The organism is Amaricoccus sp. W119 (assembly GCF_047275745.1).
Lineage (GTDB): Bacteria > Pseudomonadota > Alphaproteobacteria > Rhodobacterales > Rhodobacteraceae > Amaricoccus.
In genome coordinates, this window is sequence record NZ_JBKQWU010000026.1 from 1 (window position 1) to 46742 (window position 46742).

General features: G+C 68.4%; 41 protein-coding genes. 27 read left to right on the forward strand and 14 right to left on the reverse strand.

Annotated features, from left to right (window positions below; all coding sequences use genetic code 11):
* Nucleotides 1-90: 90 nt before the first annotated feature.
* On the reverse strand, nucleotides 91-348 hold the full coding sequence (locus tag ACLJK8_RS13575; protein WP_413150824.1) for a dioxygenase: 258 nt from the start codon (nucleotides 346-348) through the stop codon (nucleotides 91-93).
* A 247-nt stretch (nucleotides 349-595) separates the two neighbouring features.
* Between ACLJK8_RS13575 and ACLJK8_RS13580 the strand changes: the two genes are divergently transcribed.
* The 3 genes from ACLJK8_RS13580 to ACLJK8_RS13590 all read left to right on the forward strand — a co-directional run bounded on the left by ACLJK8_RS13580 (nucleotide 596) and on the right by ACLJK8_RS13590 (nucleotide 4061).
* The gene (locus ACLJK8_RS13580) at nucleotides 596-1324 is read left to right on the forward strand and encodes a GntR family transcriptional regulator (RefSeq protein WP_413150825.1); all 729 of its coding nucleotides are present in this window, start codon (nucleotides 596-598) and stop codon (nucleotides 1322-1324) included.
* A gap of 61 nt (nucleotides 1325-1385) precedes the next feature.
* The gene (locus ACLJK8_RS13585; protein WP_413150826.1) at nucleotides 1386-2204 is read left to right on the forward strand and encodes a sugar phosphate isomerase/epimerase family protein; all 819 of its coding nucleotides are present in this window, start codon (nucleotides 1386-1388) and stop codon (nucleotides 2202-2204) included.
* A gap of 507 nt (nucleotides 2205-2711) precedes the next feature.
* Entirely contained in the window at nucleotides 2712-4061 is a 1350-nt protein-coding gene (locus ACLJK8_RS13590; protein ID WP_413150827.1) for a sugar porter family MFS transporter, read from the forward strand.
* A gap of 244 nt (nucleotides 4062-4305) precedes the next feature.
* Here the strand turns inward: ACLJK8_RS13590 and ACLJK8_RS13595 are convergent, their stop codons facing one another.
* The 8 genes from ACLJK8_RS13595 to ACLJK8_RS13630 form a co-directional block, all read right to left on the reverse strand.
* The gene (locus ACLJK8_RS13595) at nucleotides 4306-5520 is read right to left on the reverse strand and encodes an ROK family protein (RefSeq protein ID WP_413150828.1); all 1215 of its coding nucleotides are present in this window, start codon (nucleotides 5518-5520) and stop codon (nucleotides 4306-4308) included.
* Between the two features lie 93 nt (nucleotides 5521-5613).
* Nucleotides 5614-7275 (reverse strand): GMC oxidoreductase, encoded by a 1662-nt coding sequence (locus tag ACLJK8_RS13600; RefSeq protein WP_413150829.1) that lies wholly within the window; start codon nucleotides 7273-7275, stop codon nucleotides 5614-5616.
* 210 nt (nucleotides 7276-7485) lie between these two features.
* Nucleotides 7486-8784, reverse strand: coding sequence for a lactonase family protein (locus ACLJK8_RS13605; protein WP_413150830.1), 1299 nt, complete (start codon nucleotides 8782-8784; stop codon nucleotides 7486-7488).
* Between the two features lie 25 nt (nucleotides 8785-8809).
* Entirely contained in the window at nucleotides 8810-9931 is a 1122-nt protein-coding gene (locus tag ACLJK8_RS13610) for a sugar phosphate isomerase/epimerase family protein (RefSeq protein ID WP_413150831.1), read from the reverse strand.
* Complete coding sequence (locus ACLJK8_RS13615; RefSeq protein ID WP_413150832.1) at nucleotides 9931-10398, reverse strand: DUF6379 domain-containing protein; 468 nt, start codon at nucleotides 10396-10398, stop codon at nucleotides 9931-9933. Before ACLJK8_RS13615 ends, ACLJK8_RS13610 begins: the two co-directional genes overlap by 1 nt.
* Before the next feature lie 58 nt (nucleotides 10399-10456).
* Nucleotides 10457-11722: an MFS transporter gene (locus tag ACLJK8_RS13620; protein WP_413150833.1), complete on the reverse strand. Its 1266-nt coding sequence runs from the start codon at nucleotides 11720-11722 to the stop codon at nucleotides 10457-10459.
* 315 nt (nucleotides 11723-12037) lie between these two features.
* Nucleotides 12038-13162: a Rieske 2Fe-2S domain-containing protein gene (locus tag ACLJK8_RS13625; protein ID WP_413150834.1), complete on the reverse strand. Its 1125-nt coding sequence runs from the start codon at nucleotides 13160-13162 to the stop codon at nucleotides 12038-12040.
* Between the two features lie 13 nt (nucleotides 13163-13175).
* Nucleotides 13176-14201: a PDR/VanB family oxidoreductase gene (locus ACLJK8_RS13630; RefSeq protein WP_413150835.1), complete on the reverse strand. Its 1026-nt coding sequence runs from the start codon at nucleotides 14199-14201 to the stop codon at nucleotides 13176-13178.
* Between the two features lie 229 nt (nucleotides 14202-14430).
* Between ACLJK8_RS13630 and ACLJK8_RS13635 the strand changes: the two genes are divergently transcribed.
* Nucleotides 14431-15345 carry a LysR family transcriptional regulator gene (locus tag ACLJK8_RS13635; RefSeq protein ID WP_413150836.1) on the forward strand — a complete coding sequence of 305 codons (915 nt, stop codon included), beginning with the start codon at nucleotides 14431-14433 and terminating at the stop codon, nucleotides 15343-15345.
* A gap of 72 nt (nucleotides 15346-15417) precedes the next feature.
* A complete protein-coding gene (locus tag ACLJK8_RS13640) occupies nucleotides 15418-15651 on the forward strand; it encodes a hypothetical protein (RefSeq protein WP_413150837.1) in 234 nt (77 codons plus the stop codon).
* Between the two features lie 130 nt (nucleotides 15652-15781).
* Here ACLJK8_RS13640 and ACLJK8_RS13645 read toward each other — a convergent pair whose 3' ends face one another.
* The gene (locus ACLJK8_RS13645; RefSeq protein ID WP_413150838.1) at nucleotides 15782-16447 is read right to left on the reverse strand and encodes a GntR family transcriptional regulator; all 666 of its coding nucleotides are present in this window, start codon (nucleotides 16445-16447) and stop codon (nucleotides 15782-15784) included.
* Nucleotides 16448-16545: 98 nt separating this feature from the next.
* Here ACLJK8_RS13645 and hutI point away from each other — a divergent pair, with 98 nt between their 5' ends.
* The 13 genes from hutI (at nucleotide 16546) to ACLJK8_RS13710 (ending at nucleotide 33691) form a co-directional block, all read left to right on the forward strand.
* On the forward strand, nucleotides 16546-17742 hold the full coding sequence (gene hutI, locus ACLJK8_RS13650; protein ID WP_413150839.1) for an imidazolonepropionase: 1197 nt from the start codon (nucleotides 16546-16548) through the stop codon (nucleotides 17740-17742).
* Nucleotides 17736-19253 (forward strand): histidine ammonia-lyase, encoded by a 1518-nt coding sequence (gene hutH, locus ACLJK8_RS13655; RefSeq protein WP_413150840.1) that lies wholly within the window; start codon nucleotides 17736-17738, stop codon nucleotides 19251-19253. Before hutI ends, hutH begins: the two co-directional genes overlap by 7 nt.
* 117 nt (nucleotides 19254-19370) lie before the next feature.
* Nucleotides 19371-20717, forward strand: coding sequence for a Na+/H+ antiporter family protein (locus tag ACLJK8_RS13660; protein WP_413150841.1), 1347 nt, complete (start codon nucleotides 19371-19373; stop codon nucleotides 20715-20717).
* A gap of 46 nt (nucleotides 20718-20763) precedes the next feature.
* Nucleotides 20764-22461 carry a urocanate hydratase gene (gene hutU / locus ACLJK8_RS13665; protein ID WP_413150842.1) on the forward strand — a complete coding sequence of 566 codons (1698 nt, stop codon included), beginning with the start codon at nucleotides 20764-20766 and terminating at the stop codon, nucleotides 22459-22461.
* 57 nt (nucleotides 22462-22518) lie between these two features.
* On the forward strand, nucleotides 22519-23430 hold the full coding sequence (hutG, locus tag ACLJK8_RS13670) for a formimidoylglutamase (RefSeq protein ID WP_413150843.1): 912 nt from the start codon (nucleotides 22519-22521) through the stop codon (nucleotides 23428-23430).
* Nucleotides 23431-23659: 229 nt separating this feature from the next.
* On the forward strand, nucleotides 23660-24556 hold the full coding sequence (locus ACLJK8_RS13675; RefSeq protein ID WP_413150844.1) for a GntR family transcriptional regulator: 897 nt from the start codon (nucleotides 23660-23662) through the stop codon (nucleotides 24554-24556).
* Between the two features lie 76 nt (nucleotides 24557-24632).
* On the forward strand, nucleotides 24633-27398 hold the full coding sequence (gene acnA, locus ACLJK8_RS13680) for an aconitate hydratase AcnA (RefSeq protein ID WP_413150845.1): 2766 nt from the start codon (nucleotides 24633-24635) through the stop codon (nucleotides 27396-27398).
* 33 nt (nucleotides 27399-27431) lie between these two features.
* Nucleotides 27432-28409, forward strand: a complete 978-nt coding sequence (locus ACLJK8_RS13685) for a tripartite tricarboxylate transporter substrate binding protein (protein ID WP_413150846.1) — start codon at nucleotides 27432-27434, stop codon at nucleotides 28407-28409.
* Nucleotides 28410-28558: 149 nt separating this feature from the next.
* Nucleotides 28559-29023, forward strand: a complete 465-nt coding sequence (locus ACLJK8_RS13690; RefSeq protein ID WP_413150847.1) for a tripartite tricarboxylate transporter TctB family protein — start codon at nucleotides 28559-28561, stop codon at nucleotides 29021-29023.
* Nucleotides 29023-30522 carry a tripartite tricarboxylate transporter permease gene (locus ACLJK8_RS13695; protein WP_413150848.1) on the forward strand — a complete coding sequence of 500 codons (1500 nt, stop codon included), beginning with the start codon at nucleotides 29023-29025 and terminating at the stop codon, nucleotides 30520-30522. The genes ACLJK8_RS13690 and ACLJK8_RS13695 overlap by 1 nt, the downstream gene beginning before the upstream one ends.
* 160 nt (nucleotides 30523-30682) lie before the next feature.
* Nucleotides 30683-31732 carry an AbrB family transcriptional regulator gene (locus tag ACLJK8_RS13700; RefSeq protein WP_413150849.1) on the forward strand — a complete coding sequence of 350 codons (1050 nt, stop codon included), beginning with the start codon at nucleotides 30683-30685 and terminating at the stop codon, nucleotides 31730-31732.
* A gap of 31 nt (nucleotides 31733-31763) precedes the next feature.
* On the forward strand, nucleotides 31764-32522 hold the full coding sequence (locus ACLJK8_RS13705; RefSeq protein ID WP_413150850.1) for a TerC family protein: 759 nt from the start codon (nucleotides 31764-31766) through the stop codon (nucleotides 32520-32522).
* A 398-nt stretch (nucleotides 32523-32920) separates the two neighbouring features.
* Nucleotides 32921-33691 carry an NAD(P)H-binding protein gene (locus ACLJK8_RS13710; protein ID WP_413150851.1) on the forward strand — a complete coding sequence of 257 codons (771 nt, stop codon included), beginning with the start codon at nucleotides 32921-32923 and terminating at the stop codon, nucleotides 33689-33691.
* A 91-nt stretch (nucleotides 33692-33782) separates the two neighbouring features.
* Here the strand turns inward: ACLJK8_RS13710 and ACLJK8_RS13715 are convergent, their stop codons facing one another.
* The 3 genes from ACLJK8_RS13715 to ACLJK8_RS13725 all read right to left on the reverse strand — a co-directional run bounded on the left by ACLJK8_RS13715 (nucleotide 33783) and on the right by ACLJK8_RS13725 (nucleotide 36247).
* The gene (locus ACLJK8_RS13715) at nucleotides 33783-34856 is read right to left on the reverse strand and encodes an aminotransferase class V-fold PLP-dependent enzyme (RefSeq protein ID WP_413150852.1); all 1074 of its coding nucleotides are present in this window, start codon (nucleotides 34854-34856) and stop codon (nucleotides 33783-33785) included.
* 75 nt (nucleotides 34857-34931) lie between these two features.
* A complete protein-coding gene (locus ACLJK8_RS13720; RefSeq protein ID WP_413150853.1) occupies nucleotides 34932-35369 on the reverse strand; it encodes an RbsD/FucU family protein in 438 nt (145 codons plus the stop codon).
* 173 nt (nucleotides 35370-35542) lie between these two features.
* Nucleotides 35543-36247 (reverse strand): GntR family transcriptional regulator, encoded by a 705-nt coding sequence (locus ACLJK8_RS13725; protein WP_413150854.1) that lies wholly within the window; start codon nucleotides 36245-36247, stop codon nucleotides 35543-35545.
* An 89-nt stretch (nucleotides 36248-36336) separates the two neighbouring features.
* Here ACLJK8_RS13725 and uxaC point away from each other — a divergent pair, with 89 nt between their 5' ends.
* The 9 genes from uxaC to ACLJK8_RS13770 all read left to right on the forward strand — a co-directional run bounded on the left by uxaC (nucleotide 36337) and on the right by ACLJK8_RS13770 (nucleotide 45428).
* The gene (gene uxaC, locus ACLJK8_RS13730; protein ID WP_413150855.1) at nucleotides 36337-37746 is read left to right on the forward strand and encodes a glucuronate isomerase; all 1410 of its coding nucleotides are present in this window, start codon (nucleotides 36337-36339) and stop codon (nucleotides 37744-37746) included.
* A 22-nt stretch (nucleotides 37747-37768) separates the two neighbouring features.
* Complete coding sequence (locus tag ACLJK8_RS13735; protein WP_413150856.1) at nucleotides 37769-38755, forward strand: TRAP transporter substrate-binding protein; 987 nt, start codon at nucleotides 37769-37771, stop codon at nucleotides 38753-38755.
* Nucleotides 38756-38820: 65 nt separating this feature from the next.
* The gene (locus ACLJK8_RS13740) at nucleotides 38821-39423 is read left to right on the forward strand and encodes a TRAP transporter small permease (protein WP_413150857.1); all 603 of its coding nucleotides are present in this window, start codon (nucleotides 38821-38823) and stop codon (nucleotides 39421-39423) included.
* A 4-nt stretch (nucleotides 39424-39427) separates the two neighbouring features.
* A complete protein-coding gene (locus tag ACLJK8_RS13745; RefSeq protein WP_413150859.1) occupies nucleotides 39428-40708 on the forward strand; it encodes a TRAP transporter large permease in 1281 nt (426 codons plus the stop codon).
* Nucleotides 40705-40986: a cupin domain-containing protein gene (locus tag ACLJK8_RS13750; protein ID WP_413150860.1), complete on the forward strand. Its 282-nt coding sequence runs from the start codon at nucleotides 40705-40707 to the stop codon at nucleotides 40984-40986. The genes ACLJK8_RS13745 and ACLJK8_RS13750 overlap by 4 nt, the downstream gene beginning before the upstream one ends.
* Before the next feature lie 10 nt (nucleotides 40987-40996).
* Nucleotides 40997-41821, forward strand: a complete 825-nt coding sequence (kduI, locus tag ACLJK8_RS13755; RefSeq protein ID WP_413150861.1) for a 5-dehydro-4-deoxy-D-glucuronate isomerase — start codon at nucleotides 40997-40999, stop codon at nucleotides 41819-41821.
* Nucleotides 41818-42543 (forward strand): 2-dehydro-3-deoxy-D-gluconate 5-dehydrogenase KduD, encoded by a 726-nt coding sequence (gene kduD / locus ACLJK8_RS13760; RefSeq protein ID WP_413150863.1) that lies wholly within the window; start codon nucleotides 41818-41820, stop codon nucleotides 42541-42543. Before kduI ends, kduD begins: the two co-directional genes overlap by 4 nt.
* Complete coding sequence (locus ACLJK8_RS13765; RefSeq protein WP_413150866.1) at nucleotides 42521-43957, forward strand: mannitol dehydrogenase family protein; 1437 nt, start codon at nucleotides 42521-42523, stop codon at nucleotides 43955-43957. Before kduD ends, ACLJK8_RS13765 begins: the two co-directional genes overlap by 23 nt.
* Nucleotides 43950-45428: a UxaA family hydrolase gene (locus ACLJK8_RS13770; protein WP_413150864.1), complete on the forward strand. Its 1479-nt coding sequence runs from the start codon at nucleotides 43950-43952 to the stop codon at nucleotides 45426-45428. Before ACLJK8_RS13765 ends, ACLJK8_RS13770 begins: the two co-directional genes overlap by 8 nt.
* Before the next feature lie 82 nt (nucleotides 45429-45510).
* On the opposite strand, the gene ACLJK8_RS13775 is transcribed toward ACLJK8_RS13770, so the two are convergent.
* Nucleotides 45511-46641, reverse strand: coding sequence for an NCS1 family transporter (locus ACLJK8_RS13775; protein ID WP_413150865.1), 1131 nt, complete (start codon nucleotides 46639-46641; stop codon nucleotides 45511-45513).
* Between the last annotated feature and the right edge of the window lie 101 nt (nucleotides 46642-46742).

Sequence of the window (46742 nt, forward strand, 5' to 3'; positions counted from 1 at the left end):
ATCCGAGGTCTCCGCGCTCGAAGCTCCTCCGTGCTCATTCTCACCCATCTCAACACCTCCGTCGGCCCAAATTAAGCCGTCTGGGATGTCTCAAGAAACCCTGGGGCGGAGGACGAGCGAGCCCGACATCAGTACGAATTCGTTGTGCGTGTCGCTCGCGAGCTTGCCGATCTCGTTCAGGAGCGCGGTGGCGTCGCGGAATTCCTCCTCGCTCAGGCGCACCTCGCGGATGAAGCCATGCAGATGCCGGACGAGCGCGACCATGATCTCGCGCAGGCGCGGGTCCTCGGTCCGTTCCATCACCTTCACGACGGCTTCGGTGACATCCGCTTCGGTCCTGATCGCCATGGCTCTCCCTTTTGTTCGATGGACGAGGGCTGTGTGTCAGATAATCGATTTTCTGTCAAGTATCGCTGGGCGGGTTTTGAGCGTACCGCACCGTGCGTGCCTGATCTTATGCGATAATGCACATATTATCATGCATTGCCTGCAAAATTTGCCCAAAGAGCGGCCCGGGACAGGATGTAAGCCGGTTTGGCGTTGACATAGATCATCGTTTATACGTATCTGCGTCGATGACGCGAGGAGAAACGCCATGTCGGCCAGGACCGCGTCCATGCTCCGGGAGCTCGGCGCGATGGCGAGCCTGCCGGGCGAGGACGGCAAGAACACGATCTCGAGCCAGCTCGTCGGCCGCCTCCGCGAGGCGATCGTCTCGGGTGCGATCCCCGCCGGCTCCAAGATCAATCTCGACGCCGAGAAGACCCGGTTCCAGGTCAGCCTCAGCCCGTTGCGCGAGGCACTGGCACGGCTGATCTCGGACGGACTGGTGCGCTTCGAGGACAATCGCGGCTATCGGGTGGCGCCGGTCTCGCTCGCCGATTTCGAGGAGATCGCGCGGCTGCGCGACCAGTTCGAGACCTACGCGTTGCGGGAGGCCATCGCGCGCGGCGACCTCGCCTGGGAGAGCGAGGTGATGCGGGCGCTGCATCTCGTGAACCGGACGGTACGCGACGCTTCCCGGCCCGGGTCGCTGGAAGCTTGGGAGGCGGTGCATCGGGCCTTTCATCTGACGCTGATCGCCGGAAGCGGCATGCCGATCCTGCTCCGGTTCTGTTCGATGCTGCTCAATCTCAACGATCGCTATCGGCGGACCTTTCTTCGGCGGACCTCAGGCGATCGGAACGTGATGATGGAGCACAGCGAGATCGCGCAGGCGGCGGTCGCGCGCGACGCCGATCATGCCTGCGACCGGCTGCGCGAGCATCTCGCGCGCACCGCGACCAACCTCAGGCGGCATCTCGTCGAGCAGGGTATCGAATAGAGGCGCCGCCGTGTCCGGGGGCCGCGCCCGGGGTGGCGCGGGAAGATCAATGGAGGGATGAATGACGGATTCGCGGCGGCGACCGATAGGTCTCGCGCATTTCTCGGCGATCGGTGTCGAACCGGCCGAATTCGTGACGCGCGCGGCGGCCGCGGGTTTCGGCGCGGTCGGATTTCGCCTTTTCCCGGCCTTTCCCGGCGCGCCGTATTATACGTTGCGGGCCGGCGGCCCGGCGGCGCGCGAGGTTCGCCTGCGGCTCGACGATACGGGACTTGCGCTCCATGACATCGAATTCGTCGTGATCGGCGCGGATTTCGATCCCGCGTCCGTCCGCCCGGTGCTCGGGGACGCGGCGGAGCTTGGCGCGCGCCGCCTCAGCGTCTGCGGCGACGATCCCGACCCGTCCCGGTTCGCCGACCGTTTCGCCGCGCTCTGCGCCGTCGCGGCGGAGGTCGGCATGGCGGTCGATCTCGAGAACATGGGCTGGCGGGCGGTTCGCGGCTTCGCCGACAGCATCGCCGCGGTCGAGGCCGCCGGGGCACCGAACGGCGGCGTGCTGGTCGACGCGCTCCACTTCTTCCGGAACGGCGGCGCGCTCGCGGACCTCGCCGCCGCGGAGCCGGCGCTGATCCGTCACGCGCAGCTCTGCGATGTCCGGGGTCCCGCGCCCGGCGACGACGAGGCGAGGATCGCCGAGGCGCGCGCCGGACGCTTCGCCCCGGGAGAGGGTGACCTGCCGCTCGCGGACCTGCTCGCCGCGGTGCCGGAGGAGGCGGCCGTCTCCGTCGAGGTGCCGATCGACGCGGCGACCTCGGTGGAGAGGCACCTCGCCCGCCTGTTCGAGGGAGCCAGCCGCGTCATGAGCGGAACGACGGCCTGAGCGATCGTCGGCGCGAACAGCGGGACCACGCGAGCCAGGTCGCGGCGCACATCCGCGGACAGTGGACCGCCGGGACCCGCCTCCCGCCTCCCGGAACCAGCGTATGGCAACGCCGAGGGCCGCCGAGGATGGCGGCGCCCTCTATCCATCGCGCTCCCCGGCTTCATTGCAGGTCGGTATGCCTGCTGGAAGACTCGACGCGGTTGGCGGCCAAGGTGGCCGGCCTGCCGCGGTCAGGCGGAATGTCATGACCCGAGCGTGGCGCATCCGGGCTTGACGCAAGATTGGCGCTGGCTCGGCGGACGGGGCAATTATCGCAATACGACGCGCGTGTCGCTTGCCTTGGCCTGGGCGGGGTAGCAGGCTCGCAAGAAGCGACTCGACGGCTGCTACGACATGACGAGCGGGGCCCGACTGCCAAGAGGGCCCGGTTGCGCTCGCGTCCCGGCGGTATCTCCGAACCGGGAGTCCAGCCGTCTGGTCGGGGAAAAGGGGGAGACCAAGCACATGCCCAAGCAACTATGGATCTGGTCCATCACCGCGGCGCTGGCCGGATTCCTGTTCGGTTTCGACACGGTGGTGATTTCCGGCGCCGACCAGCAGCTTCAGGATCTCTGGCAGAGCTCCGACCTGTTCCACGGCATGGTCGTGATGGCGATGGCGCTCTGGGGCACGGTCGTCGGCGCGCTGGTCGGCGGCTATCCGACCAACAAATACGGCAGAAAGACCACGCTGATCTGGATCGGCGTGCTCTATACGGTCTCCGCCATAGGCTGCGCCGTGGTGAGCGACCCCTACAGCTTCGCCTTCTTCCGCTTCGTCGGCGGCCTCGGCGTCGGCGCCTCCACGATCGCGGCGCCCGCCTATATCTCGGAGATCGCGCCCCGGGCGCACCGCGGCAAGCTCGTCGGGCTCTACCAGTTCAACATCGTCTTCGGCATCCTCGTCGCCTTCTTCTCGAACTACCTGCTGAGCGGCATCGGCGAGGGCGCGTGGCGCTGGATGCTCGGGATCGAGGCGGTTCCGGCGATCGCCTATACCTTCTTCGCGATGACGATCCCGCGCAGCCCGCGCTGGCTCATCATGCAGGGTCGGTTCGATGAGGCGCGGCAGGTGCTGATGCTCGCCGATCCGAACCGCGACATCGACGCGGCCTTCGCGCAGATGAAGGGCGAGATCGACGAGGAAGCCAAGGCGGGCGATGTCACCATCTTCGACAAGCGCTTCCGCTTCATCCTGATGCTGGCCTTCTTCATCGCCTTCTTCAACCAGATGTCGGGCATCAACGCGATCCTCTACTACGCGCCCCGCATCTTCCAGGAGGCGGGCCTCGGCGAAAGCACGGCGCTTCTGAGCAGCATCGGCGTCGGCGCGGTCAACATGATAGCGACCGGGATCGGCGTCTATCTCATCGACCGGGTGGGGCGGAAGACGCTGATGTATATCGGCTCGATCGGCTACATCTTCTCGCTCACGATGGTAGCGCTCGCATTCGGTCTCGGCTGGGGCGGGCTCTGGGTGCCGTTCTTCCTGTTCTTCTTCATCGCCAGCCATGCGATCGGACAGGGCACGGTGATCTGGGTCTTCATCTCGGAGATCTTCCCGAACCGGCTGCGCGGCTATGGCCAGTCCTTCGGAAGCTCGGTGCACTGGCTGCTCGCCGCGGCGGTTCCGGCCTTCATCCCGGTCGCCTTCGGCACGATCGGGCCGGCGGCGGTCTTCGCGATCTTCGCCGCGACAATGGTGCTGCAACTCCTGTTCGTCGCATTCATGATGCCGGAGACCAAGGGCGTCTCGCTCGAAGACCTCGCGAGACAGCTCATCGGCAAGGACGCCCGGAAGGCCGCGATCGCCTGACCCGGGTCAATACGTAGAGCGGCGCCCACTGGGGCGCCGCCCGACCTTCCCACGCGGCGCGGATGTCCGGGTTGAGCGCGGGGCAGAGAGGATTCGTGACCTTCCCGGAACTCTCCGATCCGGACCTGTTCGCGGCTGTGGAAGGTGACATTCTGACAACATAAGACTGACTCTCGGCCTCATGAGTGCCGGCGGGTCGATCCGCACCGCCTGGTGTCGGAATCGTCGCGCGGGACCGCGGCTGTCAGGCGCGCGCGGCGGGCTCCGGGGCGGCGAGCGGCGGCGGGCGGGTGGCCGTGCGGGCAATCATCCACGGCGCGAGTTCGCTGACGCCTTGTCCGATCGCGAGCAGCGCCGCCGCGACGCCGCCGGTGAGGCGCGCGTCCGGTCCGAGTTCGCTCGTGGTGAATTCGATCGATGGCGAGATGGCGCGGTGGGTGGTGACCTCGATGCTCGAATTGAGCCCGTCGAGCACGAAGGGTTTCGCATTCCCGAGCAGCCCGCCGACGCAGACGACCTTCGGCGCGATGATCTTCGCCGCGTTCGCCAGCGCGCGCCCGAGATAGCGGCCGGATTCGAAGAGGACGCGCTGGCAGGCGGCGTCGCCCGCCTCGGCCGCGGCCACGATCTCGCGCAGCGTTTCCCGCTCCGAATCCGAGCCGCGCAGGCTCTGGACGATCGCCCGTTCCGAGACGACCGTCGCGAGGCAGCCCCGGTTGCCGCAGAAACAGACGGCGCCACCCTGCTCGACCACCATATGGCCGATCTGTCCCGCCATGCCGTCGCCGCCGCGGTGAACCCTGCCGTCGATGATGAGGCCGCTGCCTATCCCTTCGGAACAGGTGACGTTCAGGAAACAGTCCGCGCCCCTGCCCGCCCCCCAGGTCCATTCCGCCAGCGCGTCGAAATTGGCGTCGTTGTCGGCGATGACCGGGACCTCGAACGCGCGCTCCAGGATCGCCCGGATATCGACCTCTCTCCAGCCGGGGAGCCGGGCCGCGGCCCAGGGCGCGATGGCCCCGGTGGCGCGGTCGATCGGCGCCTCCACGCCGAGGGCGATGGCGCTCACCGGCCTCCGCGCCGCCTCACCGCCGAGCGCGCGGATCAGCGCGATCACGGCCTCGGGGCCGCCGCTCCCCGGCAGCGCGGCGTCGAACCGGGTCTCCGCCGCGAAGTCGAGCCACGCCGCTTCGACCGACGAGGCGCCGACGCGGATCGAGACGATCGCGCTCCGCCCGGCGGTGAGTTCGACCAGCGCCTCGCGGCCGTTGACGCGCCTGAGTTCTACGACTCCATCGGCGCGGAGCGCCTGCACGATGTTGTTGATCGTCGCCGGCGCCAGTTCCGTCCTGCGCGAGAGCGCCGCCTGCGACGAGGGGCCGTCGGAGCGCAGCGTCTCGATCACCAGATCGACATTGCCGGTCTTGCGGCTCCGCCGGGTCGTGCCTGCCACGTTCATGCCCTCGATCCGTATTCCGAAGCTCCGGTAGACAGCGGGGACCGCGGTCGGTCAACCCGGCCCGGCGACGCATGGTCCCCGACGCCGGCGGTGCTAGAGATTTCCCCGCGCGTACTGATCGGCGATGTAGGCGCTGGCGCGGACGGTCAGCGCCATGATCGTGAGCGTCGTGCCCGCCGTGCCGCTGCTCGCGAAACTGCTCGCGTCGGTGACGAAGACGTTCGGCGCGTCCCAGCACTGGTTGTTCCCGTTCAAGACCGAGGTCGCCGGATCGCTTCCCATGCGCGCGCCGCCGCTCTCGTGGATCGCGGCGCCCATCGACATGCTGCCGGTGAAGTTCTGGCGGAACAGGAACCGGCTGAACGGATCGGCCTCGGGGAAAGCGCCCTTCGGGCCTTCCTCGAGGCCGAGCGCCGAACCGCTGAACTCGACCTCGAACCCGGCGTTGGCGACCATCTCCTTCATCGAAGCCACCTGCGCGCGGAGCATCTTCTTCTCGTTCTCGCCCATGGCGCAGCTGATATGCGGGATCGGGATGCCCCACCTGTCCTTCCGGCGCGGATGGAGCGAGACCGAGTTCTCGCGGTTCGCCAGCATCTCGCCGAACCCCATGAAGGCGTATTTCGCATCGCTCTCCGGCCGCGCGACCAGCCTCCCGGCAGTACCCTGATAGGCATAGCCGCGCAGGAAGTCGTCGTTGGTCACGGTGTCGAGATTTTCGAATCTCGGCACGTAGACGCCGCCGGTCACGCCATAGAACGGGTCGGAGGGCACGGTGTCGTCGAGCTCGAAGCCCTTCCGGCCGGGGATCGTGCCCATGATCATGCTCGGCACCTGATCCATGAAGTAGCGGCCGAGCACGCCGGAACTGTTGCCGATCCCGTTCGGGTGCTTGGGCGAGGCGGAGTTCAGGAGCAGCCGCACCGATTCGATCGGCGAGGCGCAGACGACGACGATCGGAGCGTCGACGGTCCGGACCTCGCGCGTCAGCCGGTCGACATATTCGACGCCGGTCGCCTTGCCCGTGCCCGGATCGGTCAGGATGCGGCGCACGACGGCGTTGGGGCGGGTCGTCAGCCGGCCGGTCTCGCGCGCGGCGAGGATCGGCTGCGGCACGCGCCTCGCATTGGGCGGCATGTAGCGCCAGGCGACGGGATGCCGGTCGGGCCAGCGCGCCTCGGTCGCCGCCTTGAATGCCGCCTCCGCCCCGGTGAGCTTCGAGGCGCCCTTGTACTTGCCGCTCGGCAGGTTGCGCACATTGTCCTGACCGCCGTAGATCCCGAGAAATTCCTCCACATGGTCGTAATAGGGCGCGAGTTCCTCGTAGGAGATCGGCCAGTCCTCGCCATATCCGTCACGCGAGGCGGCCTTGAAGTCGTAGTCCGTCCAGCGCAGCAACATGCGCCCATAGGTATGAAGCCGACCGCCAAGCTGCTTGCCGCGTATCCAGAGAAACGGCTTGCCGGGCGGGGTCGAATAGGGGTTCTCGCGGTCATTGACGAAGAGGTGCTTGAGCTGCTTGCCGTAGAAGGCCACCTTCGACTGCGTCGGCTGGCCGGTGACGGCCGCCTGCGCCCGCGCCCAGAGCTGGATGCCCTTCTCGCCCGGCCCCTTGAAATTGGGTTTGAAATCCGCCTCGGTGATGTCGCGGCCGAATTCGAGCAGCGTGACGTTGAGCCCGCGTTCGGTCAGTTCCTTGGCGGCGAAGCTGCCGGAAGCGCCCGAGCCGATCACCAGCGCATCGATCTTGGTCATGTCGAAACTCCATCCATCCCAGAAGAGGGAGACCTCGGACGGGACCCCTCAGGTTTTTCTCGGTCCGCGACGCGGACCGGCCCTCGGCCGCGGTCCTCGTCGTCGACGGTGATCGGCTTCTCGTCGATGACCCGCGCCTCCGTCCGCATCGCGCGCCCGTCGCCACCGCCGGGCGTTCGGGGTGAACGGCGGTCAGGTCATCCGGCGGTCTCAAACTTCGGCGAAGGCGACGAAGGCGGGGGACGAGACGGGCGTCTCGCCGATCCTGGTGAGCCCGCCGGTCCGGGGATCGACGCGATAGGCCAGGACCGCGTTCGCCGGCCGGTCCGCGACGAGCACGAACGAGCCCGCGGGGTCGAACGCGAAGCTCCGCGCGGCGAGGCCGGGATGCACGGACTTGGCCAGCGGGACGTGCCCTTCGCGCCGGAGTTGGCCGCCCTCCGCGATGCTGAACCAGGCGAGCGAGTCCTCGCCGCGGTTGTTGACGTAGACGAACCCGCCGTTGGGATGGAGCCGCAGGTCGGCCGGTTCGTTGAGGCCTTCGAATTCCGCCGCGACCGAGCTCTTCCGGTCGATCAGCGCGATCGCGCCGTTCGCCCTGTCGAAGCTGAACGACGCGATGCCGGAAGCGAATTCGAGCGTCGCGTAGAACCGGTCGCCCGACGGGTCGAACACGATATGCCGCGGGCCGGTCTGGTCCGGCATCCTGAACGAGTTGACCAGCGTCAGCCTGTCCGCCACGCTGAAGACACGGATCTCGTCCGTGCCCTTGTCTCCGACAAGCAGCCATTGTCCGGAAGGATCGACGACGGCCGAATGGGCGTGCGCGCTCGCCTGTCCGTGACCGCCCGCCTGTGGCGAGGTGTTGGGGTCGAGACCATGTCCCTCGACGACCACCAGATCGCGGATGCCTTCGAGCCGGCCGTCGGAGCCGATGCCGAGCATGACGACGGTCGAGTCGTCATAGAGGTACTCGACCCCCCAGCTTCCGTCGTCGAGCTTCCTGACATGCTCGACATGCTCGAAGCTTCCGTGGTTCGCGGAGAAGAGTAGCCCCGCCGCCTCGTTCATCGACAGGTAGGTGGGAAAGGGCCCGGGTGTCACGACCGCGTTCAGGGCCGCCAGCTTGCCGGTGCCCGGCTCGACGGAGAAGGCATGGACGCCCGCCGCCGGACCCTGGGGGCCCCTGCCGTCCGTCTTGCGCTCGTCAACCGAATAGAGCGCCTTGTACCGCGGGGAATAGGCGAGAAATCCCGCCTCGCCCGGCTCATCCACATGCTCGATGACCGTCAGTTCCTCGCCGCCGGGGGATACCGCGAACGAGGTGATCCCGCCGCCCTTGCCCCGTTCGTCCGCGTAGGCGCCGACGAAGGCGATCGTCTTCAGTCCCGTCGATGTCATGGTCCTTCCATCCTCCGCCCAGGCGACCGCCGCGCCGAAATGCCTCAGGGCCAGCAGGCTCGCGCCCGCGCCGGCGAGCAGGTCGCGTCGCTTGACGTTGATCTTCATGGTTTCACCTCCCTCCGGCAGCGCTTCACGCCGCCAGACGGCGCAGCATCGACTGGTGCCGGCGGACCTGCTCGACCTCGTTCTCGAGATGCGCGCGATCGCGGTCCTGGAAGTAGCGCTGGCCCTCGTATTCGGTGTTCACATAGCCCTCGTAGCCGCCGTCCCGGAGCGCGCCGATGGCGCCCGCGTAATCGATCGAAAGCTCGTGGAACTGATCCGTCGTCCCCTCGACGAGCGACATGTTGTTGAACTTGCCGTGGACGCTCACGACATGCGGGACGAGCTGGCGCAGCGTGTCGGGCGAGGTGCCCGACATCATCAGCGCCTCGGCGACGACGACATGGTCGATGCGGTTGGGGTTCGCGATCCGGCTTTCGGTGAAGGCGCGCACGCCCTCGAAGGCTGGACGCAGGCTCGGCTTCGCATCGCCCGAATTGAGGAACTGGTTGAGGTCGGAGCGGATATTGCCGGCGGTCTCGGTCGACATGTCGATCGCGGTGAAGGGCGCGTTGCCATCCCTCAGCATCAGCGCGAGATCGACCGCGGCCTCGCAGGCCTCGGGACGGGCGCCGCGTCGCACGAACCAGTCGAGCATCACCTCGGAGGGGCGGAACTGGAAGATGCCGAAATCGGGGACGATGCCGAGATGGCTCCGCCCGGTCTTCTCGACGAAATCGACGATCTCCGTGACCTGCGCGCCTTCGAGCGGCATCGGCTGATGCACCTCGCGGCCGATCCGGATGTCGAGTTCCTCCGCCACCGGCAGCGCGCGCAGGATCACATCCATCGGCGCGGTCGAGAGGACGCGCACGTTCCGGAAGCCGAGGCGCTTCGCGAGCCGGATGTCCGAGCGGAGCCGCTCCGCGCATTCCTCATGCGTCATCACATGGTCGCGGAACTGGAGCACGTCCATGCCCACATCCATCGTGACCGGCACCGTGCCATAGTCCCGCATCCAGCCATGCCAGGTCTCGATGAAGGCTTCGCCCGGGTCGGGGTAGCGGCGGAGCGACATCTCGTCGATGATCTCGACCCCGTCCGCGCCGGGCAAGTTCCGGCTCAGCTCGCGGATCTGGTCCTCGAGCATCAGCTCCTTGAAGAATTGCGACTGCTGGTAGCTGTAGAAGGAAACGCCGAGCTTGAACATCACAGAGTCTCCGCCGCGTTGAGTTCGATCGTGTAGGTGACAATCTCGGGCGCCTTGTCCGAGCCCGCGCCGGTTCCGGGCCGGGGCGGGTCGCGCACCCAGTCCTCGTCCGTCGGCCGGTAGCCATAGGCCGCGAGCACCGACTGCTGGAACCGGATCACATGGGCGCCCGCGCCGAGCCCGCCGGGGCAGGCGACATGCAGGATGCCTTCGTCGTCGTAGTCCCAATGCTCCCAGACCGCCGTCCTGATCTCCTCGAAGGAGCGCGGGGGCACGCCGTTGATCTCGAAGCTCTGGACGCTCCTCGGATAATCGACGCCGTCGATCTCGAGGAAATAGCCGTTGTGGAGCGAGAGGAACACGCCCCGGTAGTTGGCGTTGCGGACCGCGAGGCTGAAGCCGACGACCTCGCCGTCGCGGGTCTCGTTGCAGAGGCTGTCTTCGCGGATCAGGAATTTCTCGAACATCTGCTTTACCCTTCCCGCCCGAGGCGGTGTTTCGTGAATGATCTGCAAGGCGTACCGATCAGGCTTGGGCCGTCTCCGTCGCGGCGGCGGGCTCCCGCTCCGGCCTGAAGAACAGGGTCCAGATGATGGCTGTCAGGATCGCGCAGCCGATCGGGAAGGACCAGACCGGCCACCAGTCGGCCGCCACCGCCGCCGGATTCGCCGCGACCGTCCGGCCGAAGATCACGCCCGCGACCAGCGCGCCGATGCCAGAGCCGAGACCGGAGACGACGAGGATCAGGAGGCTCTGCGCCTGGTTCTTCAGTTCCGGCGGCGACTGCCGGTCGATGTACATCGCACTCAGGATCAGGAAGAAGTCATTGCAGATCCCGTGCAGCGCCACCCCGAGGATCGCGAGCGGTGCCTGGCCGTCGGCGGCCAGCATGAAGAGCACGAAGCGCACGCCCCACATCCCCATGCCGAGCAGGATCGACCATTTGATGCCGAGCCGCGCCAGCGCGAAGGGGATCGTCACGATGAAGACGACCTCGGACACCTGGCCGATGGCGAGGACGCCCGCCACATTCTCGATGCCGAGCGCCGCGAGATAGGGCGAGGCGAAGGTGTTGTAGACGCCGAGCGAGATCGAGGTCAGCAGCGCGCAGACGATCAGCACGGTGAAGTTCCGCTTCCGGAAGAGCACGAAGGCGCGCGCGCCGATGATGTCGCCGAGCGCGAGCTTGGCGCCCTTGGCCGGGGGCGGCGTGCGGGGCAGGACGAGCGAGAACACGCCGAAAGCGAAGCTCGCGACCGCCGCGACCACGAAGACGCCGGTCGAAGCGGAAAGCCCGAGCCCGCCGACGAAGAGCCCCGCGACCACCCAACCGACCGTGCCGAACACCCGGATGTAGGGAAAGATCCGGTCGTTTCCGGCCAGATGCGCCAGGGCGATCGCATTGGTGAGGCCGAGCGTCGGCATGAAGAGGATCATGTATCCGAGGATCAGGAGCAGCACGAGGCCGGCATTGCCCGCCCCCACCGCCGAGGGCACGCAGAGCAGCACGAGCCCGCCTGCGACATGCAGGAAGCCGAGCAGCCGCTGTGACTGGAAGAACCGATCGCCGAGCGCGCCGAGAAAGAGCGGCGAGATGATCGCCGCGACCGCCGCGAGCGAATAGGCGGTGCCGATGATCATCGGAAGCTCGTTGGTCGCCAGCACCAGCCCGAGCGTCGCGAACCAGGAGCCGAAGACGATGAACTCCAGCAGCATCATGATGCTGAGCCGGTAGATCGGCGCCCGTCCTGTCGGGGTCGCGCCGGAGGCATTCAACGAAGGCGCATGCATTTGGGTCCTCCCGCCAGATCGTTCATTTATGGAATGATTATTGGTTTCTTGAGTGATAAATAGCCCATAATCGTCGGTATGACAATTCATATCCGCCAAATATGGGCATCATGGCGCGCATCATGTGATTTATGGATCGAACCATGAACGATTCCGCTCCGGTTTCCCCGATCATTCGGCTGGAAGACTTCCGCCCGCGATCCTTCCCCGAACCGGACTAGTCCCGGGGACGCCCTCCCCCCCCCCCGGACACGACGAAGCCGCGCCGGGGACCCGGCGCGGCCTTCCCGCTGGTCTCGCTGGTCCTCAGCTTCGTTACCGGGCCGCGCTCCCCTGCCGGCCCTCCGTCATCGCCTTGCGGTACATGATCCTGCGGGCCATCAGGCCCGGGCGGTCGGGCGCGAAGCTCATGTCGAACTGCTGTTCCTCGTCGCGCTTGACCACTTCCATGATCCATTCCAGCGCCTCGACATCCTCGTAATAGGCCTTGGCGGAGGCTTCGCGCAGGAAGGTGTCGATCCCGGGATCGGCGGGTTTGAAATCGCGGGAGTTGAACCACCAGTAGTGGATCGACGTGTTGGTCTCCGGCGTGAAGATGTGGGTGATGTAGTAGCGGTAGCGCTCCGGCTCGTCGCCCTCCGGGGCGGGATCGATGATCTCGGCATAGGCGCGGTGCACGGCGGGGCTGACGAAACGCGCCTCCGAGGTCCGGGTGACGCGCTTGTGCATGATATTGGCGGGCTTGCCGTAGACCGCGGGCGGCGGCGCGTTGTCGAGCCGGCGCCGGATCACCACCTGATCGCCATCCACCTCGGCCGTCAGGCGCGAGCGCGCATATTCGGGCGTACCCACCGTGTCGGGATGCAGGAACGGGAAATGCGTCTGGTCGATCAGGTTCTCGTGCATCCCCACGTAGTCGGCCTTGATGTGGAAATCGCCGGTCACCGTGCCCCAGTCCGTATCCTCGAGCCAGGGCAGCTCCGGGATCAGCCCCTCGTCGGCCAGGTCCGGCGATCCCATCCAGATCCAGGTGATCGGGCCGCGGTCCGCGACCGGGAAGGTACGCACGGCGGCGGAGGCCGGGGCGCTGTTCAGCGCCGGCATGTGCACGCACATTCCGTCGGCGTTGAAGGCCATGCCGTGATAGCCGCAGACGAGCGTGTCGCCCTCAAGCTTGCCCTTGGCGAGCGGGAAGGAGCGGTGGGGGCAGCGGTTGCGCATCGCGACGGGGCGCCCGTCCCCGGTCCGGTAGAGCACGACATCGATGCCGAGCAGCCGGCGCGCGAGCGGGACGCGGCCGATCTCGGCGGAGCGGCCGGCGGCGTACCAGCAGTTCCGGACGAGCGGCGTGGCGTAATTGGCGAAATCATCGCCGCCACCCGGCGCCATCGCCTCGAAGATGGCGTTCTCTTCCTGGATCTTGCGGTCAATCGTTCCCATGGGGTCTGTCCTCTTATCTGATATCGAGCTTGAGCGTCGCCGCGTTCGAGATGCGCGAGCAGCAGATGCACATCCGCCGTCCCTCGGCCCGCTCCTCGGGGCTGAGGAAGCTGTCGCGGTGGTCGATCCGCGCCTCGCCTGGATCGACTTCGGTCAGGCAGAGACCGCATTCGCCCCGGCGGCAGTCGGAGAGCGTGTCGACGCCCGCCTGTTCGAGCGCGTCGAGAATGGTGACGCCCGCGCCGACATGGATCACCCGGCCATCGCGGAGCTCGACATCGAGCCCGGTGTCCTCGGGCCGGTGCGCGGCGTTGAAGACTTCGTAGCGGACCCGCTCTGGCGACCATCCGAGCCTTTCGGCGGCGGCCGCGATCGTCTCGATCATCGGGCCGGGGCCGCAGATGTAGACGACGGTGCCTTCGGGCTGGGCCGCGAGGACCGCCTCGAAATCCGGGAAACCGGAGCGGTCGGATTCGTGGATCGTGACGCGGTCACCTCCGATCGCCTCCACTGCTTCGGCGAAGGCCATGTCGCTCCGGTTCCGGCCGGCGTAGAACATGCCATACGGGCGCTTGCGGAACTTGAGCGACCGCGTCATCGGCACGATCGGCGTGATCCCGACGCCGCCCGCGATCAGGAGGACATGCGGCGCGTCCCGGCCGAGACGGAAGGTCCCGATCGGCCGCGACACCTGAAGCCGGGTCCCCTCGCGGAAGGTCGCGTGGATGAAGGCCGAGCCTCGGGAGCGGTTCTCGCGCTGGACGGCGATGCGCCAGAAGGGCTCGGGGGCGTACCCGGGCTCGTACTCGGGCGAGAGCGGCCCGACGAGCGAGTAGTGCCTCAGGAAGCGGCCGGCCGGGCCGCCGAAGCGCAGTTCGATGTGGCTTCCGGCCTCGCCCGGCGGCAGAGCGGAGCCATCCGCCGCGCCGATGAGAAATTCCGAAATCCGGTCGGTGAGGTCGCGGCGGCCGATGATTTCGGCATTGAGATACTTGCTGGCCGCCGGCTGTGTCATGGCTGTGGGTGTGGTGGCTGTCAACGTGGCTCCTCCCTTTGTCATGGAGCTATAGACGGGCCCGACCGGCGAGGCTTATGCGAATTCAGGATAGACCATCGCAATTCCGCCATAATGCGACCTGGCGGCCGGCGACGACCGGTTGGCCCATGCTCGACCGCCCGGCGGGCGGATGATATAGCGGAAATCGACTCTGCCATTCAGATCCGGCATGATGCCAGTGAACCGCCCGCCCCAAACCGCGTCCCAGGTCGTGTCCCAGGCCGCGCCCGAACCCGCCCTCGAAATCCGCGAAATCCTCGCGATCGACGCGGTTGCGCGGACCCGGAGCTTCCGGACCGCCGCCGAGCTCATCAACACCACGCAACCGACGCTCTCGCGCCTCATCGCCTCCGCGGAGCGGATGCTTGGCACGGCGCTGTTCTCGCGCGGCTGGTCCGGGGCGGAGACGACGCCGCCCGGGGATGTCGCGGCGCGCGTCTGCCGCGCGGTGATCGCGGCGATCGACAATTCCGAGCGCACGATCTTCCCCGATCGCGAACTCGGCCGCGAAGGGCTCCGGCTCCGGCTCAACCTGCGAAACGTCCATCTCCAGGCCATCGAGGCCGTGACGCGGGAGGGCAGCGTGACGCTCGCCGCGAAACGCCTCGGCCGGGGCCAGCCCGAACTCAGCCGCGCGCTGTCCGATTTCTCCAAGCGCCTCGGGGTCGAACTCTTCGAGCGGCGGGCCTCCGGCATGGCTCCGCTGGCCCCGGCCCATGAGCTCACGGCGCTGAGCGGCCGGATCGCCTATCTCCTCGGCCTCCTGCCCGAACAACTGGGTGAGCTGAACGGCGCGGTGGTGGGGCGGGTCTCGATCGGCATGCTGCCCTTCTCGGGCCAGGATCTAATCGCGCGCAGCTTCGCCCGGCTCACGAACCTGCATCCGAACGTGCGCCTCGCCTGCGTGCCGGGCAGCTACAACGGTCTCGTCGAGGCGCTCCGCCGGCGCGAGATCGACCGGATCGTCGGCGTGCTGCGCGGGGGCGACTGTCCGGAAGGGCTGATCGAGGATCATCTCTATGACGAACGGTTCACGGTCGTCGCCCGGCGCGATCATCCGCTGCGGGCGGCGGGCGAGGATCTCGCGGCGCTCGCCGCCACGAAATGGGTGGTGGCGCCGCATTGAACCCCGGTCCGCGCGCATTTCGAGGCGGTCTTCGCAGCTTTCCGGCTCACGCCGCCGACGCAGACCTGCGAGATGCTGTCCTTCGGCGCGGCCGAGCAGATGCTGGTCGAGAGCAATTCCGCCGCGATGCTGACCTATGGCGAACGCCGGCTCCGGAGCCTGCGCCCGGAACTGCGCGAGGTCCGGACACCCTTCCCGGCGGCCGCCGCGCCGATCGGGATCACCCGGCCCCGGAACGCGCCCGAGGAACCCGCGCCCCGCGCCTTCGAGGAGATCCTGCGCGCCCTCGTCCGCGAGGAGGCGTAGCGCCGGGGGGTCCCGCCCGCGGATCACCTCGGCCATCGGCGGTCGGGCGCTCGGCGGCGCCTCCGTTCTCTATACCGGTCTCTATACCGGCCGGCCTTGTGTCAGCGGCGGCACGCGCTGCCCGACACCGTCAGATCGAGACGGTTGTGACCTCGTAGCTCCGGGCCGGATGCGACAGGCGGGCCTCGGTCAGATGGGCGTCGCCGAGGAAGGTGTCGCGGGTCACGACGAGCAACGGATCGCGCTCGGCGACTGACAGGATCTCGGCGGTATCGGCATCCGCCGCCGCCGCCGAGATCCGGGTGATGACGCGGGTCGCGGGAACCTCGCGGACCAGCCATTCGTTCGGGCCGGCGGCGCGGAAAGGCTGATCGGCGGCGCCGGGAAGCACATCGAGATTGATCGTCCGGTGTTCGAGCTGGAACGGCCTGCCATCGGCGAGATGCAGGCAGGTCAGCCGGAGCAGCCCGGCCCGCGCGCCGGTCCCCGCCATCACCTCCCGTTCGAGGAGCCGGTAGGAATAGTCGTGACCGCGGTTCTCGATCTCCTCGCGGATCAGCGGGATGCTCAGTTTCGAGGTCTGGGAGGTGCGCCGCGCCACGCGGCTGCCGGCGCGCTTGCGCCGTTCGATCAGCCCCTGCTCGACCAGCGTCGACAGCGCCCGCCTGACCGTGCCGCGCGACGCGTTGAACTCCTCCGTCAGCTCGAACTCATGCGGAATATCGGCGCCGACCGGCCATTCGCCGTCGTTGATGCGGCGCAGCATTTCTTCGCGGATCTCATCGTGGCGCTTCATGGCGCGATCATATGGGCCGCCGGCATGTTTCACCATCCTCAATTATGTTTGGACATATTTTGATAATATGACTATACATATTGGCAAGGAGGAGCCCGATGATTCGTTACATTCTGACCAATGCGCGCCTGCTGACCTGCGCCGAGGGGCCGCGGGGCTATGCCCTCCGGGATGAGGAGATCGCCGTCCAGGATGGCAGGATCGCCGCGATCGGCGACATCCCCGCCGATTTCGTGGCGGCGGAGCGGCATGACCTGGGCGGACGCGTCGTCACCCCGGCGCTGATCGACTGCCATACTCACATCGTCCACGGCGGCGACCGCGCGCGCGAGTTCGAGATGCGGCTCGGGGGCGCGTCCTATGAGGAGATCGCGCGGGCGGGCGGCGGTATCCTGTCGAGCGTCGCCGCCACCCGCGCGGCGGACGAGGACGCGCTGGTCGCGAGCGCCCTGCCCCGGCTCGATGCGCTGCTGGCCGAGGGCGTCGGAACCGTCGAGGTCAAGTCCGGCTACGGGCTGACGATCGAGGACGAGATCCGGATGCTGCGCGCCGCCCGGCGGCTCGAAAGGGAACGGCCGGTCCGGATCGTCACGAGCTGGCTCGCCGCCCACGCCGTGCCGCCGGAATACAAGGGCCGCCCCGACGATTATGTGACCGAGGTCGCGATCCCCGGACTGCGCGCCGCGCATGAGGCGGGGCTCGTGGACGCGGTGGACGGCTTCTGCGAGAGCATCGCCTTCCTGATCCCGCAGATCACACGGCTCTTCGATGTCGCCGCGGAACTGGGACTGCCGGTCAAGCTCCACGCCGAGCAGCTCTCGCATCAGGCCGGGGCCTGGCTCGTCGCCTCGCGGGGCGGGCTCTCGGCGGATCACGTGGAATACGTCGATGCCGAGGATGCGCGGGCGATGGCCGAGGCGGGGACGGTGGCGACGATGCTGCCCGGCGCCTTCTATACGTTGCGCGAGACGCAAGTGCCGCCGATCGCCGAGTTCCGGAAGGCCGGGACGGTGATGGCGCTCGCGACCGACTGCAATCCCGGAACCGCGCCGCTGACCTCGATCCTGCTCACGATGAACATGGGCGCGACGCTCTTCCGCATGACGCCCGAGGAATGCCTGCGCGGCGTGACCGCGAACGCGGCCCGCGCACTCGGGCTGACCGACCGCGGCGTCCTCGCGCCCGGAATGCGCGCCGATCTCGCGGTCTGGAACATCGATCACCCGTCCGAGCTCACGTACCGCATCGGCTTCAATCCTCTGCACGCACGCTATTTCGGAGGTGTGAAATGCTGACCCTTGTCCCGGGCGATGCCACGCTCGACCAACTGGAAACCATCTGGCGCGAGGACCTTCCCGCGCGTCTCGCCGAGGCGGCCCGGCCCGGCATTCTCGCCTCCGCCGGCATGATCGCCGCGGCGGCCGCCGGCGATGTCGGCGTCTATGGCGTCAACACCGGCTTCGGCAAGCTCGCCTCGGTCCGGATCGCGCCCGAGGATACCGCGATGCTCCAGCGCAACCTGATCCTGTCGCATTGCTGCGGCGTGGGCGAGCCGCTGGCGCTCCCCGCCGTCCGGCTCATGATGGCGCTGAAGCTGCTCAGCCTCGGCCGCGGCGCCTCGGGCGTGCGGATCGAGGTCGTCGAACTCATCGAAAGCATGCTCGCGCACGGTGTCATGCCGATGGTGCCCGAGCAGGGCAGCGTCGGCGCCTCGGGCGATCTCGCGCCCCTCGCGCATATGGCGGCGGTGATGCTGGGGCATGGCGAGGCATTCGAGGGCGAACGCCTGCCGGGTGGCGAGGCGCTCTCCCGCGCGGGTCTGACCCCGGTCGTACTCGGCGCCAAGGAGGGGCTCGCGCTCATCAACGGCACGCAGTTCTCGACGGCCCTGGCGCTGATCGGACTCTTCCGGACCTGGGCGGCGGCGAGGGCCGCGCTGGTGACGAGTGCGATGTCCACCGACGCGATCATGGGTTCGACCGCGCCGATGCATCCCGACATCCACTCACTGCGAGGCCATGCGGGCCAGATCGAGGTCGCGGCGATCACCCGCGACCTGCTCGACGGCAGCGAGATCCGCGAGAGCCACCGCGAGGACGATCTCCGGGTGCAGGACCCCTACTGCATCCGCTGCCAGCCGCAGGTGACCGGCGCCGCGCTCGATCTGCTGCGCTTCGCCGGCCGGACGCTGCTGACCGAGGCGAACGCGGTGACCGACAACCCGCTGGTGCTGTCGGACGGGCAGATCATCTCGGGCGGAAATTTCCACGCCGAGCCGGTGGCCTTCGCCGCCGACCAGATCGCGCTCGCCGCCGCCGAGATCGGCGCCATCTCGCAGCGCCGCGTCGCACTCATGGTCGATCCGGCGCTGAGCTTCGGTCTGCCGCCGTTCCTGACGCCCCAGCCGGGCCTCAACAGCGGCCTGATGATCGCCGAGGTCACGACCGCCGCGCTGATGAGCGAGAACAAGCATCTGGCCGCGCCGTGTTCGGTCGACTCGACCCCGACCTCGGCCAATCAGGAAGACCACGTCAGCATGGCCGCCCACGGGGCGCGCCGTCTGGGACTCATGACCCGCAACCTCGCCGTCATCGTCGGCGTCGAGGCGATCTGCGCGGCGCAGGGGATCGAATTTCGCGCGCCGCTCCGGACTTCCGCGCCGATCGCGCGCGTGATCGAGACCATCCGCCAGCGCATCGGGACGATGGGCGAGGACCGCTATCTCGCCCCCGACCTGACCGCCGCGCAGGCGATGGTCGAGGACGGCGTACTGGCCGAGGCGGCCGGGATCACGGCCGCTTACTGACCCGACCCCATCGCTGTCCGATGAGACGCCCCCGCGCATGCCGCGGGGGGGCGGCCGCCCCCGCTCGGCCTCCGGGCGGGTGGCGGAATGGGAGGAAAGAAAAATGGAGGAAATCTCATGAACGCCATCGTACTGGCCGTCGCCGCGATGATGCTGCTGGTCCTGATAAGGGTACCAGTCATCATGGCACTGATCGTGGCGACCTTCATCGGCGGGACCGCCGCCGGAATGAATTTCGCCGACGTGGTCGACGCTTTCGAGGCCGGCCTCGGCAATGGCGCGAACATCGCGCTCTCCTATGCGATGCTCGGCGCCTTCGCGGTCGCGCTGTCGCGGTCCGGTCTCACGCATCTCGTGGCGAGCCGCATCGCGGGTCTGGTCGGGGCCAAGAGCAGCGCGAGCGGCAACCTCTACGCCGCCATGGTGATCTACGGCGCCTTCCTCGTCACGGCGACGCTCGCCGAGACGCTGGTGCCGGTGCATATCGCCTTCATCCCGATCCTGGTGCCGCCGCTCCTCGAGGTGATGGACCGACTCCAGCTCGACCGGCGGGCGGCGGCCTGCGCGCTGACCTGCGGGCTCATTTTCGCCTACATGCTGCTCCCGGTCGGCTTCGGCGCGGTCTACCAGACCGACATCCTGACGAAGAACATCAACATCGCGGGGGAAGCCCACGGCTTCGCCGTCGCCGCGTCCACCGTACCGCTCGCGATGCTGATCCCCGCGCTCGGGATGCTCGTCGGCCTGATGTTCGCGGTCCTCATCTCCTACCGGCGGCCGCGCGCCTACAAGATCCGCGAGATCGGCGAGATCGCGGGCGACGAGAAGCCGGCCCATCCGCCGATGAGCCAGAAGCAGATCACGCTCAGCCTGCTTGCGATCGTCATCGCGCTCATCACCCAGCTCATCCTCGGATCGATGCTGATCGGCGGGCTGGTCGGCTTCGCTCTGCTCAGCCTCGGCGGGTTCTTCCGCTGGAACGAGGTCGATGACGTCTTCGTGCTCGGCCTCCGGATGATGGCGCTGATCGGCTTCATCATGGTCACCGCGCAGGGGTTCGCCGCCGTGATGCAGGCCACGGGCGAGGTTCCGGCGCTCGTCGAAGGCTCCGCCGCGCTCATCGGCGACAGCAAGGCGATGGCGGCCTTCGTGCTGCTCGCGGTCGGGCTTCTGATCACGATGGGGATCGGCTCCTCCTTCTCGACCGTCCCGGTGATCGCGCTCATCTACGTGCCGCTCTGCCTCGAGTTCGGCTTCTCGCCGCTCGCGACGGTCGCACTGATCGGCACGGCGGGCGCGCTCGGCGACGCGGGATCGCCCGCCTCCGACTCGACACTCGGGCCGACCGCGGGCCTCGATGCCGACGGCCAGCACGATCACATCTGGGACACCGTAGTCCCGACCTTCCTGCACTTCAACCTGCCGCTGCTCGCGGCCGGCTGGATCGCGGCCATGGTCCTCTGACCCGGCCCGGCTTCTTCAACGACATCAATACAAAGGATGGACTCCAATGTCGAACAATCCACGCCACAACATCCGCGAGATCCGTCCCGACACCGGGACCGAACTCAAGGCCAAGAGCTGGCTGACCGAGGCGCCGCTCAGGATGCTGATGAACAACCTGCACCCGGACGTGGCCGAGAACCCGCATGAGCTGGTCGTCTACGGCGGCATCGGCCGCGCCGCCCGCACCTGGGCCGATTTCGACAAGATCGTCGAGACGCTGAAGGATCTGGAGGCCGACGAGACGCTGGTCGTCCAGTCCGGCAAGCCGATCGCGGTCGTCCGGACGCACGCCGACGCGCCGCGGGTGCTGATCGCCAATTCCAACCTCGTGCCGCATTGGGCGACCTGGGACCATTTCAACGAGCTCGACCGCAAGGGTCTGGCCATGTACGGCCAGATGACCGCCGGCTCCTGGATCTACATCGGCAGCCAAGGGATCGTTCAGGGCACCTACGAGACCTTTGCCGAGGCCGGCCGCCAGCACTATGGCGGCGACCTTAGGGGCAAGTGGATCCTGACCGCCGGTCTCGGCGGGATGGGCGGCGCGCAGCCGCTGGCAGCCGTCATGGCCGGCGCCTGCTGCCTCGCCGTCGAATGCGACGAGACCCGCGCGGATTTCCGCATCCGCACCCGCTACTGCGACGACAAGGCCCATACGCTCGACGAGGCGCTGGCGATGATCGAGCGCTGGACGAAGGCGGGCGAGGCGAAATCGGTGGCGCTGATCGGCAACGCGGCCGAGGTCTTCCCCGAGATCCTGCGCCGGATGAAGGCGGGCGAGCCGCTGCCGAACGGCCGGCCGGATATCGTGACCGACCAGACCTCGGCGCATGATCCGGTCCACGGCTACCTTCCCACGGGCTGGACCGTCGCCGAATGGCGCGCCAAGCAGGAAATCGCGCCCAAGGCCGTCGAACGGGCCGCGCGCGCCGCGATGCGCGATCATGTCGAGGCGATGGTCGGCTTCTGGAACGCGGGGGTGCCGACGCTCGACTACGGCAACAACATCCGTCAGGTCGCGCTGGAGGAAGGGTTGGAGAACGCCTTCGCCTTCCCCGGTTTCGTGCCCGCCTATATCCGGCCGCTCTTCTGCCGCGGCATCGGCCCGTTCCGCTGGGCGGCGCTCTCGGGCGATCCGGAGGACATCTACAAGACCGATCAGGCGATCAAGGAGCTGTTCCCCGAGAACGAGCACCTGCACCGCTGGCTCGCCATGGCCCGCGACCGCATCGCCTTCCAGGGCCTGCCGGCGCGGATCGCCTGGATCGGCCTCGGCGACCGCCACCGGGCCGGGCTGAAGTTCAACGAGATGGTGGCGAGCGGGGAACTCAAGGCGCCCGTCGTCATCGGCCGCGACCATCTCGACTCGGGCTCGGTCGCCTCGCCGAACCGCGAGACCGAGGCGATGAAGGACGGTTCCGACGCGGTGTCGGACTGGCCGCTGCTGAATGCGCTGGTCAACACCGCCTCGGGCGCGACCTGGGTCTCGCTGCATCACGGCGGCGGCGTCGGCATGGGTTTCTCGCAGCACGCGGGCGTCGTCATCTGCGCCGACGGCACGCCCGAGGCGGCGAAGCGGCTGGAGCGGGTGCTCTGGAACGACCCCGCCTCGGGTGTCTGGCGCCACGCCGACGCGGGCTATGACATCGCGCTCGATTGCGCGCGGGAACACGGGCTCCGTCTGCCCGGCATCCTCGGCTGACAAGAGGCGAGGCCGGCGCGCGCCGGCCTCGCTCAACGACATGCATCGGTTGAAACCATGATCGAACATCGCAACGCACAGCCCTGGACCGGACGCGGTGATCCGGAGGACGGCGACCTGGCCCTCAGGATGCATCATCTGGCCGGGCGCGACGACGCCGGCTCCGCGCTCATCGGCTTCGCCTGCGACGCGGGTGTCCTGCGCAACAAGAGCAACCCCGGCGCCGCCGAGGCACCTCCCGCGATCCGCGGGGCGCTGGCCAATCTCGCGGCTCCCCGGCAGCCGCGCGGCTTTCACGACGCGGGCGACCTGGTGGTCCCCGGCGACGATCCGGCCCCCGGCCAACAGGCGCTGGCCGAGCATCTCGCGCCGCTCGTCGCGCGCTACCCGCGCGTCGTGGTCCTCGGCGGCGGTCACGAGACCGCCTGGGGGAGCTGGCGGGGCCTGCGTCGCGCCATGCCCCACGCCCGGATCGGCATCGTCAATATCGACGCGCATCTCGACATCCGCGCCATCGGGCCATCGGGCCCGTCCTCGGGCACGCCGTTCCACCAGATCCGGCAGGCGGACCCGGACGGTTTCGACTACGCCGTGCTCGGGCTCGCCGAGGAATCGAATACGGAAGCGCTGCGGGCGCGCGCCCGCGACTGGGATGTGGCGATCGTCGAGGATCACGCCCTGCAGACCAGCGCCGAGGCGGGCTTCGACGTGATCGACGCGCTCAGCGCGCGTAGCGACGTGATCTACCTGACAATCGACCTCGACGTGCTGCCCGCCGCGCAGGCCCCCGGGGTCAGCGCCACCGCCGCCCGCGGCGTGCCGCTCCATGTCGTCGAGGGGCTGGTCGCGCGAACCCTCGCCTCGGGCAAGGTGAGGCTGGCCGATATCGTCGAACTCTGCCCGCCGCGCGATCATGGTGACCGCACGGCCCGCTGCGCGGCCCTGCTCGCCCGGCGCCTGCTTGGCTGAACCCGGACGACGGATCACGCGGCAGCCGTCGCCGCCATCGAGCTCGGCGACGCGGTCGCCGGGCTCGGGATCTGGGCGCGGTGGACCGTGAGTTGCGAGTTGCGTATCGAAACTCCGGATCGGAGGCCCCGGAGACGGCCGGGCCCTCGCCCGCGGCATTCAGACAACTGGACGCCATGAATCCAAAATGCAATGATGCGGGCGTACTGGTCGAATGGAGAGGGCTTTGATGAGCGGTCGCGGTGAACTCAGCGGGTCGCTGGCCGCGCGGATCGTCGAACATATCAACGCGGCGAAACTCCCCAGCGGGACCCATGTCGCGGCGCAGGAACTCGCGGACCGCTTCAGCGTCTCGCGGTCGCCGATCAACCAGGCCTTGCGGCTCTTGCATGAGAAGGGCGTGCTCGAACACGCGCCGAACCGCGGCTACATGGTCGGCGAGGCCGCGAATCTCTCGGCCAGCGACCTCGGCCTGCCGGTCCGGGAGGAGGTGACGGACGCCTATGAGCGGATCGCGGCGGACCGCTCGCACGGGCGGCTGCCGGCCCAGGTCTCCGAGGCGCTGATCCGCAAGCGGTACGGTCTCACCAGGGCGCAGGCCCTCGCCGTCCTCGGGCGGATCGCGCAGGAGGGCTGGGCCGAGCGGCGGCCCGGCTACGGCTGGGAATTCAGCGAAATGCTGACGACGCCCGAATCGCTGATCCAGACCTATCGCGCGCGCATGGCGCTCGAACCGGCGGCGCTGCTCGAACCGGGCTATCATCTCGACGCGGACACGATCGAGCGGCTGCGCGACACCGAACTCCAGCTTCTCGACGGCGCCCTGGAGAACATGCCGGCGGCCGCGCTGCACGAGCGCGGGGTCGTGTTCCACGAGAGCATCGTCGGCGCGGGCGGCAATCCCTTCCTCCTCGATGCGCTGCGCCGGATCAACCGCGTGCGCCGGCTGCTCTCCTACCGCGGCATGTCCACGCGCGAGCGGTACTACGAGCATGCCCGCGAGCATCTCGACATCCTGAAACTGCTGGAGCAGGGTCGCAACACCGAGGCCGCCGAGACACTGCGCGCGCATCTCGTGACGGTCGTGCGCAATCTGGAGCGCCTCGGGCCGGTGATCGCCGAGTGACGGAACCGTGAAGATTCTAGTTGCACTTTAACAAGTCATAGTGCAAAGTCCGCCCATCGAAACGGGAGGGGCGGCCATGAACGGTCAGGCGGGTAGCGCCGGGTTCACAGCGACGACGCGGCTTTCATCGGGTTCGCGCCGGTTCACCGACGTCAGAGCGGCGGCGGGGGAGCGGCTCGCGACCGTGCCCTGGGTTCTGAGGATGCTCCTCGAGAATGCGCTCCGCGAGGCCGGCGCGGACGAGGCGCGGGCGGCGCTCGACGCGATCCTGACCCATGGCGGGCGCGGGGCGGATATCGAGATCCCGTTCCGTCCGCGCCGCATCCTGATGCATGACACGACCTGCGGCCCCGCGCTGGTCGATATCGCCGCGATGCGTGACGTGATCGCGGAGAACGGCGGCGATCCGGCCTCGCTCAGCCCGATCTGCCCGGTCGCGACCTCCACGGATCATTCGGTCGGCGTCGACCGTTTCGGCACCAGCGCCGCGCTCGCCGAGAACATGGCGATCGAGGTCGGGCGCAACGCGGAACGCTACCGGTTCATGAAATGGGCGGCGGCCTCGCTCGGAAACTTCCGCGTGTTCCCGCCGGGAACCGGCATCATGCACACGATCAACATGGAGCACCTGACCCCGGTCGTCGCCTTCGACCGCCTGGGCGGCGAGGACTGGATCGTCCCCGACACGCTGCTCGGCACCGACAGCCACACGCCGATGATCAACTCGCTCGGCGTGCTCGGATGGGGCGTCGGCGGGCTCGAGGCCGAAGGGGCGATGTTCGGCCTGCCGCTGGCGCTCAGGCTGCCCGAAGTCGTGGGCGTGCGCCTCACCGGCGCGCTCGGGCCGGGGCGGCTCGGGACCGACGTGGCGCTGACCGTGACGGAACGGCTGCGCAAGCTCGGCGTCGTCGGCAAGTTCGTGGAATTCTACGGCCCCGGCGTCGCGGCGCTCAGCGTCGGCGAGCGCGGGGCGATCGCCAACATGGCGCCGGAATATGGCGCGACGACCGGCTTCTTCCCGATCGATGCGCGCACGCTCGACTATCTCCGCGCGACGGGGCGCGATCACGGGCAACTGCCCGATCTCGAAACCTACGCGCGGCATCAGGGATTCTGGCACGATCCCGGCGAGACGCCGCGCTACGCGGCCGTGCTCGACCTCGATCTCGCGGAGGTGGGCCTGTCGCTCGCGGGGCCGAAGCGGCCGCAGGACCGGCTCGAACCGGCGCGGGCGCCGCTTGCCATGCGCGATCCGGCCGAGGCGGAGGACGATCTCATCACCGACGTGGGCCGCGACGCCCGACCGGAGGCGGAGACCGAGCCGCTGGCAGGCGGGTTGGCCGGCGGGCTGCGCGACGGCGCGCTCGCGATCGCGGCGATCACGAGCTGCACCAACACGACCGATCCGAAGATGCTCCTGGTCGCGGGGCTGGTCGCGCGGGCGGCACGGGCGCGGGGGCTGGCGCCGCCGCCCTGGGTCAAGACCTCGCTCGGGCCGGGATCGCGCGCCGCCGCCCGCTATCTCGAACGGCTCGGCCTGATGGATGATCTGGAGGCGCTCGGCTTCGGCATCGTCGGTTTCGGCTGCACCACCTGCATCGGCAATTCGGGCCCGCTCGTCCCCGAGATGGCCGAGGCGATCGAGACCCGCGGGATCACGGCCGCGGCGGTGCTCTCCGGAAACCGCAATTTCCCCGGCCGGGTTCACGGCCAGATCGAACACGCCTTCCTCGCCTCGCCACCGCTCGTCGTCGCCTATGGAATCGCCGGCACGGTCGATTGCGACATCACCCGCGAGCCGCTGGGTCGCGACCCCGAAGGCGCGCCGGTCTTCCTGCGTGACATCTGGCCCAGCGACGAGCAGGTCGAGGCGGCGCATGCCGAGGCGGTGACGGCGGAGGACTTCTCCGGCGCCTATGCCGACAACAGCGGCGGCGATGTCTGGGCGGAGCTCGACGCGCCGACGGCGCCCCGGTTCCCGTGGGACCCGGCCTCCACCTACCTGCGCCGGCCGCCCTTCGTCGCCCTGCCCTCGCGTCCGGCGGGGCCGACCGACTTGGCCGCGCGGCCGCTCATCGCGCTCGGCGACGACATCAACACCGACCACATCTCGCCCGCCGGGGCCATCCCCGCGAAGGGCGAGGCGGGCGCCTGGCTGATCGAGCGGGGCGAGAATCCGCGCGATCTCAACGTCTTCTCGTCGCGGCGGGGGAATTTCGAGGCGATGGTGCGCGGGCTCTTCACCAATCGCTCGGTGCGCAACCTCCTGGTGCCGGAAGCCGCGCCCGGCTTCACGCGCCACGCGCCCTCGGGCGAGCTGCTGCCGCTCTACCGGGCCGCCGAGCGCTACCGGGAGGAAGGGACGCCGACCGTCATCCTCGCCGGCCAGCAATATGGCGCCGGCTCGTCCCGCGACTGGGGCGCCAAGGGCCCGGCGCTGCTCGGGGCGCGGGCGGTGCTGGCGCGGAGCTTCGAGCGCATCCATCGCTCGAACCTGATCGGCATGGGTATCCTGCCGCTCGAACTGCCCGAGGGCAGCCACCCGGCCTCGCTGGCGCTCCGGCCCGAGGACACGATCGCCTTCACGATCGACTATGGCGCGCTCATGCCCGGGATGGTCGTGCCGGTCACGATCCGCCGGGCCTCGGGCGAGGTGATCGAGCTCGTCACACGCCTGCTCATCGAGACCTCGCTCGATGCGCGCATGCTGGCGGCGGGCGGGCTCATCCCGCTCGTGCTCGAACGTCATCTCGCGGAGCATGGCCCGGGGCCCGTAACGGAGCTTGGCGGGGACGCAGAAATCGGCGAGGCTCCGGGCACGGGCGCGATCGTCCAGAACTGAAATCGCTCAATACCAAATCAGGGAGGGAAACCCATGCTCAAGCTCACGGTACCGATCCGGAGCCTTCTGGGCGCCGCCGCGCTCGGCGCGCTCGCCATCGCGACCCCCGCCTCGGCCGAACTCGGCCGGCTCACGCTGATCGCCCCGGCGAACCCCGGAGGCGGCTGGGACCAGACCGCGCGTCTGATGCAGACGGTGCTGCAGGACGAGGAACTCGCTTCCCGCGTCCAGGTCCAGAACGTTCCGGGCGCCGGCGGCACCATAGGCCTCGCGCAGTTCGTGACCACCTCGGCCGGCAAGGCCGACACCGTGCTCGGCGCGGGTCAGACGCTGCAGGGCGCCGTCATCACCAACAAGGCCGCGGTCACCCTCGAACAGGTCACACCGCTTGCCCGCACGGTCGGCGAATACGAGATCATCGTCGCACCGCTCGACTCGCCGGTCCAGACGCTCGACGACCTCGTCGCGGCGCTGAAGGCGGACCCGGCGGCGGTGTCCTGGGGCGGCGGCTCGGTCGGCAGCACGGACCATATCGTCGCGGGCCTCGTCATGAAGGCGATCGGCGCCGATGTCTCCAAGCTCAACTACATCGCCCATTCGGGCGGCGGCGAGGCGCTGTCCTCGATCATGGGCGGTCACGTCACGGTCGGCATCTCCGGCTATGGCGAATTCGGCCCGCAGGTCGACGCGGGCAAGCTGCGCGCCATCGCCGTCTCCTCCGAGGAGCGCATTCCGGGCGTCGATGTCCCGACCCTGAAGGAGCAGGGCGTCGATGTCGCCTTCGCGAACTGGCGCGGCGTCTTCGCGGCCCCGGACGTTTCGGAGGAGGACATGGCCGAACTCAGCGCGGCTTTCGAGGCGATGGCCACGAGCCAGGCCTGGAAGGACGCGATCGCCGAGCGCCAGTGGACCGACCTCTACCAGCCCGCCGAGGAATTCGCGGCCTTCCTCGCCGAGGATCGCGCGCTCATGGAGGGCATCCTGACCGAACTCGGCCTCGCGGGCCAGTAACCTCCGGACGCCTTCCCGGCAGGCGTGCTGGCCAGGGAGAACCTGGGTCGCCCCACCCCAGGGTGGGGCGGGCCTGCCCGCCGAGCGGGCCACGACAGAACCGGAACATCCTCGGAGGACCCCGCATGATACCTGGCAGAACATTACGATTGAGCGAGTCGATCCTCGGGGCCTTCGTCCTCGCGCTCGGCCTGTTCATCGGGCTTGAGACTTTCGAGATGGCATCGACGGGCACACAGACCGTCGTCGGACCGCATCTTTTTCCCTATATCGTCTGTTTCGGTTTGATCGCCGTCGGCGTCGCGCTGCTGAAGGAAGCGGTCAGCGGCCATGTCGCGCATGAGACCGGCTTCGAGCTCGACTGGCGCGCCTTCGGCCTCGCGGCGGGCAGCCTGATCCTCCAGATCCTGCTCCTCGAGCGACTGGGCTGGATCATCACCACGACGCTGATGTTCGTGGTCGCGACCCTCGCCTTCTACGAGCGGCGGGTTCTGATCAGCGTCCTGATCGGGATCGCCCTGACCTGCCTGACCTACGCGGTGTTCAACTGGGGTCTCGGCCTCGGCCTGCCGGTCGGCACCGTCTTCGAAGACATGCTGGAAGGAGACGCCTGATGGAAACCCTCGCCGCGCTCGGGGAAGGTTTCCTCGTCGCGCTCACTCCGATGAACCTGTTCTGGTCGGCGCTCGGCGTGACCGTCGGGACGGCGATCGGCGTGCTGCCGGGCATCGGGCCCGCGCTGACCGTGGCCCTGCTCCTGCCGGTCACCGCCTCGCTCGATCCGACCGCCGCCTTCATCATGTTCGGCGGCATCTACTACGGGGCGATGTACGGCGGTTCGACAACCTCGATCCTCCTGAACACACCCGGCGAATCCGGCGCGATCGTCACCGCGATCGACGGCAATATGATGGCCCGCAAGGGCCGCGGCGCCCAGGCGCTCGCCACCGCCGCCGTGGGCTCCTTCGTCGCCGGCACGATCGCGACACTCGGGCTCACCTTCATCGCGCCGGTCATGGTGCAGATCGCGCTCTATTTCGGCCCGGCGGAATATTTCGCGCTGATGGTCCTGGCGCTCACCACGGTAACGGCGGTCCTCGGCGACTCGCTCGCCCGCGGCCTCGCCAGCCTCTTCATCGGCCTCGCCCTCGGCCTCGTCGGCATCGACCTCCAGACCGGCCAGGCGCGGTTCACCCTCGGCGTTCCGGAACTTCTCGACGGAATCGACACGGTCGTCGTCGCGGTCGGGCTCTTCGCCATCGGCGAGACGCTCTACTCCGCTGCCCGCTACCGGTTCGAGAAGGAGGAGTTCTACGAGATGAAGGGCTCCGCACGGATGAGCCGCGAGGACTGGAAGCGTTCGTGGAAGCCGTGGCTGCGCGGCACCTTCATCGGCTTCCCGATCGGCGCGCTGCCGGCCGGCGGCTCGGAGATCCCGACCTTCCTCTCCTATCTCGTCGAGAAGAAGCTCTCGAAGAACCCGGAGGAATTCGGCCAGGGCGCGATCGAGGCCGTCGCCGGGCCCGAGGCGGCGAACAACGCCTCCGCCGCCGGCGTGCTGGCACCGCTGCTCTCGCTCGGCCTGCCGACCTCGGCGACCGCCGCGATCATGCTCGCCGCCTTCCAGCAGTACGGGCTGCAGCCGGGGCCGATGCTCTTCGACGGCAATCCGTCCCTGGTCTGGGGCCTGATCGCGAGCCTCTATCTCGGCAACGTGCTCCTGCTCGTCCTGAACCTGCCGATGGCCGGTGTCTGGGTGAAGCTCCTGAAGGTGCCGCGCCCCTGGCTCTATGCCGGCATCCTCGTCTTCGCGACCATGGGCGCCTATACGCTCAACAACAACGTCGTCGATCTCGTCGTGCTCTGGATCATCGGCATCATGGGCTTCGGCATGCGCGTGCTCGACGTGCCGGTCGCGCCCTGCGTCGTCGGCCTGATCCTCGGCCCGCTCGCCGAGCAGCAGTTCCGCCGCGCCCTCGAGATCAGCCAGGGCGACGCCTCGGTGTTCTTCACCTCGCCGCTCGCCCTCGCGCTTCTCCTGATCGCCGCCGCCCTCGTGATCGTGCCGGTGATCATGAAGCGCCGCGCCCTCGCGCGCGGCGATCAGGTCTGATCCCGCAGGCGCGGCCCTTCTCGCAGGGGCCGCGCCATCCGCCCTTCGCATCAAGGAACGAGGCCTGCCGAATGAACCGAGCGACCCGTCGATCCGTGGCGGCGGTCATGCGCCGCGCCGCGACGCGCGCTGCCTGCCCCGGGACCCCGCGGAGGCGAGGGTGACCGGCTGGCGCCTCGCCGGCTGGACCCTCGCCACCGCCGCGCTCGCCACGGGCGGTGGCGCGCTCTTCGCGGCGCTCGGCTGGCCCGCCGCCTGGCTCATGGGCGCGATGGTCGCGGTCGCATTCGCCGCGCTCGCCGGACTGCCCGTCGGCCTTCCGACCCGGGTCCGCGAAGTGGCCTTCCTTCTCCTCGGAATTTCGATCGGCTCGGCCGTCACCCCGGAGGGGCTCGCGACCATGGCCGCCTGGCCGGGCAGCATCGCGCTTCTCGCCGTCTCGGTCCTCTCGACGCTCTTCGTCGCCAGCTTCTATCTCGAGAAGGTGCATGGCTGGGACCCGGTCACCGCCCGCTTCGCCTCGATGCCCGGCGCCTTCTCCTCGGTCGTGGTGATCGCGGCGTCGAGCACGGCCGACATGCCGCGGGTCATCCTCGCCCAGAGCCTTCGCGTCTTCACGCTCGTCGCCCTCATGCCGCCGCTCCTCGCCTTCCTGAGCGACGGGAGCATGGGGCCGATGTCGCTGGCGCCGACGCCCGACACCAACGGCTTCGTGGAAGTGCTTGTCGTGCTCGCGGTGAGTGGCGCGGTCGCCTTCACGCTGAACCGGCTCGGCGTGCCGGCGGGAACGCTGCTCGGCGCGATGGTCGCGAGCGCGGCCCTGCACGCGACCGGCGTCGTACACGGCCGCTTCCCGGCCCCGCTGGTGATCATCGGCTTCATCGCCACCGGCGCCGTCATCGGCGCACGCTTCCGGGGCACGACGATGACAGCCGTCGTCAGGACCGTTCCGGGCGCGGTGGCGAGCATCCTGCTCGGTCTGTCGATCTCCGCCGGCATCGCCGCCTTCGGAGCCTGGTCACTCGGACTGCCCTACGGACAGCTCTGGCTCGCCTATGCGCCGGGCGGTGTCGAGGCGATGGCCGCGATGGCGCTCGCGCTGCGTCTCGACCCCGCCTTCGTCGGCGCGCATCATGTCTTGCGAATCCTCGGCCTCAACGCCATCGGTCCGTTCTGGCTCCGCCGCCCCCGAATCCCCCCCGCGGACTGACCCGCTACCGCGCGAAAGAAGGAGAACCCCCTTGGATCTGAGTCTCGCATTCCTGGCCACCCCGGAAGGGTGGGCGGCCATGATCACGCTGATCGCCATGGAGGTCGTGCTCGGCATCGACAACCTGATCTTCATCTCGATCCTGACCAACAAGCTTCCGGCCGAGCATCGCCAGAAGGCGCGCCGGCTCGGCATCGGCGCGGCGCTCATCATGCGGCTCCTGCTCCTCACGACGATTTCCTGGATCGTCAGTATGACGGAGCCGCTCTTCACCGCCTTCGGCCACGGCTTCTCGGTGCGCGACTTCATCCTGATCGCGGGCGGGCTGTTCCTGATCTGGAAGGCGACGAAGGAGATCCACCACACCGTCGATCCGCATGATCCCAAGGACGAGATGGTCGGCAACGCCGTCAACGCGACCCTCGGCGGCGCGATCTTCCAGATCCTGCTGCTCGATCTGGTCTTCTCGGTCGATTCGATCATCACCGCGGTCGGGATGACAGATCACCTCGCGATCATGTATATCGCGGTCATCGTCGCGATAACGGTCATGCTCGTGGCCTCGACGCCGGTGGCGAATTTCATCGAGCGCAACCCGACGATCGTCATGCTGGCGCTCGGCTTCCTCCTGATGATCGGCACGACGCTGATCGCCGACGGCTTCGGCTTCCACGTGCCGAAGGGCTACATCTATTCGGCGATGGCCTTCTCGGCGCTGGTCGAAGGGCTCAACATGCTGGCCCGCCGGCGCAACCCGGGCTACGAGACCCGGGCCGAAGACGAGGCCTGATCGGGAACGGAACCGGCGCGGGCGCGGGCCGGAGCATCCGGCACCACGCCCACGCCATCCCCGAAGCCCGCGATCAACTCCCGCGAGGCACCGGTCGGGACGGGCGGTGAACTCTGCCATCGGCCCCGGCCCGGATCGATGCGCCTGACGCGCGTCGTATGCCTCGGCCCCTGGGGCCGGCGCCGTCCGAAAGCCAATCCTCGACACTGCCGCTCCGCGCCGGTGGCACCTGCTGGCCGGACGGCGCGCGCGAACGTGGGGAATCACGGCGTGAGCCTCGACGCAGCACCTGCGGACCCGAGCCACGCCGCGCGAGACCTTGTGGTCGGCGCCGTGTCGCGGTCTGAAGGAGGTTGAAGACACTTGCGCCGGCCTCGGCGGATCAGATGGAGGATAACATGCCACCGATCGCGGAAGACGCCGCTTCGGCCCCGTATTGTGTCATCGGCTGCACCCGGGGGACCGGGCTCCGGATCGCGCGCCAGCTCGTCGCGCGCGGGGCGGCCGTCCGCGGCGTCGCGCGCGCTCCCGGCAAGGCGCGCGGCCTCCTTCCCGCCGGCGTCGATATCCGCGCCGGGGATGTCACGGATCGCGGCTCCCTCGGGCGGGCGGGCCTCGGCGACTGCCGCGCGATCTTCTTCGCCGTCGATGTCACCGGCGGCATCGCCGGCCGCGGCTTCTTCAAGCCATCGGACCAGATCCGCGCCGTAACCTATCAGGGGCTGGTCAACGCCGTCGAGGCGGCGAAGGCCGCGGGCTTCAGCGGCCGCTTCGTGCTCCTCTCCGGCATGGGCTCGGAACTTCCCTCCTTCGCGGGCAGGCTTCTGAACACCATCAAGGGCGATCTTCAGGGCAACCAGCGCGATCGAGACGCCTATCTGCGGGGGAGCGGGCTCGACTGGAGCATCGGGCGGGGCGGTATCCTCACCAACGAGCCGGCGGGACGCGCCGACATCCGCGTCACGCCGCCGGTCCACCGGTTGTCGCTGTGCCGCCGCGTGGCGCGACCGGATTTCGCCCGTGCGCTGATCGTCGCCGCCGACACGCCAGCCGCGTCCCGGCGCATGTTCGACGTCTTCAACGCTCGGGGGTCCGCCCCCGCGGAGGGGGCGTTGGTCGCGCAACTGGAGCGATTGGGACCGCCGGTCGCGAGCGCGACGGCCTCCTGAAACCCGGGCGGCGGGTCCCGCGACGGCCTCCGACCGCTTCGCCTTCCCTGCGTCCGCGGAGATCGTCCCCGATGCCGGTCCCGCCGGAAGGTCACGCCCCCCGCGCCGATCGCGCGATTTCCGCGATCGCCCGCACGGTCGCTGTCACCTCCTCGGCGGTGTTGTAGACATTCGGCGTGATCCGGATGCCGATGGAATCGCCGAGCGCATGCCCGGCCAAAGGTTCGTCGGTTTCGGGGGTCAGTACCTTGACCACGATATCTCGCCGGCCGAGTTCCGCCCTCAGCCGCTGGAGGCAGGCGGCTGGGACGATCAGCGAGCAGGTCGCGGTTCGGGGTTCCGCGCGGAGCATGACGCCGAGCCCGCGCTCCGTCGCCTCCTCCCAGGCGCGCGTGGCGAGCAGGCGGCCCCGCGTGCCAACACGGTCGATCCCGATTTCCAGCGCGGCGCGGATCGCCTCGCCCGCGCCGAGCCGCAGCGCGAGATTGGCGTCGGTCGGCGCCAGCGCCGAGGCGCGGAACCGCTCCGGCAGCCGCGGGCTGGTCCAGAACAGCGCCGTGGATCGCGGACCGCGCAGCCGCTTGCGACAGGTCGCGACCAGCGCGTCGCAGCCGATCCGCGTCACGTCGGTCGGCACCTGTCCGATCGACTGGGCCGCGTCGATGACATAGAGGCAGGAGGCCGGGCGCGCCAGCTGGCCGATGCGTTCGACCGGATAGCGCAGCCCCTCGACGCTGGTCACGGCGGGAACGAAGATCGCCGCGACATCCTCGTCGATCCGCGCGGCCCAGGGCGTCAGATCCGGCTCATCGGGGTCGAGATCGGGGAGGCGTTCGACCACCGCGCCGGACCGCTCCGCGAGCCGCCGCAGCGCCAGGACATTGTCGCCCCATTCATGCGGTGCGACCAGAAGGCGACCGCCACGCGGATCGAGTCGCGAAACGATCTCCGCCCAGGCGGTGGAGGTCGTCGCGCTCCAGCCGATATCCGCCGCCTCGGCGCCCAGCATCCGCGCGGCGTCGCCGGTGATCTCGGCGAGTTCGCCCGCGACCCGGTGCGCGGCCTCCGGCGCGCCGACCTCCTGTTCGAGCCGCAGATGCGCGATCATGCGCTCGAGGGTGGCATTCGATGGCAGGCCGTGGCCGCCCGAGTTCAGGTAGATCATGCCTCAGTCGTTCCCGCGCGCATGGCGCGCTTCTGGTTGATGCCTTGAGTCACTCCCCGTTCCTGTCGCCATTGGTCACTTGGGCGCGACAATGCCCTTCCGCAGGATGAAGTTGGCGTAGATCCGCGTCTCCACGGTCGCGAGGATCGCGAAGCTCCGTTTCGACCGCGCATAGAAGTCGAACCGCTCCAGCGCCGCGGGCCGGATTCCCTCTGGCTCGAAGAGCGGCAGGGCCTCGCGCACGGCCTCGGGCACCTGCTCCGGGTCGCCCACCACCTGCATGGTGAGGACCGGATCGGGCTCGAAATCGTCCAGCGGCAGGAGCGAGAGTACGGCGCGGACCGCGCGCACGGCGTCGCAGTCGATCCGGAGCGGGCGGCCGAGCACGGTCTCCCGCGCCACCGAGGCGGCGGGGAAATTCGCATCGACGATGCTGATCTCGTCGCCGTGTCCCATGTCGGCGAGCGTCTTCAGGAGATCCGGACCGAGCAGCGGATCAATTCCCTTCAGCATCGGCGCCTCCCCCGGTTGCCATCCAGACGATCCTAGGCACGGATCGGGGTGTGCGAAAGGGGGCAAGCCATGCGCGATCGACGCCGTGATCGGCGGCGGATCACCGAGCCCGGCGATCCGGAGCGACACTCCCGGGGCCGCGCGCACCGCGGAAAGCGCGGGGGATGGAATGGTCAGCCCGCGAAGACGCTCGGCTGCTCGATCCGCACCCGGGCGATGATCTCCCGGATGCGGCCCAGATGCTCGCGGATCGCATCCGCCGCCGCTTCGGGATCGCGCGCGCGGAGCGCCTTCATGATCACGCGGTGCTCGGCAAGCGCGGTGTCGGAGCCGTAGCTGAGGCTCAGATAGCGCGCCCGGTCCATGTGCCCCTTGTTCTCCTTGACCAGCGCCCAGACGAAGTCGAGTCCCGCGAAGGCGCAGATGTCGCGGTGGAAATCGTCGTCGAGCGCGTGGAAGGCCGACCGATCCCCCGCCGCCACCGCCTCCGCCTGACGCTCGACCAAGACATCGAGCGCGGCGAGGCTCGCCTCGTTCAGCCGCTCCGCCGCGACCCGGACGCAGGCCTCCTCGAGCGCGGTGCGGATGAAATGCGCCCGGAGCACCGCCTCTTCCGACAGCGGCGTGACGGTGGTCGCGCGCTGGGGGCGGATCTGGATGAAGCCGGTCTGCGACAAGCGGAAGAAGGCATCGCGCACCGGTTGCCGCGAAACACCCATCTGGGCCGCCACCTCGGCCTCGGAAAGCTTCGCACCCGGCGGCAGCGTCAGGTCCACCACCCGCTCGTAGAGAACGTCGAATATCTGGTCGGTGACGGTTCGGGTCCGGAGCTCTCCGAGCGGCGGCAACGTGGCGATCCCGGTTTCATGCGCGGCCATCGGAGCAACCCCGTGTTGACGTAACTTGAAAACTAGCATATTAGCAGTTTAGAAATGAATCAAGTGGCGAGAATGGGAGGAATTGACGCATGCCCCTGCTGGACGAAGACCGGCTGTTCCCGATCGAGGGTCGCGCCCGTGATCTGGCGCGCGCGCTCTACGGCGAAGTTCGCGACCTGCCGATCATCAGCCCGCATGGACATACCGATCCCCGCTGGTACGCGCTCGACGAGCCCTTCCCCGATCCGGCGCAGCTGATCGTCACGCCCGATCACTACGTCTTCCGCATGCTCTGTTCGCAGGGCGTGAAGCTCGAGGCGCTCGGCGTGCCGCGCGCCGATGGCGGCGAGACGGAGACCGACGGGCGCGCGATCTGGCGGATCTTCGCGGAACACTACTATCTGTTCCGCGCCACCCCCTCGCGGATGTGGCTCGACCACAGCTTCCAGCATGTCTTCGGCATCGACCGGCCGCTCGGCCCCGAGACGGCGGACTGGTACTACGACCATATCGCCGATTGCCTGGCGAAGCCGGAGTTCCGGCCGCGGGCGCTCTTCGAGCGGTTCAACATCGAGGCCATCTCGACGACGGAACCCGCGACCGACGAGCTGAAATGGCATCGGATGATCCGCGACTCCGGCTGGTCGGGGGGAAAGGTCGTCACCGCCTATCGGCCCGACGGCGTGGTTGACCCCGAGATGGCGGGCTTCGCCGGGAACGTCGCGCTCATGGGTGAGCAGACGGGCTTCGATACCACGACCTGGGACGGCTATCTCGACGCGCACCGGGCACGGCGGGCCTATTTCAAGGAATTCGGCGCGACCTCCTCCGACCACGGCCATATCTCCGCCCGGACCGAGGACCTGCCGCGTGCGGAAGCCGCCGCGCTCTTCGAGAAGGCGCTCCGGGGTGAATGCTCGGCGGAGGAGGCGGATGCCTTCCGCGGCCAGATGCTGACCGAGATGGCGCGGATGAGCCTCGACGACGGGCTGGTGCTGCAGATCCACCCCGGCGCGCGCCGCAACCATTCCGAACCGATGATGGCGATGTTCGGGCGCGACAAGGGTTTCGACATCCCCGGCCGCACCGATTACGTCGCGGCGCTGCGCCCGCTCCTGAACGCGGTCGGCACCGAGCCGGATCTGACGGTGATCCTCTTCACCCTCGACGAGACGTCCTATTCACGCGAACTGGCACCGCTCGCCGGCGTCTATCCCTGCCTCAGACTCGGGCCGCCCTGGTGGTTCCACGACAGCGCCGAGGGGATGCGCCGCTTCCGCGAGACGGCGACCGAGACCGCCGGTTTCTACAACACCGTCGGCTTCAACGACGACACCCGCGCCTTCTGCTCGATCCCCGCGCGCCACGATGTCGCCCGCCGGGTCGATTGCGCCTTCCTCGCGACGGCCGTCCTGACCGGGCGGCTCGACGAGGCGGAGGCGCCGGAACTGGCGCGCGATCTGGCCTATGGTCTCGCGAAGAAAGCCTACAAACTCTGAAGTTTCGTAACGGGAGGATAAGATGAAATTTTTCAAACCCACCCTCGCGGCCCTGCTCGCCTCGGCCGCCCTCGTATCCGCGGCCTCGGCCCAGGAGTGCGAGACGACGCTGCGCTCGTCCGACACCCATCCCGACGGCTATCCGACCGTCGAGGGCGTGAAGGCGATGGCCGAGGAGGTCAAGGAGAAGACCGGCGGCCGGATCTGCATCGAGGTCTTCCCCTCGTCGCAGCTCGGCGAGGAGAAGGACACGATCGAACAGACGCAGTTCGGCGTCATCGACATGGTCCGCGCCTCCTTCGGCACGTTCAACGACATCGTGCCGGAAACGCAGATCTTCTCGCTGCCCTATCTCTTCCGCTCCAGCGAGCACATGTACACCGTCATGGACGGCCCGATCGGCGAGGAACTCGCCGCGACCTTCGAACAGTATGACCTGATCGCGCTGGCCTATTACGACGGGGGCGCGCGCAGCTTCTACAATTCGCAGAAGCCGATCGAGTCGATCGACGACCTCGCCGGCATGAAGTTCCGCGTGATGCAGAACGATGTTTTCGTGGACATGATGTCGGCGCTCGGCGCCAACGCGACGCCGATGCCCTATGGCGAGGTCTATTCCTCGATCCAGACCGGCGTCATCGACGGTGCCGAGAACAACTATCCGAGCTTCGACAGCTCCGGCCACGCCGAGGTCGCGAAGTATTTCACGCTCGACGAGCACCTGATGGTTCCCGAACTGGTCGCCATCTCCAAGGTGACCTGGGACAACATGACCCCCGAGGATCAGGCGGTCCTGCGCGAAGCGGCGAAGAACTCCGCCGTCACCGAGCGCGAGCTCTGGGCCGCGCAGGAGAAGGCCTCCGAGGAGAAGGTCGTCGCGGCGGGCGTCGAGATCGTCAAGGAGATCGACAAAACGCCGTTCATCGAGGCCATGACCCCGGTCTACGAGAAATACGTGACCACGCCCGAGGCGAAGGATCTCGTCGACCGCATCCAGGCGACCGAGTGACGCCGCCGGCCGTCCGCGGGGGTGTCTCGCGGACGGCTCCCCTTCTTCCCGAATGGAGGCGCTAGATGCGCGACGGATTGAATAAGCTCGCCGACACGACCGGCCTGATCGCCCGTGCCGGCCTCTGGATCGCGGGGATCGGCCTCGTGCTGATGACCGCCTTCGTCTTCGCGCAGGTCGTCTACCGCTATGTGCTGGGGACCAGCCTGTTCTGGGCCGAGCCCGCCAGCGTCATGCTGATGGGATGGTTCATCTTCATCGGCGCCGCGGTCGGGGTGAAGGAAGGCTATCACCTCTCCTTCGATGTCGGCCTCATGGTCATGCCCGAAAGCTGGCGCCCGTGGTTCCACAGCCTGTCGGACCTCGTCGTCGTCGCCTTCGGCTTCGGCATGGCCTGGTACGGCGCGCAACTCGCGGCGAAGGCGGCGAGCGGGGTGATCCCCGGCCTCGGCATCTCCCGCGTCTGGGATTTCGCGCCCCTGATCGGCGGGGGCATCCTGCTCATTCTCTTCTCGATCGAACGCATCCTGCGCCGCTCGGCCGGGCTCAAGACCGCGCGCTTCGGCGATACCGACGACGAGGCCGGCGGCGAGGTCGACGGACAACACCATTCCCACAGCATCGGCGGCGAGGCGCTGCCCGACATGCCCGACGAGAACAGGAAGTAGATCGATGGAATACTGGATTCTGTTCGGAAGCTTCGCCTTCCTGCTCCTGATCGGCACGCCCGTCGCCTTCTGCCTCGGCGCGGCCAGTTTCTTCACCGTGCTCTATCTCGGCCTGCCGCCGGTCGTCGTGTTCCAGCGGCTCAATTCCGGCATCTCGGTCTTCGCCCTGATGGCGATCCCCTTCTTCATCTATTCGGGCGACCTGATGGTGCGCGGCGACATCGCGCGAAGACTCGTGGCATTGGCAGGCGCGCTCGTGGGTCACCTGCGCGGCGGCCTCGGCCAGGTGAACATCATGGCCTCGCTCATGTTCGGCGGCGTCTCCGGTTCGGCCGCGGCCGATGCCAGCGCGGTCGGCGGCCTCATGGTGCCGCAGATGAAGCGCAAGGGCTATGACGTCGATTACGCGGTCAACATCACCGTGGTGAGCTCGATCATCGCGCTGATGATCCCGCCCTCGCACAACATGATCATCTATTCGATCGCCGCCGGCGGAAGGCTCTCGATCGCCGATCTCTTCACCGCCGGCATCATCCCGGGCCTCCTGCTCGCGGTCCTGCTCATGGTGGCCGCCTGGTATGTCGCGAAGCAGCGCGGTTACCCGACCGAGCCCTTCCCCGGCCTTCGGATGATGGGACATCTCTTCGTCTCGGCGCTGCCCGGCCTCATCCTGATCGCGATCATCTTCGGCGGCGTGCGCTCCGGCGTGTTCACCGCGTCGGAATCCTCGAATATCGCGGTCGTCTACGCGCTGCTCGTCACCGCGCTCGTCTATCGCAGCCTGCCCTGGGGCGAATTCGTCGAGGCGACCAAGGCCGCGGTCCGCACCACCGCGATGGTGCTCCTCGTGATCGGCTGCGCCGCCTGTTTCGGCTGGCTGCTCGCCTATCTCAAGGTGCCAGCGCAGCTCGTCGAACTCCTGCAGAACGTCTCGGACAATCCGCTCGTCATCCTGCTGCTCATGAACGTGATCCTGCTGATCCTCGGCACCTTCATGGACATGTCGCCGCTCATCGTCATCACCACGCCGATCTTCCTGCCGGTGGCGATGGCCTTCGGCGTCGATCCGGTGCATTTCGGGGTGATCCTGGTCCTGAACCTCGGCATCGGGCTTTGCACGCCGCCCGTGGGCGCGGTGCTCTTCGTCGGCTGCGCGGTCGGGCGGATCTCGATCTGGACGGCGATGCGGACGATCTGGCCCTTCTACGGCGCGGCCTTCGCGGCGCTGATGCTGGTGACCTACATCCCCGCCCTCTCCCTCTGGCTGCCCGCGGTGTTCAAATGAGCGACCCGATCCGTACCGTCCTCGCGCATTCGCCCGAACTCATGGTCGTCCGCTTCGCCTTCGCGGCGGGCGACCAGGGCGCGCTCCACAGCCACCCGCATGTGCAGTCCACCTATGTCCGCTCAGGCCAGTTCCGCTTCACCATGGACGGCCGCGAGTTCGAGGTCGGACCGGGGGATGCCTTCGTGATCCCCTCGGGCACCGAACACGGCTGCGTCTGCCTCGAGGCGGGGGAGCTGATCGACAGCTTCACCCCCCGCCGCGACGACTTTCTATAGGAGTACCCTCATGACCCATGTCGAAACCCGCCACGCGACCCATCCCGACCACGTGAAGGCGATGGATACGGAGACGCTGCGCCGGCATTTCCTGACCGAGGGCATGTTCGCCGATGGCGAGATCCGGCTGGTCTACACGCATTACGACCGGTTCGTGCTGGGCGGCGCGGTCCCGAACGGCGGAGCGCTCACGCTCGACAGGATCGAGGAAACCAAGACGCCGAGCTTTCTCGACCGCCGCGAGATGGGCATCGTCAACATCGGCGACACCGGCCGGGTGGAGGCCGCGGGCCAGGGCTGGGACATGCAGAAGGGCGACGTGCTCTATCTCGGGATGGGCTCGGGCGCGGTGACCTTCTCCGGGGGGGGCCGCTTCTACATCACCTCGGCGCCCGCGCACCGCGAACTACCCTGCCGCCTCGTCACCGTCGGCGAGGCGAAGGAGGTGAAACTCGGCTCGGTTGACACCTCGAACAAGCGCACGATCCGGCAGTTCATCCATCCGCTGGTGATGGAAAGCTGCCAGCTCGTGCTCGGCTACACCTCGCTCGAGGACGGGTCGGTCTGGAACACCATGCCCGCCCATGTCCATGACCGGCGGATGGAAGCCTATCTCTACCACGGCATGGCGCCGGAATCGCGCGTGCTGCATCTGATGGGCGAGCCGACCGAGACGCGGCATATCTTCGTCGCCAACGAGCAGGCGGTGATCTCGCCCACATGGTCGGTCCACGCCGGCGCGGGGATCGGGGAATACACCTTCATCTGGGCGATGGCGGGCGACAACGTCGATTACACCGACATGGAATTCGTCCAGCCGGAGGAGCTGCGATGAGCCCCTTCTCGCTCGAAAGCCAGGTCGCGCTCGTCACCGGTGCCAATACCGGCATCGGACAGGCGATCGCGGTCGCGCTGGCACAGGCGGGCGCCGAGGTCATCGCCGCCGCCCGCCGCGATTGCGACGAGACGCTGGACCTCATGGGATCGGGCCGCGCGCTCCAGCTCGATTTCGCCGATCCGATGGCGGCGCGCGATGTCTTCGCCGAGGAACGCGTCGATATCCTCGTCAACAACGCCGGTATCATCCGCCGCGCCGACGCGGTCGAATTCTCCGAGACCGACTGGGACGAGGTGATCGACGTCAACCTCAAGGCGGTCTTCTTCACCTGCCAGGCCTTCGCCCGCTCCGCGCTGCCGCGCGGCCGCGGCAAGATCGTGAACATCGCCTCGCTGCTGTCGTTTCAGGGCGGAATTCGCGTTCCCTCCTATACCGCTAGCAAGCATGGCGTCGCGGGGCTCACCAAGCTGCTGGCCAATGAGTGGGCCGCGCGGGGGCTCAATGTGAATGCGATCGCGCCGGGCTATATCGAGACCAACAACACCGAGGCGCTCCGCGCCGACGCCGCGCGCAATCAGGCGATCCTCGACCGCATTCCCGCCGGCCGCTGGGGCCGGGCCGAGGATATCGGCCAGACGGCGGTGTTTCTCGCAGCGCCCGCGTCCGACTACATCAACGGCGCGGTCCTCAATGTCGATGGAGGCTGGCTTGCCCGATAGGCTTTATCGCGAACCCTCGACGGCCCCCGCCGGGATCGTCCACCTCGGCCTCGGCGCCTTTTTCCGCTCGCATGGTGCGATCTACATCGCCGAGGCGATGGAGAAGGCGGGCGGCGACTGGGGCATCATCGGCGTCTCGCTGCAATCGCCCGGCACACGGGACAAGCTCAAGCCGCAGGGCTGGGCCTATACCGCGCTCGAACTCGGGCCGGAGGGCGAGACGCCCCAGGCCATCACCGTGCTCCGCGAGGTTCTCGTGGCGCCGGAGGACCCCCAGGCGGTCCTCGATGCGATGGCCTCGCCCGATGTCGGGATCGTGAGCCTCACGGTCACGGAAAAGGGCTATTGCCACCAGCCCTCGACCGGCAGGCTCAATCGCGAGCATCCTGACATCGTGCATGACCTCGCGGACCCGCTGCCGAAATCCGCTCCCGGTTTCCTCGTCCGGGGTCTTGAGGCACGCCGCGCCGCGGGCCTTCCGCCTTTCACCGTGCTCTGCTGCGACAACCTTCCCGAGAACGGCAAGGTCGTGCGCGGCGTGGTGCTCGAACTCGCCGGACTGATCGATCCCGAGCTCGCCACGTGGATTGAAGCCGAGGGCGCCTTCCCCTCGACCATGGTGGACCGGATCGTTCCCGCGACCACCGCGGCCGATCTCGACCGGCTCGAAGCGCTGACCGGCGCGCGCGACGAGGCGCCGGTGATGCACGAGCCGTTCCGGCAATGGGTGATCGAAGACTATTTCGTCGGCTCCCGGCCCGATTTCGGCGCCGTGGGCGCGCAGATGGTCGAGGATGTGACGCCGTTCGAGCACATGAAGCTCCGGATGCTCAACGGGACGCACAGTTCGCTCGCCTATCTCGGCTATCTCGCGGGCCATGAGACCATCGCCGACACGGTCGCCGACCCCGCCTTCGCCGATTTCGCGCGGCGGCTCTGGCGCGACGAGATCATCCCCGCGCTGGCCCCGCCGCCGGGCGAGGATCTCGGCGACTACGCCGACGCGCTCGCCGCGCGCTACGCCAACCCCGCGATCCGCCACCGCACCTGGCAGATCGCCATGGACGGCAGCCAGAAGCTCCCGCAGCGCATCCTCGGCACCATCGCCGAATCCCGCGTCGCCGGCCGTCCGGTGCCGGGCCTGACGCTCGCCGTGGCGGCCTGGATCCGCTACACTTCCGGCAAGGACGAGAAGGGCGACCCGATCGAGGTCAAGGACCCGCTCGCGGCGAAACTCGCCGGTCTCTGGACGACGGATCCCGAAGACACGGTTCGGGGTTATCTCTCGGTAACCGAGGTGTTCCCGAGCGCGCTCCGCGACGACCCGGACTTCGCCGCCGATCTGACGCGGGCGCTCTCCGGGCTTCTTGCGAACGGCGCCCGGGCCATGGTGGGAGGAGCGGTCGATGCCTGAACCCCTGATACTGAATGCGTCGGACAATGTGGCGATCCTGACGGAAAAGGGCGTCGCACCGGCCGGGCACAAGATCGCGCGCGCGGCGATCCCGGCCGGCGGCACCGTGGTGAAATACGAGCAGATCATCGACCATACCACCGAGGACATCCCCGAGGGCGCGCATGTCCACCGTCACAACTGCGCCTTCGGCGCGCATGACCGCGAGTATCATCCCGGCGCCGGGCTCGACGCGGCGCGCGCCGCGATGGGGGACCGGGCGGCGGGCGAACTGACCTTCGAAGGCTACCGCCGGCCGGACGGCTCGGTCGGGACGCGCAACTACCTCGCGCTCGTCGCCACCGTGAACTGCTCGGCCACGGTCATCCGCCGCGCCGCGGAGGAAATCCGCATCGAAGGCGCGCTCGACGCCTATCCGAACGTGGACGGCGTCGTCGCCTTCGCGCATGGCTCCGGCTGCGGCATGGCCGACAGCGGGCCGGGCTGGCGCGCGCTGCAACGCGTGCTGACGGGCCACGCGGGCCATCCCAATGTCGGCGCGGCGCTCTTCGTCGGGCTCGGCTGCGAGGTGATGCAGATCGCCCGGATGAAGCAGGAGCTCGGCGCCGCGGCGCGGTTCCACGGCCTCACCATCCAGGACACCGGCGGCACGCGCCGCACCATCGACGCGATCAAGGCGCGCATCCGCGAGATGCTGCCCGCGCTCAACGAGTCGCGGCGGGAGACCGTCCCGGCCTCGTCGCTCCGGATCGGACTGCAATGCGGCGGATCGGACGGGTTCTCCGGCGTCACCGCCAATCCCGCGCTCGGCATCGCGAGCGACATCCTCGCCGCGCATGGCGCCTCCATGGTCCTGTCGGAGACGCCGGAAATCTACGGCGCCGAGCGGCTCCTGCTCGATCGCGCGGTGACACCCGCGGTGGCGGACAAGCTTCTGGAGCGGATACGGTGGTGGGAGGAGTATACCGCGCGCAACGGCGCCTCGCTCGACAACAACCCCTCGCCGGGCAACAAGGCGGGCGGCCTGACGACCATCCTGGAAAAATCGCTCGGCGCCGTCGCGAAGGGCGGCGGCGCGCCGCTCGAGGCCGTGCTCGAATATGCCGAGCCGATCACCACGCCGGGGCTGAACTTCATGGACACGCCCGGCTACGACCCGGTCTCGGCGACCGGCCAGATCGCGGGAGGCGCGCAGCTCATCGTCTTCACGACCGGCCGGGGCTCGGCCTTCGGCTCGAAACCCGCGCCTACGATCAAGCTCGCGACCAACGACCGGCTGGCGCAGGCGATGCCCGACGACATGGACCTCAACTGCGGCGACGTGCTGAGCCGGGGCGTGTCGCTCGAGGACAAGGGGCGCGAGATCGTGGCGCTGATCCTCGCCACCGCCTCGGGCCAGACGACCAAGAGCGAGGCGCTCGGCCTCGGCGACAACGAATTCGTGCCCTGGCAGATCGGCGCCGTGGTCTGACGCGCGAACCTCGGCCCTGACAGGGACCGGGGCTCGGCATTCGGCGGAGGGCACCCCGGGTCTTGCCCGGGTGCCGCGTGCCTCAGTTCTCGAGGAAGCGCCGGGCGCTCGGCAGCGTCTTCATGAGCACGTAATAGGCGATCCCGGCCGGCAGCAGGCTCGCGTACCAGGAGATCCCGGTGAAGGTCAGCGCGGCGACGACACCCACCGCCATCGCGATGACCGCGGCCATGTTGACGCCCCGATAGGAGCCGGTCGGATCATAGAGCTTGTCGAGGTTCAGCTCCCGCCGCCGCAGGATGTAGTAATCCACGACGAGGATCGCGAAGATCGGTCCGAGGAAGGCCGAATAGGTGCGGATGAAGATGTTGAGCCCGTCGGCGGATTCGTCCTTCACCAGTTCCCAGGGGAAGGTTGCGAAGGCGAGCAGGCCGACGATCACCGCCGAGGTCTTGAAGCTGACCTTGAACACATCCATGAGCGCATAGGCCGGCGGCACGACGTTGTTGAGGATATTCGTCGTGACCTGCGCGAAGGCGATGAAGAGCAGCGTCACGATCAGGAGAAGCTTGTTGTCGACGGCGCTCGAAAAGACCTTGATCGGATCGACCTCGCCCGTCGCGCCGGAGACCATGAGCCCGATCAGACCCATGAAGAGCGTCGCCGGCAGGATCGAGTTGGCATAGATCACAACCTGACGGACCGGCCCGACATCCTTGCGCAACTCGCGCGAATAGTCGGAGACGTTCAGCATCATCGTCGAATAGATGCCGAGGAACAGCATCGTCGCCCCCCAGAACGGCGCGCCCCAGGTGCCCTCGACATTGACGAGGTTGGTCATGATCTCGTCGCCGTATTTGCTGATGACGCTGAAGAACATGTAGATCAGCGAGCCGATGATGAAGACCGAGCCGATGTTCTCGAGCCATTTGATGCCGTGGAAGCCCAGCACGGAGAGGCCGATCTGCAGGAACTGGAAGCCGATGAAGAAGATCCAGATGTTGGAATAGCCGAACAGCGTCTCCGACACGAGGTTGAGCGCCCCCGCGCCGATCCAGCTCTGGAACCCGAACCAGACGATCGCCGGGACCGAGCGCACCAGCGCCGGAATTCGGGTGCCGGCGAAGCCGAAGGCGGAGCGCGCCTGCACCATGAAGGGGATGCCGTATTTGTGCCCCGCCTGCCCGTTGATCATCAGCGTGGGCCGGGGCACGGTTTCTTGAGACAGCGTCGAGCGCTACTTTCCCGAGGAACGGGGGTAGAGCATGGACGACAAGAGCGACGTGAAACCTGGCGCGACGGAGGCCTCGGCCC

Bases quoted from the DNA above. Each gene is read 5' to 3' on its own strand.
- ACLJK8_RS13615 (WP_413150832.1), bottom strand. From the start codon at position 10,398: ATGTTCGAGAAATTCCTGATCCGCGAAGACAGCCTCTGCAACGAGACC.
- ACLJK8_RS13725 (WP_413150854.1), bottom strand. From the start codon at position 36,247: ATGGCCGCGCATGAAACCGGGATCGCCACGTTGCCGCCGCTCGGAGAG.
- ACLJK8_RS13645 (WP_413150838.1), bottom strand. From the start codon at position 16,447: ATGAAGCGCCACGATGAGATCCGCGAAGAAATGCTGCGCCGCATCAAC.
- hutG (WP_413150843.1), top strand. From the start codon at position 22,519: ATGATCGAACATCGCAACGCACAGCCCTGGACCGGACGCGGTGATCCG.
- ACLJK8_RS13605 (WP_413150830.1), bottom strand. From the start codon at position 8,784: ATGAAGATCAACGTCAAGCGACGCGACCTGCTCGCCGGCGCGGGCGCG.
- ACLJK8_RS13735 (WP_413150856.1), top strand. From the start codon at position 37,769: ATGAAATTTTTCAAACCCACCCTCGCGGCCCTGCTCGCCTCGGCCGCC.
- ACLJK8_RS13685 (WP_413150846.1), top strand. From the start codon at position 27,432: ATGCTCAAGCTCACGGTACCGATCCGGAGCCTTCTGGGCGCCGCCGCG.
- ACLJK8_RS13575 (WP_413150824.1), bottom strand. From the start codon at position 348: ATGGCGATCAGGACCGAAGCGGATGTCACCGAAGCCGTCGTGAAGGTG.
- ACLJK8_RS13620 (WP_413150833.1), bottom strand. From the start codon at position 11,722: ATGCATGCGCCTTCGTTGAATGCCTCCGGCGCGACCCCGACAGGACGG.
- ACLJK8_RS13580 (WP_413150825.1), top strand. From the start codon at position 596: ATGTCGGCCAGGACCGCGTCCATGCTCCGGGAGCTCGGCGCGATGGCG.
- hutU (WP_413150842.1), top strand. From the start codon at position 20,764: ATGTCGAACAATCCACGCCACAACATCCGCGAGATCCGTCCCGACACC.
- kduI (WP_413150861.1), top strand. From the start codon at position 40,997: ATGACCCATGTCGAAACCCGCCACGCGACCCATCCCGACCACGTGAAG.
- ACLJK8_RS13770 (WP_413150864.1), top strand. From the start codon at position 43,950: ATGCCTGAACCCCTGATACTGAATGCGTCGGACAATGTGGCGATCCTG.
- ACLJK8_RS13675 (WP_413150844.1), top strand. From the start codon at position 23,660: ATGAGCGGTCGCGGTGAACTCAGCGGGTCGCTGGCCGCGCGGATCGTC.
- ACLJK8_RS13660 (WP_413150841.1), top strand. From the start codon at position 19,371: ATGAACGCCATCGTACTGGCCGTCGCCGCGATGATGCTGCTGGTCCTG.
- ACLJK8_RS13710 (WP_413150851.1), top strand. From the start codon at position 32,921: ATGCCACCGATCGCGGAAGACGCCGCTTCGGCCCCGTATTGTGTCATC.
- ACLJK8_RS13585 (WP_413150826.1), top strand. From the start codon at position 1,386: ATGACGGATTCGCGGCGGCGACCGATAGGTCTCGCGCATTTCTCGGCG.
- uxaC (WP_413150855.1), top strand. From the start codon at position 36,337: ATGCCCCTGCTGGACGAAGACCGGCTGTTCCCGATCGAGGGTCGCGCC.
- ACLJK8_RS13640 (WP_413150837.1), top strand. From the start codon at position 15,418: ATGCTGTCCTTCGGCGCGGCCGAGCAGATGCTGGTCGAGAGCAATTCC.
- ACLJK8_RS13715 (WP_413150852.1), bottom strand. From the start codon at position 34,856: ATGATCTACCTGAACTCGGGCGGCCACGGCCTGCCATCGAATGCCACC.
- ACLJK8_RS13600 (WP_413150829.1), bottom strand. From the start codon at position 7,275: ATGACCAAGATCGATGCGCTGGTGATCGGCTCGGGCGCTTCCGGCAGC.
- kduD (WP_413150863.1), top strand. From the start codon at position 41,818: ATGAGCCCCTTCTCGCTCGAAAGCCAGGTCGCGCTCGTCACCGGTGCC.
- ACLJK8_RS13750 (WP_413150860.1), top strand. From the start codon at position 40,705: ATGAGCGACCCGATCCGTACCGTCCTCGCGCATTCGCCCGAACTCATG.
- ACLJK8_RS13590 (WP_413150827.1), top strand. From the start codon at position 2,712: ATGCCCAAGCAACTATGGATCTGGTCCATCACCGCGGCGCTGGCCGGA.
- ACLJK8_RS13765 (WP_413150866.1), top strand. From the start codon at position 42,521: ATGGAGGCTGGCTTGCCCGATAGGCTTTATCGCGAACCCTCGACGGCC.
- ACLJK8_RS13610 (WP_413150831.1), bottom strand. From the start codon at position 9,931: ATGTTCAAGCTCGGCGTTTCCTTCTACAGCTACCAGCAGTCGCAATTC.
- ACLJK8_RS13625 (WP_413150834.1), bottom strand. From the start codon at position 13,162: ATGGGAACGATTGACCGCAAGATCCAGGAAGAGAACGCCATCTTCGAG.
- ACLJK8_RS13720 (WP_413150853.1), bottom strand. From the start codon at position 35,369: ATGCTGAAGGGAATTGATCCGCTGCTCGGTCCGGATCTCCTGAAGACG.
- ACLJK8_RS13745 (WP_413150859.1), top strand. From the start codon at position 39,428: ATGGAATACTGGATTCTGTTCGGAAGCTTCGCCTTCCTGCTCCTGATC.
- acnA (WP_413150845.1), top strand. From the start codon at position 24,633: ATGAACGGTCAGGCGGGTAGCGCCGGGTTCACAGCGACGACGCGGCTT.
- hutI (WP_413150839.1), top strand. From the start codon at position 16,546: ATGATTCGTTACATTCTGACCAATGCGCGCCTGCTGACCTGCGCCGAG.
- ACLJK8_RS13740 (WP_413150857.1), top strand. From the start codon at position 38,821: ATGCGCGACGGATTGAATAAGCTCGCCGACACGACCGGCCTGATCGCC.
- ACLJK8_RS13695 (WP_413150848.1), top strand. From the start codon at position 29,023: ATGGAAACCCTCGCCGCGCTCGGGGAAGGTTTCCTCGTCGCGCTCACT.
- ACLJK8_RS13595 (WP_413150828.1), bottom strand. From the start codon at position 5,520: ATGAACGTGGCAGGCACGACCCGGCGGAGCCGCAAGACCGGCAATGTC.
- hutH (WP_413150840.1), top strand. From the start codon at position 17,736: ATGCTGACCCTTGTCCCGGGCGATGCCACGCTCGACCAACTGGAAACC.